This is a genomic window from Marinobacterium lacunae (assembly GCF_000705555.1).
In the GTDB taxonomy this organism is placed as follows: domain Bacteria; phylum Pseudomonadota; class Gammaproteobacteria; order Pseudomonadales; family Balneatricaceae; genus Marinobacterium_D; species Marinobacterium_D lacunae.
This window is the reverse complement of record NZ_JMQN01000018.1, coordinates 229722-287392: the sequence shown is the minus strand read 5'-3', so window position 1 is coordinate 287392 and position 57671 is coordinate 229722. Positions and strand designations below refer to the sequence as shown.

Genomic DNA, 57671 nt, shown 5'->3' with positions numbered 1-57671 from the left:
CGCGTGCCATACGGTGTCGGTTTGTGAATTGACCGGTAAGCGCAGGTAACGGTCTTCGCTGCCGAGAGCAGTGGCTTCGTATTCGCCACGCGGAGGATTCATCAGCAGTTGGGCGAGCTGAACCGGATAGTTGGGGCCATTGATCTCACCGCCGTAGGCCTGCTCAATCTCGGGAATAACGGTCAGGGAGTAGGCCACTATAACCAGGTTATGGCAGCTGCTGCTGGCGCCGCGGCACAGTCTCAGCTTCTGCTTATCCAGCGTGTAGAACTGGTCAATGGTAGGGTCGCGCTGCAGAAGTTGACTGTCGATGCATCCTGTCACCGACAGTGACAGCAGCAGCGGCAATGCCCAGCGTTTTAGCGTGCTCATGTCGTCTCCCTCTTGATGTGCCGGTCAGTGTCAGCACATGTCCTTGTATGGGTTTGTCAGATCCAGACTGATCGGGTTTGCATAGCCTGGAAGCTCAATTTGGTGATCATTGATCGACAGATCTTCACCGGCTAGAACCTGATGGTCGTACAGGTAGGTCGGGCGTGCCAGACCTCGAATCGAGTTCTGGTCGTAGATGGCAGCCCGTTCACGCACCGCTTCCCGCTTCTCTCTCCACGCCTGCATGGCGGCCTTGCCGTGGCGGCGCTCAAGCAGCTGTTCGCCGATGTGGGGTGCAAGGACGCACGCCGTAGCGTTGTTGCCGCCGAAGCCCTTGGCGTTGATCATCACCGAGTCCATGCCGGTTTCACCGACCTGCTGGTGTTTTAGCGAGAAGTTGAGATGGCTGGTATGCACATCGTCGGCGATGGACGGTGTGGTTGTCAGGCCCGGAATGAAACCGTAGCGCCAGACCCCCAGTGCAGAGGCGATCTGGTCGCCGCCGGCCGTACCCTGAGAGTGGCCCAAATAGGCTTTGACAGCAGATACCGTCCAATTCTGTATATCGAAGGCGCGGGCGATCTCATTGATGACATGGGATTCGGTTACACGGTTCTGGGGGGTGCTGGTGCCGTGTGCCTGAACATAGCTGCGCAGGCGCAGCGAGTCCTCGCCCAACATGCTGCGCACCAGTGCTGCCGATTTTCCCAGTGTCATGTAGTTGCCGACACCGGGGGCCGAGATCGATTTCTTGTGGCCATCGGCATGAACGAACACGTCGGGCACGCAGCCGTGGATGTCAGCACCCAGCTCGATGGCCAACTCATCACTCATCAGGACCAGATACTGGCTGGATTCGCCAATGGTAAAGCCGCAGTTTTCGCCGAACGGGCGGCAGGCGCGGCGGTAGTCGTCATCTTCAAGTGTGTCGATACCGTCCAGGGCTGCCAGCTGCTTGTCTTCTGCCAGCGCGCCCATGGCGCGGAAGCCCTCGATCACCTCAGGTGTGACCGGCGCGTCTGAGCCGCCGATCATGGCCAGTTTGCACTGGCCGCTGCGGATAGCGTCAACGCCGCTCTTCAAATTGTAGAGGAAGGTCGCACAGGCGCCCAATGCGCCGCCGGTGACGCCGACGTTGCCGAGCAGATAGGCGTTGATGAAGTCGGCCGGCATCTGCGCATAACCCAGCGGCATCTGCTTGGATGTGGTGCGCTTGCCCAGTCCCGGGAACTTTGTCAGGCCGCCGAAACCGAGGTCGTCCAACTGGCCGATGGAGTTGCTGGCGAACACGGCGATCTGATCGGGAGACAGTCGGTTGAGGATCTCCTCGTAGGGGATGCCCACGGAGTTCAGCGCATCGGAGGCGGCGTACACGGCCATCTGCAGGCCACGGGGATGGTTGCGCGATTGATAAAGACGCCCGGGTTCGAAACCGGTGGGGAGCATGCCGGCGCTTTGTACCAGTGCTTCCTTGGTGTCATGGAAGATCAGGTCGCAGGGGCCTTGTACGATGACTTCGTACTGGCCGCCGTCGCTTTCGGTCACACTCCAGTTGGCTGGTATTTGTGCCGGTAACTGCCGGCGCCGCATACGAAACCGCAGTTGACCGTCGCTGCCCTCGATAGTGGCGGGTCGGTTGAAGGTAACCGCGTGAACATCGAACCAGTCCGGGTGGATGCGCCGGATCAGCGTATTGTCGCGAACGGCTGGCTCCAGAGCGTCGGCAAGCCCGTCGGCGCTGACCCGTTCGCCATCAGCGTTGACGTAACTGCCATCGTCGAAACTGGCCAGCCCCATCAGCGTTGCCAGCCCCAGAATCGTCTCCTGTCGTGACTTGCTGTCAAGCTGATCCAGAATCAGGCGGCGGTAGCCATGATGAAAGGATGCTCGGCCGGCCGGACTGATACCACCGAAGCCGACGATGACAGGAAGCTGAGACAAGAGTTAACTCCTTGGGCTGGAAAAGCGTATGCAGATGTTGGATAAAGCTGAACTGGCTCCCATTTTATCGGTAGACGGGCGTACTGACCAGCGTGTCGACGGCGATGCGTTTCGATTTTGGTCGCTTAATCGACGGTTAAGCTAAGCTGATCTAAACAGTATGCATGGGAACCTGGACCGGCTTTGTCGGTCTGCAACGGTACTTTTCGAAATGTTTTAAGGAGTGACACCATGAAGTACAAGGCTGCAGTGGCATCGGCGCTTTCGATTGCGCTGCTCTCTGGATGTACAACCCTCGACCCTTATACGCAGGAGCAGAAAACCTCGCAGGCGACAAAGGGCGCGGGAATCGGTGCTCTGGGCGGTGCGATTCTGGGTGCGGCGGTTGCCGGAAAGGGTGATCGCAACGAGGGCGCCTTGGCCGGTGCCCTGATCGGCGGCGCTGTGGGTGGTGGTATAGGCTACTATCAGGATCAGCAGGAGATGCGCTTGCGTCAGGAGCTTGAGGGCACCGGTGTACGTGTCGAGCGAATCGGCGACGATATCCGACTGATCATGCCGGGCAATATTACCTTCGGCACTGACAGTGATCGTGTTGATCCAGGGTTCTACCCAGTGTTGGATTCTGTTGGCAAGGTGCTGATGAAGTTCGACCGCACTCAAATCGATGTTGAGGGTTATACAGATTCGACCGGATCGTTCGAGTATAACCAGCAACTTTCCGAGCGCCGTGCGTCAGCCGTCGCTCAATATTTGATGTCGGTAGGTGTTGATCGTCTGCGTCTCAACGCGCGCGGTTATGGCGAGCGCAATCCGATTGCCGATAACGGCAGTTCTGCCGGGCGGGCGATGAACCGTCGCGTTGAGGTCCGCATACGCGGCACTCAGCGCTAAACGCACTCAGGGCAAGTACCCTGTAGCCTGACGTCCATCAGTGGGTGGTAAAGCGCAACACTGATGGGCGTTCGAACTGTGAAAGAAAACGCTGCTCCAGCGCGAGCACATCAGTTGTAATCATAATGCCCCGGTTGCTGATCAACACAGGGTAGGGTTTTCCGCCGAACAGGCCTCGCAAGGGTTGATCATCACAGTGTCCGAGTGACAGCTCGCCCAAGTCACCTGCCGCGGCCAAAGCAGCAGCGAGCTTGAGCGACAGCACGGTATGTCCGTGTGGGGCGTGCTTGAGCAATCTGAATCCACTGTCCACATCGGGCCCCAGATAATCCTTGTAGGGGCCTGAGGCGGCAGCCGCCGAATGCATCTCCAGAATCTCGATACCGATATTTTCGCCCCCCAAGGGTGCGACCCACGCGCCGCCGCGCAGGTGCAGCTGATGACGGTCGTTCAGTCGATCATCGTAGTCTGTCACCATGGCAACGAATGCTTCCACGATGCCGAGTGTCTCGGCTGATGATGTGGGCTCTGCCAGAAAGATAATTTCGTCGCCGGCAACGCGCCACACCCGAAGCTCGGGGATCAGGTCGGCATCGGCGAAAGCGAGGGCGAGTTTGCCCATCAGGACGATGGGCACCTCACGGAAGAAATCGACGAACGGTTCAAGCCACTCCGGCGTACTGCCACCGGCGCTGTGTGTCTGCTTGTAAGCGGTAGCGCCGGCTATGTCGGCCGACAGCAAAAGAAGTGTTCGGTCCGTCATCGTGACCTCCGGTGTTTAGAGCGCGGCGCTCTCCTCAAGGCGATCGAACATGCCGACGAGCTTCTGCAGGCGTGCTTCGGTCTGTGACGCTTCCTGTTGAAGGCTGTCACGCACCTGGCGCAGATCGCTAATCTCGAGGCGGAGCGTTTCGACCTCCTCAATCAGTGAGTCCAGCTTGTTCTCCAGTTCGGCAAAAATCTCGCTTGTCATAGTGTTTCCCTTAGTACGGCGGACAGATTGGCTGGCGCAGCCTAAGAGTGGCCTTATGTTCTGTCAATGGCCCAGCTAGCGAGACATGACAATATCATCGCGCTGGATGTTCTGACTGAGGCTGTCACCGGGGATGCGTCCCCGGGCAAGGCCCGGCTGAACCAGATCCAGCGTCAGAGTCTCGTGGGTATCGCTTAGTTCCGAGTAGCTGCGCATCTGGTCGTCATAATGTGTCATGCGTCGATAGATGCTGAGCTTGTCGCCCTTTTTCAACCCCTGACGACTGCCAGCATCGATCCATATGCGGTCGCCCTCTGTGCGGGTGATTCTGGCGGCGAACGGTTCGCAGCGAAGTCGGCTGCTGAGCCAGTCTCGAACCTCAGTGATCAATTTGCGGGTATTCTGCCCGTAATCCTGCTGCCAGAAAGGGGCGGTGGCGAATCCGGTGCGTTCCTCTCTCGGTCGTGTCCAGCGGCCTTGGGTATTGAAGCTTTTCTGTTCTATCAACTCGCCGCTGAATCCGTCGTAAAGGAACAGTTCGAGGCTGAGGTTGCGCAGATGTCTTTGACTTGCGTAGTCTGCCTGGTTGTATAGATCGACCAATATGTTGGGTTCTCTCGGCCCGACGGGTGTGCGCATCGACATGTCGCGGATGACGCCGCTGAGAATGAACTGGCTACGCATCGATTCACTGCTTTGCAGGGCGTTGCTGATGCGGCCTTCCGGCAGCTGAAGCGTCGGGGCGGACGCAGGGTCTGTTACCAGATTTACATGTGTAAGCTTCAGCAGGTCGAGTGCTTTCTCATCAGCCAGTGCGTCCGCGATAAGTCCGGGCAGCGCAGACTGGATGGTCCCTAAATCTCCGCTGCTGGCCTGTGCCGGCGATTGAAGAGGGAAGAGTGTCAGGGCGAGACTCTTCCTGTAACCCAGGGGTGCGAGGCCCGACTCGCACCCCTGCTCGACATAGACCTCGGCCTGGATGCGCACGAACAGGATTGAGCCCTGTATCCATTCGTCCAGCGTCTTCACATTCTTTACTTCGCCCAGCGCTCTGAGCTCCAGCGTGTCGACATCCAGAACACCGTTGGTGATCGCTTGAGTGGCCGAAATATAAGCAGCACTTTGCAGGGCGGCGGCCTGTCGTGCATCGGCAATGGCGCTTCTGCGAGCCTGTTCGATGTCGCCGTTGACGATGGCTGCGCTGCCCTCGGCCTCCACCTGAAGGGCATGGGCAGGCAGGGCTGTGCAGATAAGCGCGACAATAATTAGATGGCGAAGAGTACTCAACATAAAGGCTGATCGACCGATACATAAACTGAAGTTCTGAAATGTAGCACAACCGCTGTCCGCTTCGCAGTCGTACACGGACAGAGAGGGGGCTTGGGGTGGTCGATGGCAACATGATAGATTGGCGCACCTGATATAGGGGATTGGATATCGATGAAAAAAGCTCTGCTGGCGTCGCTGTTGTTGATCGGCCTGTCCGGTTGCGTGGCAAACCCTGATGAGCCTCAGGCCGTGCAGGTGGAGAGTCTGGGGCCGCAGGCGCTGTCCCAGGTTGAAGCACTTATCCGACACACGGCCGGATCGCGCAACAACGGCGAGCGTGTGGGCTTCGTGGCGGACCTGGCTCAGGTGGGTGCGCAGGCCAATGGTTTTGATCCGGTCAGTGAAGCTGTGCGCCAGATGGCGGCCCAGCTGTCGTCCGGGCTGGATGAAAACCGTGTAAGGCGTCTGCCTATGGCAATCCTGCAATTTCATGAGTTGGTTGAGCGGCAACGGGTGGGTGAGATAGGTGAGCGCCTGAGTGACAGCTTCATCTTCCAGCTTGAACATCTGGGATACAATCTGGTGGATTACCGCGCGGTAAGCCTTACTACGACGGCAAAGCAAGAGCCTGATCCGTCGTCGCTGTCGCTGCTGCGCAGCCGCAATCGCATCTATTTCGTTCTGACGGGCACCTATGCGGTGCAGCCGGAAGGTATGGTAATCAACGCCAGAGTGCTGGATACGACGACCCGCCAGGTGCTGGCTTCGGCGCAGTCGCATATACCGTTAAATCGTCTGGAAGGGGCCTGGCCCGGTTATGACCCGGTGCGTGCGGCTGATGCCGGTATGATCGTTGAAAATCGTCAGGGGCCTGCGGGCATGTGAGCTGAGTGCTATCGGGATGAAGAACGCTTTGAATAGATTGAAAGTATTGCCGCTGCTGGCCTGTCTTGTACTTCTGGCTGGCTGTGAGACGGTTGCGCATACCTTTACCGCCACGGTTGATGCACTGCCGGATGTGAAGATGCGTCCCAGGGTCGAGGAGAATGCAGAACCTAACTGGGTCAGTGCGACTGGCTATGCGCCGATTAGCCAGCAGCCCGGTGAGACTCAGCAGCAGAAGATGCTCAATGCGATGAGAGCGTCGAAACTGCGCGCGTATCAGGAGCTGGCGGGTATTATTCACGGCCAATATCTGTTTGGTACCACTCAGGTAGAAGATATGGTGTTGCAGAATGACCGGTTCCGCACCTCAGTGGCGGGAATTGTGCGTGGCGCACGGGTGGTTAAAAGTTATCCCGTTCAGGATGATGTGTACGCCACAGTGCTTGAGGTGGATCTGAATCGGGTTCAGCGTGCCTGGGTATTAAGCGACAACTGAACCCATCCATGCGTCGGTTTTACTTTTCGGGCTGGTTGAGGTTGAACGCGGCCAGCTGTTCGGCCGACGCCTCGGTCTGATACTTCTCTTTCCACTGGGCGTAGGGCTCGCCATAGACGATTTCGCGGGCCTGCTCGTAATCGATTGACTCTCCACGTTCGGATGCTTCCGCGGCATACCACTTTGACAGACAGTTGCGGCAGAATCCGGCCAGGTTCATCAGGTCGATATTCTGTACGTCCTTGCGGGCATCGAGGTGGGCCAGCAGGCGTCGCAGGACGGCAGCTTCAATTTCGGTACGTGTCTGGTTGTCCATTGAATGGATCCTCTTATTGGCTGTGCTGTACATGCTGATCGAGCTGATGACAGATCGCTTGCTGGAGTTGCTGGCACAGTTCCGGGTCGCTGATCGGCTGATCATTGTGGTCGGTGATGAAGAAAAAGTCCTCGACCCGCTCACCGACGTTGGCGATCTTTGCCTTTCTCAGCGTAATGCCGAACTCGACAAAGATATGGCCGATGCGCGCAAGAAGTCCCGGTCGGTCGGCCGTTATCACCTCGAGTACGGTCTGGTGCAGCGTTGGATCGTTGCTGATCAGTACGCGGGTCTTGGTCGCAAAGGCCTTGAGCTGTCGAGGTACCCGGCGCTGGACGATATCCGGGTAGTCTTCGGGGTGGCTCAGCTCTTCGATCAGTCGGCGCCGTATGTTGGTCAGATAATCGGGGTTATCTGATAACGGCAGGTTGTCCTCGGTCAGAACCGTGTAGTTGTTCAGGGCATAGCCGTTATCGCTGACAATGATGCGGGCATCCTGAACGCTCAAATGCAGCTGATCGAGCGTCGATACGGTGGCGGCGAACAGGTTGGGTTCGTCCTTGGTGTAAATGAAGATCTCCGTCGCGCCCTCGTGACTGCGGAAGGAGGTTTTCTCCAGAGTGATCAGCGGGGTGTTGGCGTCCCGGTGTTCCAGAATGGCGTGCGTATGGTTGGCGATGGAACGCGGATCTTCGCGCAGAAAATACTCGTCCCCCAGGCCTTCCCACAAGGATTCTGCCGTGTCGGCGCGCACGCCCATGCGCGAAAGTGCCTGCAGCGCTTCGTGCTGGACCTGCTCGATCCGCTCGGTTTTGTTAAGCGGATTTTCAAGCCCCCGGCGCAGTGCGCGCTTGGTTTCCATGTAAAGCTGGCGCAGAAGGCTGGCGCGCCAGCTGTTCCAGAGTGTGTGGTTAGTGGCGTTGATATCGGCCACGGTCAGCACGTACAGGTAGTCCAGGTGGATGATATCGCCCACCTGTTCGGCGAAGGTGTGGATTACCTGCGGGTCGGAGAGGTCGCGCCGCTGGGCGGTCATCGACATCTTTAGATGGTTGCGTACCAGCCAGGCGACCAGTTGGGTATCCCATTTTCCGATGTGGTGGCGTTCGCAGAAGGCGATGACATCGTCGGCGCCGAGCTCGGAGTGGTCGCCGCCGCGCCCCTTGGCTATATCGTGATACAGACCTGCGATGTAGAGCAGTTCGATCTTCGGCAGGTGATTGACCACGCGGTGCGCGACGGGGAAGGTGTCACGGTGATCGCGGTGGCGGAACTGTCGCATCTTCTGAATCACTTTCAGGGTGTGCGCGTCGACGGTATAGATATGAAACAGGTCATGCTGCATCTGGCCGACGATACGACCGAATTCCGGCAGGTAGCGGCCTAGAATTCCGTAGCGGTTCATGCGCTTGAGCTCAGTGGATACACCGTCCTCTGAGCGCAGCAGTTCCATGAACAGGGATGTGTTGCGTATATCGTTGCGGAAACTGTCATCGACCAGATGGCGGTGATCGCGGATCAGTCGGATAGTGGAGGCCCGGACGCCTTTGATATCCCGATGCTGGGCCATGATCACGAACAGCTCCATCAGGGCGAAGGGGTGATACTCGAATACCTTGTCGTGGGTGACCTCAAGGTAGTCGTTGTGGATCTGAAAACGACTGTTGACCGGCCGGATGTGCTGCTCCTCTTCGGCACGCAGGATGACCTCATCGAAGTACTGCAGCAGCATGTCATTGAACTCCGACATCGCCTTGGCGACGCGGTAGTACTTGCTCATGAATTGCTCTACGGCGAGGGCACTCTTGTCGTCTTCATATTTGAAGAACTCCGCCAGCGAGCGCTGATGGTCGAACAGCAGGCGGTCTTCGCGGCGCTTGCTGATCATGTGCAGAGCATAGCGCACGGTCCATAGATAGAGCTCGCCGTTGTTGAGGGCTTCAAGCTCCGATTCCGTGAGGAAACCGTGATCGACCAGGTCGCGGATATAGGTGGCACCAAAGTGGCGCTTGGCTACCCAGCCGATGGTTTGCAAGTCTCGCAATCCGCCGGGTGACGTTTTTAGATTGGGCTCAAGGTTGTATTCGGTGTTATTGGTTCGCTCGTGGCGTTCGGACTGCTCTGCAAGCTTCGCGCGGAAGAACTCCTTATCTGTCCAGGCACCTTCCGACGTGACGCGCTCGTACATCGCCTCCTGCAGCTGCGGATTTCCGATCAGCGTGCGGGATTCGATCAGGTTGGTCGCGATCGTGATGTCGTTGCGGGCTTCTTTGTAGCAGTCGTCGATGGTGCGAACACTGGAGCCGATCTCAAGGCCGATATCCCACAATAGTGTCAGGAAACCGCTGATGCTGTCCTCGAAAGAGGTCGCTTCTATGCCGTCGATCAGAATGAGTATGTCGACATCGGAGAAGGGGTGCAGCTCACCTCGGCCGTAGCCGCCCACCGCAACCAGTGCGACATTCTCGGTGCCTGGCCATTCAAAGCGTTTCCATGCCTGAGTCAGGATCTGATCGAGCACCCAGGCGCGACCATAGACCAGGTGACGAATGTCTTCGCCATTGCGAAAGGCTTCGTTCATCGCCTCAAGCGAGTTGCGAAGCGCAGTCTTCAGGGTCTTGATGGTGGCTTCCTGTTCAAGAGATCGATGCAGCTTCTCAACATCGAGGTAACGGGAAAAACGCTCTGTGGACAGGAAGCTGTTGGACATTAGGCTGTGTACTCTCGTGGCGGCTGTCGGCTTAGATTGTTTCGTCTGAACGGAGGGTCAGGATCTCACACCCGTCAGCGGTTACCAGAATAGTGTGCTCATACTGAGCAGACAGGCGGCGGTCGGCTGTTTCGACTGTCCAGCCGTCGCGTTTGTTCAGTTTGACCTGCCGTTTGCCGGCGTTGATCATCGGCTCGATCGTAAAGCACATGCCTTCTTCAAGCACTTCGCCGGTGCCTGCGCGGCCATAGTGGAGAACCTGCGGGTCTTCGTGAAACTCGCGCCCGATCCCGTGACCGCAGTATTCGCGAACAACGGAGTAGTGGTTGCTCTCTGCATATTGCTGGATAACCTGGCCAATATCACCGAGGCGTGCGCCGGGTCGCACCAGCTTGATGCCCTTATAGAGACACTCTTGTGTCACTTCACACAAACGCTTGGCGTGGGGGGCGACGTCGCCGACATAGAACATCATGCTGGTATCGCCGTGGTAACCATCCTTGATAACGGTGATATCCAGATTGACGATGTCGCCGTCCTTGAGTTTTTTGTCGCTCGGAATGCCGTGGCAGACCACTTGATTGATCGATGTACAGATCGATTTGGGGAAGCCGTGATAATTCAGGGGCGCGGGAATCGCCTTCTGTTCATTGACGATGTACTCGTGACAAATCCGGTCCAGCTCGTTTGTCGTGACCCCGGGAACGACGCTGGGTGCGATCATCTCAAGCACCTCGGCCGCCAATCGGCCGGCGACGCGCATCTTTTCGATCTCTTCTAGGGTCTTGATGGTGATACTCATAATGCTCCGCTGTATCCGGTTGTGTCGGTGGTCGCATTGGCGGCCATGGGGACAATAGATTGTAGCGAAAAATCACGCTGCTGAGAAAGTCGACTTCAAACCAGTTGCGTATTGTGGTATAAAGTCGCTCCCAAAAAATCGTCCTGTGCATCTTGCGCGGGGCATAAACACAACACACACATTCCGACACGCCGCTCCTGGGTGCCGCATTGCGGTTGGACGGTGGGGTATGTGGAGGTTTGAACCCGTTTAGAGGATCTCTATAAATGGCTAAGGTAAACATGCGTGACCTGCTCAAAGCAGGTGTTCATTTCGGTCACCAGACTCGTTATTGGAACCCCAAGATGTCTCAGTTCATCTTCGGTGCACGCAACAAGATTCACATCATCAACCTCGAGCACACACTGCCGGCGATGAATTCTGCGCTGGACGTGGTTAAAGGTATGGCTGCGAACAAGAACAAGGTTCTGTTTGTGGGTACCAAGCGTGCGGCTTCCAAAGTGATCAAGGAAGAAGCAGTTCGCGCGAACATGCCTTATGTCAACCATCGCTGGCTCGGCGGTATGCTGACCAACTACAAGACTATCCGTCAGTCTATCCGTCGTCTGCGCGAGCTGGAAACCCAGTCTCAGGACGGTACCTTCGACAAGCTGACCAAGAAAGAGGCGCTGATGCGCACTCGCGAAATGGAAAAGCTTGAGCTGTCTATCGGCGGTATCAAAGAGATGGGCGGCCTGCCGGACGCGCTGTTCGTGATCGACGTTGATCACGAGCGTATCGCTGTCAATGAAGCCAACAAGCTGGGTATCCCTGTTATCGGTATCGTTGATACCAACAGCAACCCGGACGGCATCGACTACGTTATCCCCGGTAACGACGATGCGCTGCGTGCGATTCAGATCTACGCCCAGTCCGTGGCGGATGCCTGTGTCGAAGGCGCTGGCGACAACGCTGGCGACAAGAGCGAATTTGTAGAAGTTGAAGAGCAGAACGCGGCCGAGTAATCGGACTGTAAAACGCTGTTACTAAGCTTGAGCGATTCGTAAAGGGGAGCCTAGCTCCCCTTTTTTGGATTCAGATTAAACGCGATTATTTTTAAGGGGTAACCGACATGGCGAACATCTCCGCAGCGATGGTGAAAGAACTGCGCGAACGCACAGGTCTTGGCATGATGGAGTGCAAGAAAGCACTGGTTGAAGCCGAGGGTGATATCGAAAAAGCGATCGATGATCTGCGTAAGTCATCCGGCATGAAAGCAGCCAAAAAAGCCAGCCGTGTTGCTGCCGATGGTGTGGTTGCATTCAAAGTGGCCGATGACAACAGCTACGCTGTCGTGGTTGAAGTAAACTCCGAAACCGACTTCGTCGCTCGTGACGACAACTTCCTGGGCTTCGTTGACAAGGTGCTGGCAAAGGCGTTCGCCGACAAGCAGACCGACGTTGCCGCGCTGATGGCCGGTGATCTGGAATCTGCCCGTGAAGCGCTGGTGCAGAAGATCGGTGAGAACATCTCCGTTCGTCGCGCAATGCTGGTTGAAGCTCCGGTTGTCGATGGCTACGTCCATAGCAACAAGCGCATCGTTTCTCTGGTGGCACTGACCGGCGGTGAAGCCGAGCTGGCGCGTGATATTTCCATGCACGTTGCCGCGGTTAGCCCGCGTGTGGCTAAGCCGGAAGATATGCCGCAGGAAGAGCTGGATCGTGAAAAAGAGATCATCATGGCTCAGCCGGATATGGACGGTAAGCCGCAGGAGATCAAGGAAAAGATGGCGGGTGGCCGTCTGAAGAAGTTCCTGTCCGAGAACAGCCTGGTCGAGCAGCCGTTCGTTAAGAATCCGGAGCAGACTGTCGGTCAGCTGGTGAAGGCGGCAGGTGCTGATCTGGTATCTTTCGTCCGCGTTGAGGTGGGTGAAGGTATCGAAGTCGAGAAGAAAGACTTTGCTGCAGAGGTTGCTGAGCAGCTCAAGGGCTGATCAGTGATAGGCGGGCTGTGCATCGCACAGTCCGCGCTCATGATTTACACTCAGTTCCGTCCCCCTCTCTTTGGAGAAATCATCCATGCCTCCTACCGATAAACACGCAAAATATAAACGTATCCTACTGAAACTAAGTGGCGAAGCGCTCATGGGTGAGGAGAACTTTGGTATCGACCCCAAAGTGCTCAACCGTGTTGCACTTGAGATCGGTCAGTTGGTCGGGATAGGCGTGCAGGTGGGGATGGTGATTGGCGGCGGTAACCTGTTCCGTGGCGCTGCGCTGAGCGCGGCAGGCCTGGATCGCGTGACAGGTGATCACATGGGGATGTTGGCGACGGTGATGAACGCGCTGGCTATGCGCGAGGCGCTGGAGCGCTGCAATATCGCAACCCGTGTCATGTCGGCAATTCCTATGAGTGGTGTTGTGGATCATTATGATCGCCGTAACGCTATGCGCTACCTCAAACAGGGAGATGTGGTAATCTTTGCCGCCGGAACCGGTAATCCGTTCTTTACTACGGACTCGGCCGCCTGCTTGAGGGGGATCGAGATCGAGGCGGATGTGGTGCTCAAGGCGACTAAGGTCGATGGCGTATTTACTGCCGATCCCATGAAGGATCCGAAGGCGGAGCGTTATACTCATCTGAGCTTTGATGAGGTGCTGGAAAAGCAGCTTGGCGTTATGGATATGACGGCGATCTGTCTGACGCGCGACCACAACATGCCGGTTCGTGTGTTCAACATGAATAAGCACGGTGCGCTCGTGAATCTCGTGGTTGGCGGGAACGAGGGTACCTTGATTGACTGTGGCCCGGCCGCTGGAGAATAAGATGATCCGTGAGATAGTGTCAGACGCTGAAGGGCGTATGAAGAAAAGTATCGAGTCGCTGACTGAGCAGTTCAAGAAGATACGCACCGGTCGCGCTACGCCGGCGATTCTTGATGCCGTTCAGGTCTCCTATTATGGCTCCATGGTGCCGGTTCAGCAGGTTGCCAATATCACGGTTGAAGATGCGCGTACGCTGATGATCAACCCGTGGGAAAAGAAAATGGTTCCGGAGATCGAGAAGGCGATCATGAAGTCCGATCTTGGTCTCAATCCGGCCACCAGTGGCGACGTAATCCGTGTGCCGATGCCGGCGCTGACAGAAGAAACCCGTAAGGGCTATATTCGTCAGGCCCGTCTTGAGGCGGAAAACGCCCGCGTGGCCATCCGCAATATCCGTCGTGACGCCAACGGTGATTTCAAGGATCTGCTCAAAGAGAAAGAGATTACCGAAGACGAAAATCGTCGCGGTGAAGACCAGATCCAGAAGATTACCGACAAATATGTCGGTGAAGTTGATGCGCTGCTGGCGCAGAAAGAAACCGATCTGATGGAAATCTGACACAACATCGAGTCGCGCGCATTGTGCGTGCGGCTCGCTTGTTCGGCCTGCCCATGTCTGATAGCACTAGCCTTATACTCCCTGAGGGGAAAACTCCGCCGCGTCATATCGCGATTATCATGGATGGCAACAACCGCTGGGCGAAAGAGAATCGTAAAGCTGTGTTGTCCGGCCATAAAGCGGGGGTTAATAGCGTTCGCGCGGTGATCGAAGGATGCATCGAAAGCGGCGTTGAGGCGCTGACACTCTTCGCATTCAGTAGCGAAAACTGGCGGCGCCCGGCGCTTGAGGTGCGAGGGCTGATGGAGCTCTTTCGTATCGCGCTGGACAGGGAAACGCCCAAGCTGCTGAAAAATAATATCCGCCTTCGCATTGTCGGTGATAAAACCCGTTTCAGTGCAGACTTGCAAAAGCGCATAGATAAGGCGGAAACGCTTACCGCCGGGTGTACAGGTCTGCAGCTGAATATTGCGGCCAACTACGGGGGGCAGTGGGATATCGCCAATGCGGCGCGAAATATCGCGCAAGCGTGTATGGCGGGTGAGCTGGTGCCCGAGCAGATCGATGCCGAGCTGTTTGATCGTTATACCTGCCTGGCAGACCTTCCCAAGCCTGATCTCTGCATCCGTACCGCAGGTGAGCAGCGTATCAGTAACTTTTTGATTTGGCAGTTTGCATATACCGAGTTCTACTTTTCGCCTCTTTACTGGCCGGATTTCGGCAAGCTTCAGGTTCAGGAAGCGATTATGGACTACTGCACCCGTGAACGCCGTTTCGGTAAAACCAGCGAGCAGTTGGAGGCGGATAAAGAATGATAAAGCAGCGGTTGTTGACGGCGCTGGTTCTAGGGGTGCTTGTGTTGGCCGGTGTCTTTCTTCTGCCGCTGCAAGGTTTTGCTTTGGGGTGCTGGGGTGTCATGTTTCTGGCGGCGCTGGAGTGGGCCAATCTCGCGAGTCTTAAAGGGGCTGTTAAAACAGGCTATGCGTTGTTCAGCGCGGCCGTAATTGCTGTGCTCTATTTTTTTCTTCCGCCTCAATTGTCGCCCTGGTTGCTCGTAGGTGCGGCGCTTTTCTGGTTGTGGGGCTGTTATCTGATAGTGCGTTATCCCGCACGAACCGGGTTTTCTACACGCGCATCCAAGTTATTGATCGGTATGGCTGTCGTCGTACCGACCTGGCTTGCGCTGGTCGATCTGAAATCCCTACCTGAAGGCAATTTGGCCTTGCTTATGCTGCTTTTGCTTGTGTGGGGTGCCGATACTGGCGCTTACTGTGCGGGCAAGCTGTTTGGTCGTCGCAAGCTTATTCCGGGTGTCAGTCCGGGTAAAACGGTTGAGGGCTTGTTCGGCGGTGTCGTGACCTGTTTGTTTATAGGGCTCGTTGCTGGCCTGTGGCGCGAACTTCCTGTACCGGCGCTTGTCTATGTGATGGCGCTGTCTCTGGTGACCTGTCTGGCGGCAGTGTTTGGTGATCTGTTCGAGAGCATGTTCAAGCGCGAACGGGGTATCAAGGACAGTGGCAGGTTGCTGCCGGGGCATGGTGGTGTGCTCGATCGCATCGACAGTCTCACGGCTGCAGCGCCAATCTTTATGCTGGGTCTGTATTGGGCACCAGCGCTCTGACTACCCGAGGTGTACGTATATGGGCATAGTGCAGACGCTGTTAGCGACACTGGTGACGTTAGGGTTGCTGGTCACCATCCATGAGTGGGGGCACTTCTGGGTCGCGCGGCGTTGTGGTGTCAAGGTGCTGCGGTTCTCCGTTGGGTTTGGCAAGCCTTTATGGTTGCGCAAGGGGCGGGACGGCACTGAGTATGCGGTCGCGGTGATTCCTCTTGGTGGCTACGTCCGTATGCTGGATGAGCGTGAAGGAGATGTGCCAGCCGATTTGCGTGCTCAGGCGTTCAATAACAAACCGGTGCTTCAACGCATGGCGATAGTCGCTGCAGGGCCGGTGGTGAATCTCCTTTTTGCCGTTTTGGCATACTGGTTTCTTTTTGTCTGGGGTGTTACCTCGGTTGTGCCGGTCGTGGGCGGTGTCGAGGCGGGGTCGCTGGCTGATAAGTCAGGGCTTCCAGGGGGCGTAGAGCTGCTGGAGGTTGACGGCCACAGTGTGCAGTCATGGGATGAAGTGAATCTCCGACTCGCTGCACGGGTTGGGGAAAGTGGCGTTCTGCAGTTGCTCGCCGGTGAACCCCAAAGAGGCTTGGCTCAGAGCTATCAGGTTAAGCTTGATCGTTGGTCAGTGGATCTCGAAAAGGAGTCGCCCATTTCGGCTCTGGGTATCCAGCCCTATCGTCCTGAGGTGCCTGCTGTAATCGGTACGCTCTCGGAGGGCGGTGCTGCGCAGGCGGCGGGTCTTATGGCAGGCGATAAAGTGCTTTCCATTAATGGCCATCCGGTCAGTGGTTGGATGGCGCTGGTCGAAGAGATTCGCCAGTCGCCAGGGCAAACCCTGTCCTTGGGAGTGCAACGCGGTGCTCAGCGTCTCGAACTTGAAGTTGTGCCGGCCGAGCGCGTGGATGATGCGGGTGATCGTTACGGCTTTATTGGCGCGGGTGTACAGGCGGTGGAGTGGCCGCCCGAGATGTTGCGAGAGCTTCGCTACGGGCCGTTGGATGCGGTCTGGATTGGACTTCGTAAAACCGGACAGATGATAGGCCTGACACTGGATTCCATCGGCAAAATGATTGCAGGTGCCATCTCGGTAAAAAACTTGAGTGGCCCGATAACCATTGCTAAAGTGGCGGGGGCTTCGGCGGCCTCAGGGCTTGAGTCCTTCGTCAGCTTTCTCGCCTATCTGAGTATCAGTCTCGGCGTGTTGAATCTGTTGCCGATCCCGATGCTCGATGGTGGGCACCTCTTGTATCAGTTCATAGAGCTGGTAAGAGGGCGACCGGTGAGTGAAAAAGTACAAATGCTGGGTTTGCGTCTTGGCATGGCAATGTTGCTGAGTCTCATGGCGTTGGCCATGCTCAACGATATCGCCCGGCTGTGATAGCGCCCGACCTGAATTCATTATACGGAAATTAAGACCTGCAGCATGAAACGTAAGCTGGGATTGTTACTTGTATCGGTTTTGTGGGTAGTTCAAGCATACGCGGCTGAATTTCCGTTTACGGTGAACGATATACGACTGGAGGGCCTGCAGCGTGTTGAGCCTGGCCTCGTCTTTCGCTATTTCCCGGTCAATGTCGGCGACCGACTGACGCAGCAGCGTCTATCCGATGCGACCCGCGAGCTCTTTGCCTCCGGTTACTTCGATGATGTGGATATCCTGCGTGATGGTGATGACCTGATTCTGAGTCTTCACGAGCGCCCGTCTTTGGCGCTGATTCGCATCGAAGGTAATAAATTCATTAAAGAAGAAGACCTGCGTGCGGGATTGAAACAGTCCGGTGTGCAGGAGGGCGATGTATTCCGACGTTCCGCAGTGGATCAGATTCGACTTGATCTGCTGCGTGTATATGTCGGTCAGGGGCGCTATGGGGCGGATATCAAGACTGAGGTAGAACCGCTCTCCGGCAACCGTGTTGCGTTGAACGTCAATATCACGGAAGGCCGCGAAGCAACTATCCAGCACATCAACATTGTCGGTAATACACGCTTCAGCGATGAAGAGCTAACCGAACTGTTCTCGTTGAAACTGCCAAATTTCTGGACCTTCTACACCAAGAGTGACCGTTATTCTCGTGAAAAGATGTCGGGTGACCTGGAGCGTCTGCGTTCTTACTACATGGATCGCGGCTACATCAACTTCGACATAGAGTCTGCCCAGGTTTCGATCACGCCTGATAAGAAAAATGTCTATATCACCGTCAATATTCATGAGGGTGAGCAGTACAGCGTTAATGAAGTCAGTGTTGCGGGTGATCTGGTGGTGCCGCGTGAGGAGCTTGAGTCGCTGTTCAAGTTGAAGAACGGTGATACCTTCTCTCGCAAGGCGATGACACAGACGCAGGAAAGTCTCGTGCGCCGGTTGGGTGACGAAGGGTACATGTTCGCCAACGTAAGCCCCGTTCCTGAAATTCATGATGATGGAACGCTGTCCGTTCGCTACTACATCGAACCCGGTAAGCGTACCTATGTGCGTCGAATCAACATCCGCGGCAATACCTTGACTGCCGATGATGTGGTGCGTCGTGAAATGGAGCAGATGGAAGCGGGTATCGCAACCAGTGAGGCGATTGAACGCTCCAAGACGCGGCTGGAAAAAACCGGTTATTTCAAAAGCGTCAATGTGGAAACGCGCCCGGTTCCCGGCACTGACGATCAGGTGGATCTTGAGTACACGGTTGAAGAGCAGCCTTCCGGACAGTTTACGGCTAGCGTTGGCTTCTCCGATAGCGAAGGGATCATCTTCCAGCTAGGTATCGAGCAGGATAACTTTCTGGGTACAGGTCACAAATTTGGGTTTAACCTATCCAACAGTGAAACGCTGACCGAGTATAGCTTTAACTACACAGACCCCTATTACACGGTGGACGGTGTCAGTCGCGGTTTCAATGCCTACTACCGGGAGCGTAACTACGACGAAGATGATGTTAGTTCTTACACTACCAACGAGATCGGTGGTGGCATGAACTTCGGTTACCCCATCGATGATTATCAGCGCCTGAATTTCGGTTTGGGTGTGGATCTGACCGAAATCAACCTGTACGCAGACACGGCGCCCCTTATCAAAACGTTCGTAGAGGATGAGGGTGATAATTATCTTACCTACAACTTCAATGTTGGCTGGAGTGACAACCATCTCAACCGAGGATTCTTCCCATCGCGCGGTTACGCGCAAGGGGCTGATTTCCAAATAGCAGTGCCAGGAAGCGATCTGACTTATTACCGAGCTGTTTATAACGCTAAGTGGTACCGGCCGATTGACGAAAATGAGGTCTGGATTGCGAGTTTGCGAGGCCGTGCAGGCTTTGGTGATAGTCTTGGGGATAACGAATACCCGTTCTATCGCAACTTCTACGCCGGTGGCTTGAAAAGCGTTCGAGGTTTTACCAACAACTCCCTCGGCCCGACAGACGGTGGCTCCGATGATGACCCGTTTGGCGGTAACGTGATTTTGACCGGTAGTGCCGAGTTTATTTTCCCGACGCCGTTTGTTGGCGACAAGAGCGAGTGGCGTACTCTGGTGTTCATGGATGCCGGTAACGTATTCTCCACCGATTGTAAAACTGGTCAGAAGAACTGTACCGATGGTATCGATCTGGGCGAGCTGCGCTACTCCGCCGGTCTGGGGCTTAGCTGGTTGACGCCTGTGGGCCCGCTGTCGATCGCTATAGCGATGCCGCTCAATGATGGCGCTGACGACGATACCGAGATGTTCCAGTTTGCTCTGGGCCAAACCTTCTAAGGAGAGACGATGAAACGACTGACAACCCTGCTCGCAACTGCGGTGTTGCTGATCAGTGCACAGGCCCATGCTGGTAAAATTGTGGTGCTGGATGTGCAGAGAGCGCTGCTAAGTTCGGATGCTGCCAGCGACTTCCGCAAGCAGTTGAAATCCGAGTTCGCGGATGACGAAAAACAACTGGTTGATCTGGAAAAGCAGGCGCGAGCGCTGCAGGAAAAACTGCAGAAAAATGCGGGCTTGAGCTCCGATGATGATATGAAGCAGTTGCGCCTTCAGTTCCAGAAAGCTTTCGGTGAATACCAGCGCCGCGGTCAGGAGCTTCAGCAGCAGCGAACGCAGCGCGAGCAGACGTTCATTGGTGAGATGAAGCCGCGCCTGGATGAGGTCATTCAGGGTTTGATCAAGGCACAGGATATCGACCTGATTGTAAACAAGCAGGCGGCCATCTATGTGGTGCCTTCGCTGGATATTACCCAGAGTGTTGTTGAGCAGTTGAACAAGCAGTAATCGATGAGCAATAACCGGGGATACACGCTGTCCGAGCTGGCAGCAAAAGTCGGCGGGCGTGTTTCGGGCGACCCGGCCCGAGTGATCCACTCCCTGGCAACGTTGCAGACAGCTGGCTCCGGCCAGCTGTCCTTTTTTGCAAATGGCCGGTACCTGAAGCAGCTGCGTGAGAGTCATGCGGAAGCCGTTCTGGTCTCCGATGCGCATGAAACCGATGTGCAAGGGGTGGCGGTCGTGGTTGCTGATCCGTATCTTGCGTTTGCAGAGCTGACCCGCCTTTTTGATTGGCGCCTGGCTGTCCGTCCCGGTATCCATCCAAGTGCCCAGGTGGCAGAAGGGGTTCAGGTCTCTGATGACGCGGAGATTGGCCCCGGTGTGGTATTGGGCGAGAGGGTTGTCGTTGAGGCTGGTGTCAGTATCGGTGCTAATTCCGTTATTGGGCGAGACTCGGTTATTGGGGCCGATACGCGTATCGAGGCCAATGTCACACTGTACCCAGGTGTCAGGGTGGGGCGGCGAGTATTGATTCATAGCGGTGCTGTATTGGGCGCTGATGGGTTCGGTTTTGCCCACGACAAAGAACGCTGGATAAAGATCTGTCAGCTCGGTGGTGTTGTGATCGGTGACGATGTCGAGATCGGTGCCAATACAACCATAGATCGAGGCGCTCTGGAGGATACCTGGATAGAGCGAGGCGTTAAGCTCGACAATCAGATACAGATTGCGCACAACGTGCGTATAGGCGAGCACACTGCAATCGCGGGCTGTACCGCTATTGCGGGAAGCACTAGAATTGGCCGCCATTGTACGGTCGCCGGCATGAGCGGTATCACTGGGCATCTCGAGATCGCTGATGGTACCCACATAACGGCCATGTCGTTGGTAAGCCGCTCAATTACCCGCCCGGGTGCTTACTCATCTGGAACAGGCCTTGAGCCGCATCAGCAGTGGAAGCGCAATGTCGTGCGATTCCGTCAGCTGGATGAGCTGGCCCGGCGTGTGCGTAAACTCGAACAAGCTCTCGAGCATATCTCTATTGAAGGTCAAGACAATGATGGATGTTAAGGAAATCCGGGAATATCTGCCCCACCGCTACCCGTTTCTGCTGGTGGACCGTGTGGTGGATCTCAAGCCCGGTGAATCAATAGTGGCATACAAAAATGTCACTGTGAACGAGCCGTTCTTTAACGGACATTTTCCCGATCATCCGGTCATGCCGGGCGTCCTGATTATCGAGGCGATGGCTCAGGCAGCGGGTATTCTTGGCTTTAAAACCATGGATAAAACACCGCAGGACGGATCTATCTACTATTTTGTAGGGGCGGACAACGTAAGATTCAAAAGGCCGGTAGTGCCCGGGGACCGTTTGCAGCTTGAAGCGAAAGTGGTCTCTGAACGCCGTGGTATCTGGAAGTTCGAAGTGAACTCCAGCGTTGACGGCGAGACGGTCAGCTCGGCTACCATCCTTTGCGCGGACAGGAAGGTGTAAGTGATTCATCCACAGGCTATCGTTGAACCCGGAGCGAAGCTGGCCGAGGATGTAGAGGTCGGCCCATGGAGCTATATTGGCGCTGATGTGGAAATCGGCGCCGGTACCTGTATTGGTCCCCACGTGGTCATAAAGGGACCCACTGTTATTGGTGAAGGGAATCGCATATTCCAGTTCGCCAGTGTCGGCGAGGAGTGTCAGGACAAAAAATACAACGGTGAACCAACCCGGTTGGTCATCGGCGACCGTAACGTCATTCGGGAAGGTTGTACCATCCATCGTGGCACGATTCAGGATGAGGGTATCACGCGTATCGGCAGTGATAACCTGCTGATGGCCTATGTGCACGTGGCGCACGACTGCGTCGTCGGCGATCACTGTATCCTTGCCAACAGTACTGCGCTTGCCGGGCACGTAAAACTGGGCGATTACGCCATACTCGGCGGTTTTACCGCCGTACACCAGTTCTGCCAGATCGGGCCCCATGTGATGTGCGGTGCCGGGACGGTGGTGCTGAAGGATATTCCGGCGTACGTGATGGCCAATGGCAATACTGCAGAGCCCCACGGCATCAATATGGAAGGCCTGCGCCGCAGAGGCTTCAGTCCTGAGAGTTTGCGGACGTTGCGTCAGGCATACAAGATCATCTATCGCAAAAACCTGACTGTTGCCGAGGCTTTGCCTCAACTGCAGCAGATGGCCGCAACAGATCCTGCGGTGCAGCCGCTGATCGATTCGCTGAGTAACTCTACTCGCGGCATCATCCGCTGATTGTCGTTATGCAGGTGGTGCGAGTCGGTATCGTGGCGGGAGAGGCGTCCGGAGATATTCTGGGCGCCGGCCTTATGCGCGCTTTGCAAGCGCGTTACCCACAGATTGAATTCGAAGGGATCGGTGGCGAGCTTATGCTCGACGCCGGCTGTAAAAGCCTTTACCCGTTGGAGCGGCTTTCCGTTATGGGCCTTGTTGAGGTCCTAGGTAGAGTTCCCGAGCTGCTGCGGGCGCGCAAGCGTCTGGTCCAGCACTTTATCGACAATCCTCCCGACCTGTTTATCGGTATTGACGCGCCTGATTTTACTCTGGGCATGGAGCGTAAGCTCAAGGCAGCGGGTATCCCAACCGTTCATTATGTCAGTCCGTCGGTTTGGGCCTGGAAGCGAAAGCGCATTTTCAAGATCAAGCAGTCGACAGACCTGCTGCTGACGCTTTTTCCGTTTGAGGCAGAGGTCTACACACCCACGCAGCAGAATCTGCGCTATGTCGGACATCCGCTGGCGGATCTCATACCCCGGCAGTTGGACATGGAAGCGGCCCGTTTGGCCTACCGATCGGACATCCCCGCCGAAGCTCAGTTGGTTGCATTGTTGCCGGGCAGTCGAGGCAGCGAAATCAAATACCTTGCAAGGCCCTTCCTAGAAACGGCTCGCTGGCTTCAATCCAAGCGCGCCGATCTGCATTTCGTGCTGCCAGCGGCGAATGAGCGGCGGTATCAGCAGCTGCGCGAGTTGATCGATGCGGACTTTGCAGATCTCAACCTACAGCTTGTATTGAAAGGCTCCCGCGAGGTGATGGCTGTGTCCGATGCGATTCTCATCGCTTCAGGTACGGCAACCCTTGAAGCGTGCCTGCTACGCAAACCTATGGTGGTGGCCTATCGGATGGCGGGGCTAACCTATGCGATCTATTCGCGCATGATCAAAAGTCGCTGGATCTCGCTGCCCAATGTTCTGGCTGGCGAAGAGATGGTGCCTGAGGTGCTGCAAGAGCGGGTGACGCCTGACATTTTGGGGCCGCTTGTCTTGAACGCACTCGAGGATTCGGATTATCGCGCACGCATCGACCGTGTGTTTACCCAAATAGGGGACGAGCTTCGTCAGAACGCCAGTGAACGCGCTGCGGACGCCGTGTCTGAACTGCTGGAGGGACGGAGTGCAAAACGGAGCATTTGATTTCGCACCGTCAGAGCTTGTCGCGGGGGTGGACGAGGTTGGCCGCGGGCCGCTGGTCGGCAATGTGGTAGCAGCTGCGGTTATTCTCGATCCGGCGAGGCCGATTGCCGGTCTTACCGACTCCAAAAAGCTCAGTGCAGCGAAGCGAGAGCGTTTGTTTGTTGAGATCCAGGACAAGGCGCTGGCCTGGTCAATACAAAGCGCATCGCCTGCTGAAATCGATGAGCTGAATATCCTGCATGCCAGTATGCTGGCGATGCGACGGGCGGTGCTGGCACTGACCCCTCAGCCTGAATATGCGATGGTGGATGGTAACCGGTGTCCAGAGCTGCCCTGTCCGGCCGAGCCTGTCATCAAGGGCGACCTGTTGATAGAAGCGATAAGTGCCGCTTCTATTCTGGCCAAGGTCTACCGTGACCGTGAAATGCTGGTATTGCACGAGCGGCATCCGCAATACGGGTTTGACAGTCATAAGGGCTACCCGACCAAAGCCCATCTGGCGGCTATTGAAGAGTATGGCGTACTGCCGGAGTATCGGCGCAGCTTTGCGCCTGTACGGCGGGTGCTGGACGCCAAACGTACACTGAACATGGAGTAACCGATGTCAGTTGCCAATTATGTTCACCTGCGGGTGCATACTGAGTATTCCCTGTTCGATGGTCTGGTCCGAATCAAAGAGTTGGTCAAGGCCGCCGCGGCGGACGGTATGCCAGCGGTAGGCATGACGGATCAGACCAATCTGTTCGCGCTGGTCAAGTTTTACAAAGCGGCTCTCGGCGCGGGTATCAAGCCGGTGTGCGGTGTCGATCTGTGGGTTCAGAACGAGCTGGATCCTGAAGGTGAACCCTTCCGTCTGACCCTTCTGGTGCGTACCGGCAAGGGCTATCGCAACCTGATGGAGCTGGTTTCAAGAGCCTACGCCGAAGGGCAGGGGATAGACCCTGAGCGTGCGCTGGTAAAACGGGAGTGGATCAAGGAAAAGGCCGAAGGGTTGATCGCACTGTCGGGTGCTCGCCTTGGCGAGGTCGGGCGTGCACTTCTGGCTGAGAATGGCGAAGCGGCGGCGATTGCCCGTGAGTGGATGGGCGTCTTCCCGGACAGTTTCTACCTTGAGATCCAGCGTACCGGGCGTACCGGTGACGAGGCGCTGTTGCATGCCAGTGTTGAGTTGGCCCGCGAAATCGGCTGCCCCTTGGTGGCAACCAACGAGGTGATGTTCATCAAGGCCGATGACTTCGAGGCCCATGAGGCGCGTACCTGCATCAACATGAGCCGCACACTGGAGGATCCGACTCGGCCGCGTAACTACTCCGATCAGCAGTACTTCCGTAGTCAGGCGGAGATGGCCGAGCTGTTTTCCGATATTCCCAGTGCGCTGGCGAATACCGTCGAGATTGCGCGTCGCTGCAATATTGAAATAGAACTGGGCACCTACTATCTGCCTCGTTTCCCGATCCCGGAAGGGATCCTGATGGACGACTACTTCCGGTATGTGTCGCGCCAGGGGCTGGAGGAGCGGCTGGCGTTTCTCTACGACGTCAACGCGCCCGATTTCGCGGCGATTCGAAAACCCTACGACGAACGGCTCGATTTCGAGCTCGATATCATTATTCAGATGGGTTTCCCCGGTTACTTCCTCATCGTGATGGACTTCATCAAGTGGGGCAAGGAGAACGGTATACCAGTGGGGCCGGGACGAGGGTCGGGTGCGGGCTCCCTGGTGGCCTATGCACTGAAGATCACCGACCTCGATCCTCTGGAATACGATCTGCTGTTCGAACGCTTCCTGAACCCTGAACGTGTATCCATGCCCGACTTCGATATCGACTTCTGCATGGATAACCGAGATCGCGTCATCGATTATGTGGCCCAAAAGTATGGCCGTGACGCGGTGTCTCAGATCATCACTTACGGCACCATGGCAGCGAAAGCGGTGGTGCGAGATGTGGCGCGTGTTCAAGGCAAGCCTTTCGGTTTGGCTGACCGCCTGTCCAAGCTGATTCCGTTCGAAGTTGGGATGACGCTCTCCAAAGCCTGGGAGCAGGAGCCGCAGTTGCGCGAGTTCGTCGAGGCGAGCGAAGAAGCGCAAGAGATCATGGAGATGGCGTACAAGCTTGAGGGTATTACCCGTAACGTCGGCAAACACGCCGGCGGTGTGGTAATTGCGCCGACCAAGCTGACCGATTTCGCCGCGACATACTGTGACGAAGAGGGGCACGGCCTCGTTACGCAGTTCGACAAGAACGATGTCGAAGAGGCGGGGCTGGTTAAGTTCGACTTCCTGGGTCTGCGTACGCTGACCATCATCGATTGGGCGCTGGAGATGATCAACGCCCAGAAAAAACGTCGAAACGAAGAGCCGCTGCAGATCGAAACCATCGATCTTGAAGACCCGGATACCTTCAAGCTGTTGCAGAGCGCCGCGACGACGGCCGTGTTCCAGCTTGAATCCAGCGGGATGAAGGATCTGATCCGCCGCCTGCAGCCGTCCCGCTTCGAGGATATTGTCGCACTTGTAGCTCTGTTCCGACCCGGGCCGCTGCAATCGGGCATGGTTGACGACTTTATCAACCGTAAGCATGGTCGCGCCGAGATGGCTTGGCCGCATCCGGATTACCAGCTCGATTCTTTGCAGCCGGTGCTGGAGCCTACCTACGGCATCATCCTCTATCAGGAACAGGTGATGCAGATAGCGCAGGTAATGGCCGGCTACACACTCGGCGGTGCGGATATGCTGCGCCGAGCCATGGGTAAGAAAAAACCCGAGGAGATGGCCAAGCAGCGCAGCTCCTTCCTCGAAGGGAGTCGGAATAACGGTATCGATGCCGATCTGGCGGGCAACATCTTTGACCTGGTGGAAAAGTTTGCAGGCTATGGCTTCAACAAGTCTCACTCTGCGGCTTATGCGCTGGTGTCCTATCAGACCGCCTGGTTGAAACAGCATTACCCCGCGCAGTTTATGGCGGCGGTGATGTCCTCGGATATGCAGAACACCGACAAGGTGGTGATCTTCATTGAAGAGTGCAGGCAGATGGGGCTGACGGTTCGTCTGCCCGATGTTAATGACGGTGAATACAAGTTCGCGGTCAACGAGAAGAATGAAATCATCTATGGCCTTGGTGCGATCAAGGGGGTCGGGGAAGGCCCTGTTGAAGCGATCGTGCAGGCCCGCGCTGAAGGTGGGCCGTTTAGCGACCTGTTCGACTTCTGTAAACGTGTTGGCACCAAACGTCTGAACAAGCGTGTCCTTGAGGCGCTCATCCGTTGTGGTGCGTTGGACAGTCTCGGAGCGCATCGTGCGATTTTGTGGGATGCAATCTCGGCGGCATTGAAAGCTGCTGATCAGGATGCGCACAATCAGGATTCGGGTATCTTCGACCTGTTTGGCGAAATGGAGGCACAAACCGAGACCGATCCCTACGAGAATTTCCGCCGGGCGCGTGAATGGACCGACAAGGAGCGCCTGCAGGGGGAGAAAGAGACGCTGGGTCTATATGTCACCGGTCACCCCATAGATGAGTATGAATCCGAGCTGCGACATTTTGTCAGCAAAAAGCTTGTCGAGTTGCAGCCGGCGCGCGGACGCAGCCAGAAGATGGCGGGTCTGGTTGTGGATCTGCGCATGAAAAAGACCAAAAAAGGCGATCCGCTCTGTTTTATTACCCTTGATGACCGCAGTGCACGGATGGAAGTGACGATGTTCGGTGAGGCCTATGAGGCGGCCAGAACGCTGATTGCCAAGGATGTGGTGCTGATCGTCGAGGGTGAGATTGCAACGGATGACTACAACGGCGGCCTGAAAGTACGCGGCAGCAAGGTGCTCAGTATCGCCGATGCCAGGTCTCAGTATGCCAGCAGTGTCGAGATCCAGTGTATGCAGCAGGATTTCGGTCGGCAGACGTTGAAGATGTTGGCTGAAACGCTTAAACGCGAGCGCTTGAGTGAAGGCGGCTTGCCTATCATCATGCGGTACCGGCGTGACGATGCCGAAGGACCATTGAAGTTTGGTGAGAACTGGCGCATTCGTGCCAGCGATGAGTTGATTCTGGCACTGAAGGAACAGTTCGGAAACGACCGTGTCAAACTGCGCTTCGAGCGCTGATTGGCGTGGGGGCCGACCGCTTCGGGGTGGAGTCTACCTCCCGCAACCGGTAGAATTGGCCGAAATTTTGGCAAGTTGCACGATGCGCTTGCCCCAACACACATGACAAGAGCAGAAGCAGACGCGCATGAATCCTAACTATCTGGATTTTGAACAGCCTATTGCCGAGCTGGAAGCCAAAATCAATGAACTGCGCCTGGTAGGCGAAGACAATGCAGATCTCAATCTTGCTGATGAGATCGGGCGCTTGAAGGATAAAAGTCGCACTCTGACTCAAAGTATCTTCGCTGACCTGTCTGCCTGGCAAATCTCTCAGCTGGCACGTCACCCCAAGCGTCCCTACACCTTCGATTATGTGAAGCATGCCTTCGAAGAGTTTGAAGAGATTCACGGTGATCGTCACTTCGCCGATGACCAGGCGCTTGTTGGTGGTATTGCCCGTCTGGACGACAAGCCCGTCATGATCGTGGGCCATCAGAAAGGCCGTGAAGTGAAGGAGAAGGTCAAGCGCAACTTTGGTATGCCGCGGCCTGAAGGTTATCGCAAGGCGCTGCGCATCATGGAGATGGCCGAGCGTTTCAAGCTGCCGATCCTGACCTTTATCGACACCCCTGGAGCTTATCCGGGTATCGATGCAGAAGAGCGCGGACAGTCCGAGGCGATCGCCTTTAACCTGGCTAAAATGTCGCAGATGCGTACACCGATCATCTCCACCGTCATCGGTGAAGGTGGTTCAGGTGGTGCGTTGGCGATCGGTGTTTGTGACGAGCTACTGATGCTTCAGTATGCCACCTACTCGGTTATTTCACCGGAAGGTTGTGCGTCGATCCTGTGGAAGAGCGCCGAGCGTGCAGCCGACGCGGCCAAGGCGATGGGCATTACTTCCGGTCGTCTGAAAGAGTTGGGTCTGGTCGATCAGGTCATTCCTGAGCCGCTTGGCGGTGCTCATCGCGATCCCGCGTTGATGGCGGCAAGTCTGCAGCAGAAGCTGGTCGAAACCTTGGATCGCTTGCAGCAGATGCCAATCGATGAGCTGCTTGATCGTCGCTATTCGCGTTTGATGTCCTATGGTCGTTTCACCGACTGATTCAGTGATAGAGCGGGCCCATGGCTGAGTTGCCTGTCCTGCTCGTAGAACGCCTCAAGGACCTAACACATATCCGCCGCTGGGTGATTGCATTCAGCGGCGGAGTTGATTCCAGGGTTCTGTTAGAGCTCTGCGCCCAGCAGTTACCGCCTGAAAGGTTATTGGCTCTACATATCGATCATCAGCTTCAGAGTGGCTCGAAAGAGTGGGCAAAGCGTTGTGAAGCGATCTGTGAGCATCTGAATATTGCGTATCGATGCATCTGCGTAAATCCGGGCACAGGCTCGGAGTCCGATCTTCGCGATGCGCGATATCAGGCATTTGAAGAGGTGCTAGAGCCCGGTGATTGCCTGTTGCTGGCGCAGCATGCCGATGATCAGGCCGAGACTTTGTTCTTGCGCTTGATGCGAGGCGCCGGTGTGCGAGGCTTGGCGTCGATGCCCTGGATGCGCCCGTTGGGGCAGGGCGTGTTGGCGCGGCCACTGCTTGATCAGTCGCGTGCTGTCATAGAGCGCTGGGCGAAAGAGCGGGGGCTGGAGTGGATAGAGGATCCGAGCAACGCCAGCGAGATATACGAGCGTAACTGGGTTCGTCACAACCTCATGCCCCTTTTGCGCGGGCGTTGGCCGCGATTACACCAGCGAGTGACAGCGACGACACGGCAGCTCTCCGAGGCGTGTGAGTTGCTGGATGAGATGGCTCAGGGGGACTTGAGTCAGATCCGGTCATCTCCTGAGCAATTACCACTTTTACCGCTGACTGAATTGAGTCGGGCGCGCCAACGCAATCTGCTGCGCTTCTGGGTTCATCGCGTCAGCGGCCATTGGCTCAGTGAAGATGAGCTGTTCAGGGTTGAGGAGCAGGTTATCGGTGCGGGCTGTGATCGCACGCCTGAACTGAAACTCGGTGGATACTGGCTCAGACGCTACCGTGAGTGCCTTTACCTGCAGCCGGCACTGCCGGAGCGAGAGGCACCGTTCTTGTTTACGCTCGAGCCCGGTGAGCGAAGACTGTCCCAGGGTGTGCTGGGCTTTGAACAACGCGCATCCCAGGGGTTGCCTGTCGGGGCCAGATTACGTCTTGGCTATCGTCAGGGTGGAGAGCGGGTTCGGCCTCTGGGGCGAGGTGGATCGGTCAGTCTCAAGCAGCTGATGCAGGAGGCGGGAGTGCCTCCCTGGTTGCGGGCAGGGTGGCCGCTACTATGGCAGAACGAAGTCCTGGTGGCCGTGCCGGGAATCTGCCTGTGTCATGAAGGTGTGGTTGAAGGTGGATTAACCCCTTTGTGGCGACCTTTTGGTTTGTCTGATGGCGGGTGCTTTGGTAGACTGTAGCCCCATCTTGAGTACGTTTTCCCTCCTAACTTTCGATCTTACAGGTTCCGCATGACGCGTTATATTTTCGTCACCGGCGGTGTTGTGTCCTCATTGGGCAAAGGCATCGCATCTGCTTCTCTGGCGGCTATTCTTGAGGCCCGTGGCCTCAAAGTCACAATGCTCAAGCTGGACCCGTATATCAACGTGGATCCGGGTACTATGAGCCCGTTCCAGCACGGTGAGGTGTTTGTCACCGAAGATGGCGCCGAAACTGACCTGGACCTCGGGCACTACGAGCGTTTCATCCGCACCACGATGACCAAGCGCAATAACTTCACCACCGGTCGTGTATACCAGCACGTGCTGCGTAAGGAGCGCCGTGGCGACTACCTCGGCGGTACCGTGCAGGTCATTCCGCATATCACTGACGAGATCAAGCGTCGTGTCATTGAGGGCGCCGGTGATGCCGATATTGCGCTGGTGGAGATCGGCGGAACAGTGGGTGATATCGAGTCGCTGCCGTTTTTGGAGGCGGTGCGTCAGCTGAAAGTCGAGCTGGGCTCTAACCGTGCGCTGTTCATGCACCTGACGCTGGTGCCCTACATCGCGACAGCCGGTGAAACCAAGACCAAGCCGTCGCAGCACTCGGTCAAGGAGCTGCGCTCCATCGGTATTCAGCCGGATATCCTGATCTGCCGTTCCGAGCAGCCAATCCCCGAGTCGTCGCGTCGTAAACTGTCGATGTTTACTAACGTGGAAGAGCGCGCCGTGGTTTCGCTGCCGGACGCCGACACCATTTACAAGATTCCGCGCATGCTTAGCGAGCAGGGGCTGGACGATATCGTTGTGGATCGTTTTCGTCTGGCTGGCTGCCCGGCCGCCGATCTGCGTGAATGGGATCGCGTCGCCGATGCCTTCCTGCATCCGGAAGGAGAAGTCCGCATCGCCATGGTTGGTAAGTACATGGAGCTGTTGGATGCCTACAAGTCGTTGATTGAAGCGGTGACTCACGCGGGTATTACCCTGCGTAAGAAGGTGAAGATCGATTACATCGACTCCGAGCGTATCGAGCGTGAAGGGGCCGAGATTCTCAAGGATGTGAGCGCTATTTTGGTACCGGGTGGCTTCGGTGAACGTGGTGTCGAAGGTAAGATCCGTGCCGTGCGCTATGCCCGCGAAAACCGTGTGCCATATTTGGGGATCTGCCTGGGTATGCAGGTGGCGGTGATTGAATTTGCCCGTCATGTGGCAGGCCTGGCCAATGCCAACTCAACCGAGTTCGACCCGCAGAGTGAGCATCCGGTCATCGGCCTGATCACCGAGTGGACCGATGCCAGCGGTGAGGTTGAAACCCGCAGTGAAGAGTCTGATCTCGGTGGCACCATGCGACTGGGTGCCCAGATCTGTCATCTCAAGCCGGGATCCCGAGTGGCAGACGCCTATGGTCGAATCGACATCAAAGAGCGTCATCGTCACCGTTACGAATTCAACAATAACTACACAGAACGTCTGGAAGCTGCCGGACTGGTCATCTCTGGCCGCTCGGAAGATGGCGAGCTCGTCGAAGTGGTGGAAGTGCCCGATCATCCTTGGTTCGTGGCCTGTCAGTTCCACCCGGAGTTTACCTCTACGCCACGTGACGGCCATGGGCTGTTCACCGGCTTTATTAAAGCCGCTCTAGAGCGTCAGGCGCAACAGACAGCAGAATAAGCGAAAAATTGGAGAAGAAGAGAATGGCTCAGATCGCTGATATCAAAGCACGTGAGGTGCTCGATTCCCGCGGTAACCCCACCGTCGAAGCCGACGTAATCCTTTCATCAGGTGTTGTCGGCAGTGCCTGTGCACCCTCAGGTGCATCCACGGGCTCTCGCGAGGCGCTGGAACTGCGTGACGGCGACAAATCCCGCTATTTGGGCAAAGGCGTCCTGAAGGCCGTGGCGGCTGTCAACGGCACTATCCGCGATGCTCTGGTTGGCATGGATGCAGCCGATCAGCGTGCGCTGGACAACAAGATGCTCGAGCTTGACGGTACCGAGAACAAGGCGAATCTGGGCGCCAACGCCATTCTGGCGGTCTCTCTTGCAGCGGCCAAGGCGGCAGCGACTGAAAAGGGTATTCCGCTGTACGCACACATCGCTGAACTCAACGGCACCGCTGGCCAGTTCTCTATGCCGGTACCGATGATGAATATCCTCAACGGCGGTGAGCATGCCGACAACAACGTCGATATTCAGGAGTTCATGATTCAGCCTGTTGGTGTAACCAATTTCGCTGATGCACTGCGTTGCGGCGCCGAGATCTTCCACGCGCTGAAGAAGGTATTGCAGAGCAAGGGGCTGAATACCGCGGTGGGTGACGAAGGTGGTTTCGCACCGAACCTGGGGTCAAACGAAGAAGCGCTGGTCGTGATCAAGGAAGCGATCGCCGATGCCGGTTACGAGCTGGGCAAGGACGTGACGCTGGCACTGGATTGCGCATCCTCCGAGTTCTACAAGGGCGGTCAGTACGACCTGTCCGGCGAAGGCAAGGTGTTCGATGCCGAGGGCTTTGCGGATTACCTGGCTGAGCTGACCCGCAACTATCCGATCGTCTCGATCGAAGACGGTATGGATGAGTCCGATTGGGCTGGCTGGGCAGCGCTGACTAACAAAATCGGCGATAAGGTTCAGCTGGTCGGTGACGACCTGTTCGTAACCAATACCAAGATCCTCAAGGAAGGTATCGATAAGGGTATCGCTAACTCTATCCTGATCAAGTTCAACCAGATTGGCTCCCTGTCTGAAACGTTGGATGCGATCAAGATGGCCAAGGACGCCGGTTACACAGCAGTAATCTCGCACCGCTCAGGTGAAACGGAAGATACCACCATTGCTGATTTGGCAGTGGGTACTGCCGCAGGTCAGATCAAAACCGGCTCTCTGTGCCGTTCAGACCGTGTATCCAAGTACAACCGCCTGCTGCGCATCGCAGAAGAGCTGGGTGACAAGGCGGTTTATAACGGCCTTAAAGAGATCAAGGGCCAGGGTTGATAAACCGATTCGCAAAAAAGGGGCTGCTTACCAGCCCCTTTTTTGTGTACAGGATGTACGATATCACTCGTCTTCTCTTCCGTTTCTTTGCAGAGAAGGTTTCGGGGATAAGTGTAAACGATCAAGTATATAAGAGGCGTACGTGTATCGCGCTCTACTATTGATACTGCTGGTCATGATTCTCGGTCTGCAATACAGACTGTGGTTCGGTGAGGCCAATCTGCGCCAGGTCTGGAGTCTTAAAGATCAGATTGAGCAGCAGCAGATCGAAAACGAGAGTCTGACCGAACGTAATCAGCGTCTGGAGGCCGAAGTGCGTGATCTCAAAAAAGGGATGGCGGCATTGGAGGAGCGGGCGCGTAGTGAGATGGGCATGGTGCAGGAGGGGGAGACCTTCTTCCAGCTGATCGAGCCCGAGCAGGAGAGTGACCAGCGTTGAATCTGTATCAGCAACCCCCCGTATATCTGAACGGTGAGCCTTCGGTTCATGCCAGGCTGCGCTGCGAACCCGAAGACTTTCAGGTGTTTGAGCAGCTCGGCTTCGAGCCTGATGGAGAGGGGGAACATCAGTTTCTGTATATTCGCAAACGCGGCGAGAACACCGACTGGGTCGCCCGGCAGCTGGCGAATTTCTGCCAGCTCAGTCCTCGTGATGTCAGCTACGCGGGGAAAAAAGACCGTCATGCGGTGACGGAGCAATGGTTCAGTGTGCATATGCCCGGTCACCGTGCGAGCCTGAACTGGAAGCTGTTCGGCGGCGATAGTATTGAGGTTTTGCGCGCCGAACGGCACAGTCGAAAGTTGCGTTTGGGAGCCCTAAGTGGCAACCGGTTTGTACTGCGCCTTCGAGATGTTTCTGACGATGCAGAGCTGCAAGCGCGGTTCGACAGCCTTGGCGTGGGCGTGCCTAACTACTTTGGCGAACAGCGTTTCGGGCATCACTACGGCAATATTGAAAAAGGGCTGGCGCTGATAGCCGGTCAGTACAAGGAGCGTCAGCGACACAAAAAAGGCTTGTATATCTCCGCTGTGCGCTCTTGGCTGTTTAACCATCTGTTGTCTCAGCGTATCGAGAAGGGGTTATGGAGCGAGATACTTGACGGTGATGTGCTGATGATCAATGGCCGCCAGAGCTGCTTCCTTTATGATGGCGATCCCGATATTGCTAAACGCATGGCGGCAGGGGAACTGCATCTGACCGGCCCCTTATGGGGGCGGGGGGAGCTCATGACTCAGGGCGTAGCGCGCGATTTTGAGCAGCAGGCGCTGGCGCAGCAGGCGACGGTGTGTGACCAGTTGGCTGCATTAGGGCTTAATCAGGAACGGCGCGCACTCAGGTTGTCACCTGCCGAGCTTGCGATAGAGCGTGAGTGTGACGGACAATGGCTGTTGACCTTCGAACTGCCGGCAGGCGCCTTTGCAACGAGCGTGTTGCGAGAGCTCTGTAAATGGCAGCAGTCGGGCCAGGAATGAAAGCGCTAAATGATAAGAGATAGGGTCTCGGTGTCGACAAGGAGCGCCCGAACCCGGGGCCGCTAGCCTGATTGGGCAGGGCCCGAGTGGAGTATTCCCACCCGATGCATATATTGATTTCGAATGATGACGGCGTTTACGCGCCGGGCTTGGCGGCGTTGGCGTCGGCTCTGGAGCGTGATGCGCAATCGGTTTGCGTAGTGGCCCCGGACCGTAATCGCAGTGGTGCCAGTAACTCGTTGACGTTGGATCGTCCTCTGGAAGCCTACACCCACGAATCCGGATTTATCAGCATCAACGGTACGCCGACAGACTGCGTACACCTGGGCGTGTCGGGGCTGTTCAGTGCTGAGCGCAAGCCTGATGTGGTGGTGTCCGGTATCAATGCTGGCGCGAACCTGGGTGATGACGTGCTTTATTCAGGCACAGTGGCTGCGGCCATGGAGGGACGAAACTGTCGTTTGCCCCCCATCGCCGTGTCGCTGTGCAGCTTCCATCCCCAGCACTATGAAACCGCTGCCGAGATCGTGCGTGTGCTGGTGAGTAAGCTTGAATCACTGGTTGTGGCACCGCGCACCGTGCTTAACGTCAATGTGCCGGACCTGCCGTTGGAAGAGATTCGAGGAATACATGTTACCCGGTTGGGGCACCGATTTGCCGGTGAGCCGCCGGTGAAAGTGCAGGATCCGCGTGGGCGAACCCGCTATTGGATCGCCGGAACCGGTGATGCTGCGGATGCCGATCCGGGGACGGATTTCTATGCCGTTGAGCAGGGCTATGTTTCGGTCACACCGTTACAGATCGACATGAGCCATTACTCCGGTATGGAAAGCCTTGGGCTCTGGCTGGAGGAGTTGAATTGAACGACGTGCTGTTTCAGGGTATCGGCATGACCTCAAAGCGAACGCGCGATCGACTGATCGCCCGCTTGAAAGAGCAGGGTATCGAGAACGACAAAGTCTTGAACGTGGTGCGGGATACCCCCCGGCACATCTTCATAGACGAGGCGCTTTCGCATCGCGCTTATGAGGATACTGCGTTACCGATTGGCTTCAATCAGACCATTTCCCAGCCTTACATCGTTGCTCGTATGACCGAGTTGTTGCTGGAAGATGGGCCAAAAGAGAAAGTGCTTGAAGTGGGTACCGGCTCTGGCTATCAGACCGCGATCCTCGCGCAGCTCGTCGATCAGGTGTTTACGGTCGAGCGCATTAGAGGGCTACAGGAGAAGGCGCGAAAGCGCATGCAGCAGCTGCGCTTGCGCAATGTGATGTTTCGTCATACCGATGGCGGTATGGGGTGGCCCGACAAGGGGCCGTTCGATGGCATTATGGTTACGGCAGCACCGGAACAGGTTCCTCAGGAACTTCTGGATCAGCTCAGTATCGGTGGTGTACTGGTGATTCCGGTAGGGGATGGTCAGGGACAGGTTCTGATGAAGATCCGCCGTGTGGATGAAGAACAGTATGAGCGCGAGGTTCTTGAGCCTGTGCGCTTCGTCCCGTTGCTTGCAGGGGTGGTTCGTTGAGCGAAATGGAAATCAAAGTGCGTACACCCAAGGATTATTTGGCGCTGGCTGGCAAAGGAATGATGATGGGGGCAGCTGACGCGGTTCCCGGTGTATCCGGCGGTACCGTCGCCTTCATTACCGGTATTTACGAAGAGTTGATCGATACGTTGCGCAGCTTTGATCTGCAGGCACTGATGGTGCTTTACCGAGAGGGTATCGGTGCGTTCTGGCGCCATGTCAACGGCACATTCCTGGTTACGCTGCTGGGCGGCATCCTGTTAAGCCTACTGAGCCTGTCACGGGTTGTGCTCTTCATGCTGGATCAATATCCGGTCCTGCTCTGGGCGTTCTTCTTTGGCCTTATTCTGGCATCGGTCTGGAGTTTGATGCGGCATGTGCAAGGCTGGAACCTAAGTAACACCTTGATCTTCTTTACCGGTGCTCTGTTAGCTTATCTCATCACATCATTGACGCCGGGAACGCTGACAATATCGGCATTTACCCTGTTCGGTTCAGGCATGGTGGCGATCTGCGCCATGATTTTGCCCGGCATATCCGGCAGTTTCATCCTGCTGCTCATGGGGATGTACGCGCCGATACTCAGTGCGGTAAAGCATTTCGAACTCTATAACATCGGATTGTTTGCCGCCGGTTGTGCGGTTGGCTTGATCAGTTTTTCACGCCTGTTAAGCTGGGCGTTTCATCACCACCGCAAACTGGTGCTCGCGTTGCTCGGTGGTTTTATGCTGGGTTCGCTGAATAAGGTCTGGCCATGGAAATACACACTGGCCTACACCATTGATCGGCATGGCGACTCGGTTCCGTTACTGCAGCGCAACGTGTTGCCGGATGTGTTCACCCAGTTGACAGGTCAGGCGGCGCTTCTTTTGCCGGCACTTGTGCTGATGGCCGTGGGCGTGGTGTTGGTTGTTTTGCTGGATCGACATAACGGCTAGGGGAGGTTGGGTGCGCAGGGGAGCACGCGGATTGCAGAGGCTGTTCGTTTTACTTGCTGTATTCGCATTGGCTGCCTGCTCCGGTGGATATGCTCCGGTGACTGAGCAGTCGCTCGGCGGTCGTTCCCATGCTCCGGCTCCTGCACGTTACACGGTAAGGCAGGGCGATACCCTGTATTCGATCGCCTGGCGGTATGGCCTCGATTACCGCCAGTTAGCCAGCATGAACGGTATCGATAGCCGTTACACAATCTACCCCGGACAGAAGCTGCGCCTTAAGGGCGGCAATAGCTCCACAGCTCCCAGCTCAGGAACCAAATCGGTCCCTGAGACTCAAATTACTTCAACAAGCCCGTCTAAACAGAGCAGCCGTCAAGCCACGACCCAAAAGCCTGTGCCCGCTGCTTCGGCTTCCGGGCCCGTCGATTGGCAGTGGCCAAGCAGTGGCGCGCTGATTGGACGTTTTTCCAACGGGTCAAGCCCGAACAAGGGTATCGATTTGGCGGGAAAAATCGGAGATCCAGTGTACGCAGCGGCCTCGGGTCGTGTGGTATATGCTGGCAGCGGATTGCTGGGTTATGGCAATCTGGTGATAGTGAATCACAATCGACAGTACCTGAGTGCATATGCACATAACAGTCGCATTTTTGTGAAAGAAAGTGATAGTGTGAAAAAAGGCGACAAAATCGCCGAGATGGGCAATACCGGAGCCAGCCGTCCGATGCTGCATTTTGAGATCAGGCGTGACGGTAAACCAGTAGATCCGCTGAAGTATCTACCCGTAAAACAATAAAACAATAATAAGCAAAACAGCGTAACGACAGACACGCATGGGGGTAATCAGATGGAAACCGTCAGTACCAAAGAGTACGGAGCGATGAGCAGTGGACGAGATCCTGACATCGATTCCGATGAAAGCATGGAACTTAACGACGTCGACGACACCGATCTGGATGAAGAGGAGGAGTCGGACGACGAAGAGGTGCCCGAGTTCATCAATAGCGGTCGCGGGCGTGGCAGTATGGCTCACAAGGATCTGGTCAACGCCAAGACACTGGATGCGACCCAGCTGTATTTGAATGAAATAGGGTTCTCGCCGTTGTTGACGGCCGAAGAGGAGGTCTATTTCTCGCGGCTGGCGCTTAAAGGCGATGAGTCTGCGCGTAAGCGCATGATCGAGAGCAACCTGCGACTTGTGGTCAAAATCGCCAGACGCTACATCAATCGAGGCCTGTCACTGCTGGATCTGATCGAAGAGGGTAACCTCGGCCTGATTCGCGCAGTGGAAAAGTTCGATCCGGAACGGGGCTTTCGCTTCTCGACTTACGCGACCTGGTGGATCAGACAGACAATCGAACGTGCGATCATGAACCAGACGCGTACCATTCGGCTACCCATTCATGTCGTCAAGGAGTTGAACGTTTATCTTCGTGCCTCTCGTGAGTTGGCTCAGAAGCTTGATCACGAGCCCTCAGCGGAAGAGATCGCGACATTGGTCGACAAGCCTGTTGAGGATGTGGAGCGCATGCTGGGGTTGAACGAGAGAATCGGCTCGGTAGACACGCCCGTCGGTGGCGGGTCAGACAAGTCACTGCTTGATACCATTGCTGATCAGGGTGCCGGTGACCCGGAAACTCTGCTTCAGAACACCAATATAAGCGGCAACTTGAATAAGTGGCTCGATATGCTGCCAGAGAAACATGCTGACGTGCTGTCTCGACGCTTCGGCTTGCGTGGACACGAGATGTCGACTCTGGAACAGGTTGGCAAGGAGATCGGACTGACGCGAGAGCGGGTTCGCCAGATCCAGGTGGAAGCGCTGCGTAAGTTGCGCGAGATCGTGGAGAAAAATGGCTTGAGTGGCGAAGATCTGCTTCAGTAGCCACCCGTCATGTGAAAACGGGGCCTTCAGGCCCCGTTTTTATGTCTATCGCTCGAGGTACTTCAGTTTGTCCTCGACACCGTTCCACTCTTCGGCATCGTCGAGCGGTGCCTTACGCTCACTAATATTGGGCCAGGCTTCGGCTAATTCCGCATTCAAGGCTACAAACGGTTGCTGCGCATCGCTTAAATCGTCCTCGGACAGAATCGCCTCGGCAGGGCACTCGGGTTCACAGAGCCCGCAGTCGATGCATTCATCGGGGTGGATGACAAGGAAATTGGGACCCTCGTAAAAACAGTCGACAGGACACACGTCGACACAATCGGTGTATTTGCAGCGTATGCAGTTTTCCGTCACGACATAGGTCATCGCTCGTTCTCCCCGTTATGGCGATTTGAAGGCAGTATAGACATCTACTGCCAGCAAGGTGTTAGTGTGCCAGCTTTTTCAACTCGTACAGTAGCTCAAGTGCGGCGCGGGGCGTCAATTCATCAGGGTCTATTTGGGCAAGCTTGCGCTCCGCTTCCGAGGGCACCGGTGCAATGAACAGGTCGCTTTGTACCGGGTTATCCTGGGCGATCTGTTCACGCGTCGGTGCAGGTCTGAGATCGGCGGCCCGGGTGTCCTGCTCGAGCTGTATGAGCTTCTCTCTTGCCTGAGTGATGACATGGGGTGGTACGCCTGCGAGCTGAGCGACCTGCAGACCGTAACTCTGGCTGGCCGGCCCCTGCTGTACTTCATGCATGAAGACGATATGGTCATTGTGCTCAACGGCCGTCAGGTGCACGTTATGTACCCCGTCACACTGCTCGGGCAGTGTGGTGAGTTCAAAGTAGTGGGTGGCGAAGAGGGTGAAGGCGCGAACCTCCCGGGCCAGAAACTCAGCGCAGGACCATGCCAGAGACAGACCGTCAAATGTGCTGGTGCCGCGCCCGACCTCATCCATCAGCACAAGACTGCGATCGCTGGCGTTGTGCAGGATATTGGCCGTTTCCGTCATCTCCACCATGAAAGTTGAGCGTCCGCCAGCCAGGTCGTCCGACGACCCCATGCGGGTGAAAATGCGGTCGACGATGCCGATGGTTGCACAGGTGGCGGGTACGTAACTGCCGATATGAGCCAATAAGGTGATCAATGCAGTTTGACGCATATAGGTGGACTTACCGCCCATGTTGGGGCCAGTGATAATCAACATCCGCCGTTCGGGTTCAAGCTTTAGGTCGTTAGACACGAACGGAGTGTCGAGTACCGCTTCCACAACAGGGTGGCGGCCGCCTTCAATCTCAATGCAGGCATGATCAACAAGCGTCGGTGCAGAATAGTCCAGCGTTTCGGAACGCTCTGCGAGGTTCTGCAACACGTCGAGCTCGGCCAGCGCACTGGCACAGTCCTGAAGTGGTGCGAGTTCGGCGGCCAGCGTTTCGAGCAGCTCTTCATACAGTTGCTTCTCGCGCGCCAGTGAGCGGCCCTTGGCGCTGAGTGCCTTGTCCTCGAATGTCTTCAGCTCAGGTGTGATGTAGCGCTCGGCATTCTTGAGCGTCTGTCGTCTCTGGTACTCGGCCGGCATATCTATCGCCTGAGCTTTGCTGACCTCGATGTAATAGCCGTGCACGCGGTTATAGCCGACTTTAAGCGTATTCAGTCCTGTCCGCTTGCGCTCACGCGCTTCCAGCTCAAGCAGGTAGTCGCCGGCGTTCTCACTCATGCCACGCAGTTCGTCGAGTTCTGCGTCAAATCCCTCTGCAATGACGCCACCATCACGTATCAGCATCGGCGGCGATTCAATAATGGCGCGCTCGAGCAGTTCGGCAAGTTCTGGGAAGGTCCCGATAAGCTGGCGAAGCTCTGCTATGCGCGGGGCGTCACTGTCGGCCAGCTGCTCCTGCAGAGCAGGCAGGTTGCCGAGCGCGAGCTTAAGTCGCTCGAGATCGCGGGGGCGGGCAGAGCGCAGCGCGACGCGCGACAGTATGCGTTCCATATCACCAACCGGGCGCAGCGTCTCCGAGATGGCTTCAAAATGAAAACCGTTCCTGAGCCAGCCTATCGCGTTTTGCCGGGCCAGAAGCGTATTCAGATTACGTAAAGGTCTGTGCAGCCAGCGCCTGAGCATGCGCCCGCCCATCGGTGTGCGGGTTTTGTCCAGAACGGACGCCAGCGTGTTGTCGGTACCGCCGGAGAGGTTTTGGTCGAGCTCAAGATTACGTCGGGTTGAGGCATCGAGCAGTACGGCTTCAGCGCGCTGCTCGACCTGCATGCGGCGGATGTGGGGCAGTGCGCTGCGCTGTGTGTCCTTGGCATATTGCAGCAGGCACCCGGCCGCGCCGATCGCCAGCGGCAGGTGGTCGCAGCCGAATCCCGACAGATCCTGCGTGTTGAACTGCTGGCACAACAGGCGGCGGGCGGTGTCCTGTTCGAAGTGCCAGGGGGCCTGAGGCCTGAGGCCTCGACGTCCCTGAAGGAGGGTGCTAAGAGTACTGTGTTCGGGGTAGAGAATTTCGGCCGGGCGCAAACGCTCGAGCTCCGCAATAATGCCCTCTTGCGTATCGACCTCCAGCAGGCTAAACCGACCGGCGCTGATATCCACCAGCGCAAGTCCGAAACGCCCCTGATCAATATCGATGGCGGTGAGCAGGTTGTCGCGAGTTTCGTCCAGCAATGCTTCGTCGCTCAGCGTTCCCGGGGTCACAATGCGTGCTACCTGACGCTCGACGGGGCCTTTGCTGGTCGCGGGATCCCCCACCTGTTCGCAAATCACGACCGATTCACCGGCACGAACGATCTTGGCGATATAGGTCTCGGCGGAATGGTAGGGGATGCCGGCCATGGGAATCGGCTCGCCGGCAGACTTCCCGCGGGCGGTCAGCGAGATATCGAGCAGCTTGGCGGCGCGTTTGGCGTCATCATAGAAAAGCTCGTAGAAGTCACCCATTCGGTAGAACAACAGCTGGTCAGGATGCTCCGCCTTGATCTTGAGATACTGCTGCATCATGGGGGTGTGGTGGCTGGCGTTTGTATTGGCTTGTGCTGTCATAGAGTGGGCTGTCTTCAACCGGATTTCGAGGATTGAATCGAGGGTTTTCTGGCGTTCTAATGGTTCTAAAATTGAGCCGGACCACGATTCTACGCGAATCGATCGGGGGTAGGTAACCCGAAACAGGAATCTGGCCGAAGGGAGGCGTGATGGAAGCGTTGGCAAAGCAGGTGGGTGAGGCGTTAAAAAACGCGGGATTGACGGCGGCAACAGCTGAATCCTGTACCGGTGGCTGGGTGGCGCAGGCCATCACGGCTGTAGCGGGTAGTTCGCAGTGGTTTGTCGGTGGTTATGTATCGTACTCCAACGATGCTAAACAGAAGATGCTGGGGGTTAAGCCTGAGACGCTGGAGGCTCATGGGGCTGTCAGCGAATCGGTTGTGGTTGAGATGGCTGAAGGTGCGCTGCGTAATACCGGCGCGGACATCAGTGTGTCCATCAGTGGTATAGCCGGTCCCGATGGTGGTAGCGAAGATAAGCCGGTGGGCACGGTGTGGTTTGCATGGGCTGTGCGGGGGCGGCCAACGGTCAGTTGCCTGAGTTTTTTTCATGGAGATCGCGAGTCCGTGCGCCGTCAGGCGGTAGAGCAGGCCCTGGAAGGCCTTATGGCCTATCTGCCTGTTTGATCTGAAGTCGCAGTGGGCTTGCAAAACGATCAGGTTCTGGAATAATACTGTTTAAGCATACAGTATTTATTTCGGGCCCAACGAAAGGTTGAGAGATGGACGATAACAGAAAGAAAGCGCTTGATGCGGCACTGTCGCAGATTGAACGTCAGTTCGGTAAAGGTGCGGTCATGCGTATGGGTGACCAACCGCGTGAGGCGATTCCGGCTGTCTCCACCGGCTCCCTTGGTCTGGATATAGCGCTGGGCATTGGCGGCCTTCCGTATGGCCGTGTCGTCGAAATTTACGGTCCGGAATCTTCCGGTAAGACCACGCTGACGCTTCAGGTTATCGCTGAGGCGCAGAAGCAGGGCAAAACCTGTGCATTCGTCGATGCTGAACATGCGCTGGACCCGATCTACGCTGAGAAGCTGGGCGTTAATGTGGACTCGTTGTTGGTATCCCAGCCGGATACCGGTGAGCAGGCGCTTGAGATTACCGACATGCTGGTGCGCTCAGGCGCGGTTGACGTGATCATCGTCGACTCTGTCGCGGCGCTGGTACCCAAAGCCGAGATCGAAGGTGAGATGGGCGATTCCCATGTTGGTCTTCAGGCGCGTCTGATGTCACAGGCGCTGCGTAAACTGACCGGTAGCGTCAAGCAGGCGAACTGTCTGCTGGTCTTCATCAACCAGATCCGTATGAAGATCGGCGTCATGTTCGGTAACCCGGAGACCACTACCGGTGGTAACGCGCTTAAGTTTTACGCGTCTGTACGTCTGGATATTCGTCGTACCGGTGCAGTGAAGCAGGGTGAAGAGGTGGTCGGTAACGAGACGCGCGTCAAAGTGGTGAAGAACAAGGTGTCGCCGCCATTTCGTCAGGCTGAGTTCCAGATCATGTACGGAGCCGGTATCTACCATATGGGTGAGGTGATCGATCTAGGTGTGCAGCAGAAGCTGGTCGATAAGTCCGGTGCCTGGTATGCCTACAAAGGCGACAAAATCGGTCAGGGCAAGGCGAATGCTGCGCGCTATCTGGAAGAGCATCCCGAGATCGCTGAAGAGATTGAACAGGCGATCCGCAGCGAACTGCTCAATGTGCCTAAGGCAAAAGAGAGCGCCGCGGTTACCGATGACGAGAAGAACGCCGAGCTGGAGTTCTGACACCGTTCAAGGTGCTGATGCTATAGTCAAAAAAGGCCCCCTGGGGCCTTTTTTGTTGTCTGACATTCAGGGGTATGGAGACTGCTTATGTTTAATGGTCGACCTTCAGCCAAGTTGATCGAGGATGAGTCGGCACTGGTGCAGGCGGTGGTTCAGTTGCTGGCACGGCGGGAGTACAGCAGAGGTGAGCTGGTCTCGCGTCTGCGTAGCCGCGTTGAAGACGGTGATATGCTGGAGAGAGTGCTCGATCGGATGCAGGAAAACGGCTACCAGAGCGATAGCCGCTTTGCCATGAGTCAGGCGCGTCAGCGTTACGAGCAGGGGTATGGCGAGCGACGCATACGTTACGATCTGCAGCAGAAAGGAATCCCTTCTACACTGACCGACGCTACGCTTTGCGAACTTGAAGCCGATTGGTTTGAATCGGCACATCGACAGGCCGTTCGAAAATTCGGAGAGCAGCCTCCCGCAGATGCGAAAGAACGCGCCAGGAGGACTCGCTATCTCCTTGGTAGGGGCTTTGGCTATGACGAGGTGAAGTACGCTCTGGAGGGCGATGCAGGCTGATGTTCAAGTCCCTTGAGGCTGGCAGGAAGGCGGGGCTTCATGCAGGAAAAATTGTCGAACAAAATTTACACACGTTATATACTGTCCCGCCATTTTTTGCGGCGATTTTGCGCGTGCGGAAGGCATTATTCGAACGCGTCAGCAGAGATATTCGGTCGGCTTGGCTGAAATACAGCCGGTCTGGAATCCGGATTAATCTGCACGTGGCAACAGGACTCTAGGAAAACGGTTTATTCAGATGAAATACATGACGAGTGCCGAGATTCGCCAGGCTTTTCTGGACTATTTTCACGACCAGGGGCATGAGATCGTCCCGTCCAGTCCGCTGATCCCGGGCAACGACGCGACCCTGCTGTTTACTAACGCCGGCATGGTTCAGTTCAAGGATGTCTTCCTGGGTACCGATAAGCGCAACTATAGCCGGGCGACCACGTCTCAGCGCTGCGTGCGCGCCGGTGGCAAGCATAACGACCTGGAAAACGTCGGTTACACCGCACGTCACCACACTTTTTTCGAAATGCTGGGTAACTTCAGCTTCGGAGACTATTTCAAGCGGGATGCCATCCGTTTCGCATGGACATTCCTGACCGAAGTTCTGGGACTGCCGAAAGAGAAGCTGTGGGTTACGGTTCATCACAGCGATGATGAGGCGGAGAAGATCTGGAAGGAAGAGATCGGCGCCGATCCCGAACGTTTCTCCAAACTGGATGAAGACAACTTCTGGGCCATGGGCGACACCGGTCCCTGTGGCCCCTGTTCGGAAATTTTTTACGATCACGGGCCGGATGTGGCCGGTGGACCTCCGGGTAGCCCGGATGACGACGGCGATCGTTACATCGAGATCTGGAATATCGTATTCATGCAGTACAACCGCTCGGCTGATGGTGAGATGACGCCGCTTGAGGCGCCGTCAATCGATACCGGAATGGGCCTGGAGCGTATTGCGGCCGTTATGCAGAACGTGCATAGCAACTACGAGATTGACCTGTTCCAGAACCTGCTCAATGCTGCCGCGGCAGAGTTGAATGTACAGGATACGACGGCTAAATCGCTGCGTGTTATCGCCGACCACATCCGTTCTTGTGCGTTCCTGATCGTGGATGGTGTCCTGCCCTCCAACGAAGGTCGCGGATATGTATTGCGCCGTATTCTGCGTCGAGCTGTTCGCCACGGCAACAAGCTTGGCGCCAAGGGGGCGTTCTTCCATAAGCTTGTAGCTCCGCTGGTAAAAGAGATGGGCGAAGCCTACCCCGAATTGGTAGAGCTCCAGGGCCAGGTTGAGCGCGTGATCCTCAAAGAGGAGGAGCAGTTCGCCCGTACGCTGGATAACGGTATGGCGCTGCTTGAGCAGGCGATTGCGGATCTGGATGGCAAGGTTATCTCAGGTGAAACCGTATTCCGTCTCTACGATACCTACGGGTTCCCGGTCGACCTTACTGCCGATGTGGCGCGTGAGCACGAGCTTAGTCTGGATATGGACGGTTTCGAACAGGAGATGGAGCAGCAGCGGCAGCGCGCGCGCGCGTCCGGCCAGTTCTCCGTCGATTACAACGCACGCATCAAGGTCGAAGGCGAGACGCGTTTTTCCGGTTACGAGGCATTTGAAGATCGCACCGAGGTGGTGGGTCTGTTCCGCGAAGGTGAGGCGGTCAAGCAACTATCTGCCGGCGAGAAAGGCATTGTCGTTCTTAAGAACACATCCTTCTACGCGGAATCCGGTGGCCAGGTGGGCGATACGGGTGTCATTCGTTGGGATCGCGGCGCTTTTGCGGTTACCGGATGCACCAAGGAGGGCAAGGTCCACTTGCATCAAGGGCAGGTCTCCGAAGGTGTTCTTGAGATCGGTGACAGCGTATCGACCCAGATCGATGTTGCTAAGCGCCGTGCGACTGCGCTCAACCATTCTGCGACGCACCTGTTGCATGCTGCGCTTCGCGAAGTGTTGGGCAGCCATGTGCAGCAGAAAGGCTCTCTGGTGGATGCCGAGCGTCTGCGTTTCGACTTCTCTCATTTTGAGGGTATGACGGCTGAAGAGATCCAGCGGGTCGAGGATATCGTAAACGCACAGGTGCGCGCCAATAGTCCGGTGCAGACCGAGATCATGCCGATCGATGAAGCCAAGGCGAAAGGCGCGGCAGCACTGTTCGGTGAGAAATACGAAGATGTCGTACGTGTTCTGACCATGGGGGATGGCTTCTCCATCGAACTCTGTGGTGGTACGCATGCCTCTCGTACCGGCGATATTGCACTGATGAAGATTGTATCCGAGAGCGGTATCGCGGCTGGCGTTCGCCGTATCGAGGCGGTCACGGGTGAGGGAGCCCTGCGCTGGTTCCGCGACAGTGAGGCCGTAGTGGGTGATCTGTCGGCTCTGGTGAAAGGCACGCGTGACTCGGTTGTCGAGAAAGTCAAAGGGTTGAGCGATCGTAACCGTCAGCTCGAGAAAGAGATTGAGCGTCTGACAGCTAAGCTGGCATCGGCCGCGAGTGGAGATCTGATCAGCCAGGTCGTTGAAGTCTCGGGTGTAAAAGTGCTGGCGGCTCAGCTCGACGGCGTCGAGGCGAAGTCGCTGCGTGACAGTATCGACCAGCTTAAGAACAAGTTGGGCAGTGGTGTTGTCGTACTGATGACTGCGCAGGACGACAAGGTCAGCGTAGCCGCCGGTGTAACCAAGGATCTGACCGACCGCGTCAAGGCCGGTGATCTGGTGCGTGAGCTGGCTGCTAAGCTGGGCGGCAAAGGCGGTGGTCGTCCGGATATGGCACAGGGTGGCGGCTCCGATCTGGCGGCGATGCCGGAGGCGTTGGCATCTGTTCAGGCTCTGGTGGCTCAGGCGCTCTAAATAGGCGGATCAGTGCCTCCGTCATGGGGGCGTCCTGCTGCGGGGTCGTTCGAGAGAGATCGAACCGGCCCCTGCGCAGCGTGTAGCGAGGGAAACACTCAAAAATGGCGTTATACGTTCAAAAGTATGGTGGCACGTCGGTAGGCTCGGTGGAGCGTATCGAGGCTGTGGCCGAGAAGGTGAAAGGTTTTCGCGAACGCGGTGATGACATAGTCGTTGTCGTATCGGCTATGAGTGGCGAGACCAACCGTTTGATCGGTCTGGCGAACGAGATTCAGGAGCATCCGGACAAGCGTGAGATGGATGTGCTGGTGTCCACCGGGGAGCAGGTGACTATCGCCTTGTTGGCGATGGCGCTGAAGAAGCGTGGTGTAGACGCGCGGTCGTACACCGGCGGCCAGGTTCGTATACTGACAGATAGCGCTCATACCAAGGCGCGTATTCAGGACATAGAAACGACGCGTATGCGTGCGGACCTGGAAGCCGGTCGGGTGGTTATCGTTGCCGGGTTCCAGGGCGTAGATGATCACGGCAATATCACCACGCTCGGGCGGGGTGGCTCCGACACCACCGGCGTGGCGCTGGCGGCAGCGTTAAAAGCCGATGAGTGCCAGATCTATACCGATGTAGACGGTGTCTACACGACCGATCCGCGCGTGGTCGCCGGCGCACAGCGCCTGGACAAGATTACGTTTGAAGAGATGCTGGAGATGGCAAGCCTTGGCTCCAAGGTGTTGCAGATACGTTCAGTAGAGTTTGCTGGCAAATATCACGTGCCGTTGCGCGTTCTGTCCAGCTTCCAGGATGGCCCTGGTACCCTGATTACGATAGAGGATGATGAAACTGTGGAAAAACCCATTATCTCCGGCATAGCGTTCAACCGCGATGAGGCTAAACTGACGGTGATGGGCGTGCCCGATATCCCGGGTGTGGCTTCCCGTATTCTGGGGCCGATCAGTCGCGAAAACATTGAAGTGGACATGATCGTTCAAAACGTCAGTGCGGATCAGACGACTGACTTCACGTTCACGGTTCACCGTAATGACTTCGAGCGTGCCCAGAACATACTTGAGCAGGTCGTGACTGAGCTGGGTGCACGAGGCTGTTCAGGCAACAGCAAGATCGCCAAGGTTTCAATCGTGGGTGTAGGTATGCGCTCCCATGCAGGCGTGGCCAGCAAAATGTTCGATGCGCTCGCCGCCGAGAACATCAATATCCAGATGATTTCCACGTCGGAGATCAAGGTTTCCGTGGTGATCGCGGAGAAATACATGGAGCTTGCGGTACGTGCTCTGCACACGGCATTCAACCTGGATAAGGGCGAAACCGTCTGCGAATAAGCTGACTCTGGCACATACTCTGTATGTGTCAGGCAACAACTTAACACTATATTTACTTGACTTTTGTGACAGTTGGGATTTTCATGAAGGTGCTGCTATGGTGTAGTTTAGTTGTATCAAAGGTCAGCGCCCCTAAAGGATGTAATTGAGGAGATCCACCCATGCTGATTCTTACCCGCCGTGTTGGCGAAACTCTGATGGTTGGTGACGACGTCACCGTAACTGTGCTGGGTGTCAAGGGTAATCAGGTTCGTATCGGTGTAAACGCACCCAAGGATGTTTCAGTACATCGCGAAGAGATTTACCAGCGTATTCAGCGTGAAAAGAGTGGCCAGGAGAACGAAGACTAAGATTTTCAAATTAATGCTTTTATTTTGAAAATCAGTCTTGTAGTATACGCGCCGTTGTCAAGGTGAGATGGCCGAGTGGCTGAAGGCGCACCCCTGCTAAGGGTGTATACCTCCTGGGTATCGAGGGTTCGAATCCCTCTCTCACCGCCATTTAGCGCCCGTAGCTCAGCTGGATAGAGTACCTGGCTACGAACCAGGCGGTCAGAGGTTCGAATCCTCTCGGGCGCGCCATTTACGACAACGACGGTAAGATCTTTAAAGTGTGCGCCCGTAGCTCAGCTGGATAGAGTACCTGGCTACGAACCAGGCGGTCAGAGGTTCGAATCCTCTCGGGCGCGCCATCTCTTTGATCATTCCGATTTCAGGCATGCGCCCGTAGCTCAGCTGGATAGAGTACCTGGCTACGAACCAGGCGGTCAGAGGTTCGAATCCTCTCGGGCGCGCCACTTATTCCCCCGCATAACAGCGCCCATGAAATTCATAATCAAGCTTTTCCCTGAGATTACGATCAAGAGTCGCCCCGTTCGCAAGCGCTTGATCGCGCGTCTGCAAAACAACATTCAGATTATCCTGGCGCGTATCGAGCCGAGCGTTAAGGTCAGCAGTTTCTGGGACAAGCTGGAAGCGGCTTTTGATCATGAGGCTGTCGAGAATGTCGGCGAGGTCCGCGATGCCCTGGTCGATGCGCTGAGCCGTATTCCAGGTATCCAGGCCTTTCTGGAAGTTGAGCAATATCCGTTGGGTGATTTTCATCAAGTGTATGAATTGACCCGAGAGGCATACGCTGAGCGAATCAAGGGCAAAACGTTTAAGGTACGTGTGCGCCGCTCTGGAAAGCACGAGTTTACCTCTGTCGAGCTTGAGCGCTATGTGGGTGGCGGTTTGCGACAGCATACCGAGGCCGCCGGCGTCGATGTACATAAGCCTGAAGTTTGGGTCGATCTTGAAGTCAGGGATGATTGGCTCTTTATTATTACCCGTATCCACAAAGGCCTTGGCGGTTACCCTCTCGGGACGCAGGAGCCTGTGCTGTCGCTGATCTCGGGTGGCTTTGACTCGATAGTTGCATCCTGGATGACCATGCGTCGCGGCTGCAAAACGCACTTTCTTTTCTTTAACCTCGGCGGTTATGCCCATGAAATTGGCGTCAAGCAGGTCTCACTGTATCTCTGGCGTCGTTACGGCTCGTCGGCGCGGGTCAAGTTTATAACCGTGCCGTTCGAAGAGGTGGTCGGTGAAATTCTGCAGAGTATCGACCGTTCGCATATGGGTGTGGTGCTCAAGCGCATGATGATGCGTGCAGCCGATCGCGTCGCGGATCGTATGAATATTCCCGCACTGGTGACCGGTGAGAGTATTGCGCAGGTTTCAAGTCAAACCCTGCCTAACCTGGCATTGATCGACAGTGTGGCCGAGCATTTGGTTCTACGCCCTCTGGTGACCATGGATAAGCCGGATATCATCGATTACACACGCGAGATTGGTGCTTTTGAGTTCGCCAGTGCCATGCCGGAGTTTTGCGGTGTTATTTCCGACAAGCCGACCACAGCGGCCAAGCGTGATCGGGTCGAGCGTGAAGAGCAGGGATTCGACTTCGATGTGCTTGATCGGGCCCTGGAGTCTGCGGAAGTGATCAGCATCGATGAAATCGTGGAAAATCAGAATATCAGTTCTGAGATTGAGGCGCTTACCAGGGTTGATGCAAATCAGGTGATCGTCGATATTCGGGCGCCTCATGAAGAGGAAAGAAAGCCTCTGAATATGCCTGGATGTGAGATTATGAAGATCCCGTTTTATAAGTTGGAACAGGATATCGTTGGGCTCGATTCGAAGCGGCAGTACCTGCTCTACTGCGAAAAAGGCGTTATGAGTCAGATGCATGCCCAGCATCTAGCTGAAAAGGGATATGAGAATATCGGTGTCTACCGACCGGCCGCTCAGAAATGAGCGGCTTTTTTATGTGTGCTTCAAGGCCTTTTCTATCGGCCTGATAAGGTTTTATATTCGTCGATTTTTGTAAAAAAATTACATAATGTCGACAATCTTGCTTTTCCCTACTCTATATGGGCAGAATAGCTCGCTCGGTTGCGTTGGTTTACTTGTTTGACAATGGGTTACCGACGAGCCGGTTCATCTGCCTGTCATTGAGGTTGCCTAAAAAGTGCAATCCATGTGATCAAAAGTCGCAGACGGGCGACAGGGTTAAGTAACGAACAGGAGCACCCATAGATGGATAATCTGCTATCAGAAGGCCTTAACTTGATGGTCTTCGGTATGGGTTTCGTCTTTGTCTTTTTGACGCTGCTGGTATTCAGTACCGGTGTCATGTCCAAGCTGGTGAACAAGTATGCGCCGGCCTCTGAGCCTAAACCCCAGCGCTCTAAATCCAACCCCAAGGTGCAGAGTGCAGGCGCAGGCGCCAAAAACGACGAATTGATCGCCGTGATGACTGCCGCCGTCCATAAATACCGCTCATAAGCAGCGCCCATAATCATAAACGAGATTGAGATAAGGCCAATCCCATGTCCGACGCAAAGAAAGCATTAGGTATAACCGACGTCGTGCTACGAGATGCGCATCAGTCCCTGTTTGCGACTCGACTGCGACTCGACGATATGTTGCCGATCGCCGAAAAACTCGACAAGGTCGGTTACTGGTCCCTTGAAAGCTGGGGGGGGGCGACCTTCGATTCCTGCATCCGTTACCTGGGTGAGGATCCCTGGACACGCATTCGCGAGCTTAAGGCTGCGATGCCCAACACCCGTCAGCAGATGCTGCTGCGTGGACAGAACCTGCTGGGCTACCGCCATTATGCCGATGACGTGGTGGAGAAGTTTGTTGAGCGCGCCGCCGTCAGCGGTATCGATGTGTTCCGTATCTTTGATGCGATGAACGATCCGCGCAACCTGGAAACCGCGATCAAGGCGGTGAAGGCAACCGGTAAGCATGCGCAGGGGACTATCTCATACACCACCAGCCCGGTGCATACCATCGAGATGTGGGTCGAGTACGCCAAGACGCTAGAAGACATGGGGGCGGACTCCATCGCGATTAAGGATATGTCGGGCATCCTGACGCCTTACGGTGCTTTCGATCTCGTGTCACGTTTGAAGGCTCAGACCGGTCTTGAGGTGCAGCTGCACGCTCATGCGACTGCGGGTCTGTCCGATATGACCATCCTCAAGGCTGTCGAGGCCGGTATCGACCGTGTCGACACCGCGATCTCCTCTATGTCGATGACTTACGGCCACACGGCGACCGAATCTGTCGTTGCGGCTTTGGCTGGTACTGATCGGGATACGGGGCTGGACCTGCTGCTGCTTGAAGAGATTGCTCACTATTTTCGCGAAGTGCGGAAAAAGTATGCGAAATTCGAAGGCTCACTTCGCGGCACCGATTCCCGCATTCTTGTCGCTCAGGTGCCAGGTGGCATGCTGACCAACATGGAAAGCCAGCTGCGAGAGCAGGGCGCTTCCGACAAGTTTGATGAAGTTCTGGCCGAGATACCCCGTGTCCGTGAGGATCTGGGCTACATCCCGTTGGTGACGCCGACCTCCCAAATCGTTGGTACCCAGGCGGTCATCAACGTTTTGATGGGCGAGCGCTACAAGACTATCTCCAAAGAGGTTCAGGGTGTTCTCAAGGGTGAGTATGGCGCAGCGCCGGCTCCCTTTAACGAAGAGCTGCGTAACCGTGTGTTGGCCGGTGCTGAACCCGTTACCTGCCGCCCGGCCGATCTCCTGCAGCCTGAGATGAACAAGCTGGTTGCCGAGCTCAAAGAGCTGGCAGCAGAAAAGGGGATTGCGCTGGAGCAGGGTGAGCGCGAGATCGATGATGCTCTCACCTATGCACTGTTCCCGCAAATTGGTCTCAAATTCCTGGAAAACCGCGGTAACCCCGACGCCTTTGAACCTGCACCGACGCTTGAGGACGCAAAAGCCATGACTGCACCTAAAAAATCCGGACCGGAAGTCTACACCATCACTGTAAACGGCCAGAGCTACGTGGTTCAGGTTGCAGAAGGCGGTGATATCACCAACGTTGCGCCTGCTGCTGCAGCCCCTGCCGCTGCCCCCGCTCCTGCCGCGGGTGACGGTGAAGAGGTGCCGGCACCCTTGGCTGGCAATATATGGAAGGTGATGGTGGGTGCAGGTGATCTGGTTCAGGAAGGTGATGTGCTGGTGATCCTTGAAGCGATGAAGATGGAAACCGAAGTTCGTGCAGCGCGCGGCGGACATATCGTTTCTGTCGACGTTAAAGAGGGCGATGCCGTTCAGGTGGGCGACTCCCTGGTGACACTGGCCTGAACCGCAAAGGGTGTGAGTAATGGATAAGCTACTCAATCTATTCACGGCATCGGGCATCTACAACATCAGCGCCGGGCAGGCGCTGATGATTGCGATCGGCCTTTTGTTGTTGTTTCTTGCGATCCGCAAGAACTTTGAACCGCTGCTGTTGGTGCCAATCGGCTTCGGTGGCATTCTTGCCAATATTCCTGAAGCCGGGCTTGCCTTGTCGGCTGTGGAGAATGCGGTTCATTTTGCCAAGCCGGAAGTGCTGGGCATGCTGGCGGGGGCGCTGGGTGTGGATAGCACCGATCCTCAAGCACTGCTCCATGCCTACAAGGCGGCCTCTCATACCCTGCATACGGCGGCGACAGATGTCGCGCTGGATGCGGGGTATAACAATGGCATGTTGTATAACTTCTATCTGGTTGCCATCGCCTCGGGGGCCGCGCCGCTGATCATCTTCATGGGTGTAGGTGCCATGACCGACTTCGGTCCGCTGCTTGCAAACCCGAAGACGCTCTTCCTGGGAGCCGCCGCTCAGTTCGGTATCTTCGCGACCATCATGGGTGCGGTTGCACTGACGATGACAGGCGTCATGGATTTCAGCATTCAGGATGCCGCTGCAATCGGCATTATCGGCGGTGCTGATGGCCCCACTGCGATTTATGTTGCCAGCTTGCTGGCGCCTCACCTGTTGGGGGCTATAGCCGTCGCAGCGTACTCGTACATGGCGCTGGTGCCGCTGATTCAGCCGCCGATCATGCGTTTGCTGACCACAGAAGCAGAGCGCAAGATCAAGATGCATCAGTTGCGCCACGTATCCAAAACCGAGAAGATCCTCTTCCCGCTGGTTCTGTTGATTCTGGTTGCTTTACTGTTGCCGGATGCCGCGCCTCTGTTGGGTATGTTCTGCTTTGGTAACCTGATGCGTGAGTGCGGTGTTGTCGATCGACTCAGTGATACTGCTCAGAACGCGCTGATCAATATCGTGACCATTTTCCTGGGTTTGTCGGTTGGCTCTAAGTTGAGTGCTGACAAGTTCCTGGACTTGGAAACGCTGGGCATTCTGGTGCTGGGGGTTGTCGCGTTCGGTATCGGTACCGCGTGCGGGGTGCTGATGGCAAAGATTATGAACAAGCTTGCCGGTGGCAACGCAATCAATCCGCTGATCGGTTCAGCAGGTGTTTCGGCGGTGCCGATGGCTGCGCGTGTATCCAACAAGCTGGGGCTTGAGGCAAATCCTCAAAACTTCCTGTTGATGCATGCGATGGGGCCGAACGTTGCGGGTGTCATCGGATCTGCTGTTGCAGCAGGTGTCATGATAAAGTTCGTCGGCTGATCGACTTCCGATATAAAAGGCCGCCCATAGGGCGGCCTTTTTAGTTTGCGCTTTTTCATTCGGTGGAGAGCGCCTCTATGTGTGCCAGTACACTGAAAGCCAGGGCTATCGGGTTATAGCCGCCTTCAAGAATGGAGACGATTCGTCCGCCGCACAACGAGTCTGCTACTTCCATGATCTTTTCCGTCACCCAGCGGTAATCCTCTTCTTCGAGATTGAGATCGGCCATGGGATCTTCCTTGTGTGCATCAAAGCCTGCTGAGATGAAAATCATATCGGGCTTGTGCGCATGCAGCGCCGGCAACCACCGTTGTTCGATTGCGGAACGCCAGTCGCTCGGGGGGCTGAACGCTTCCAGAGGGCAATTGATGATATTGGGCCGTTCTATCTCGGTGTAGCGCTCAGGGTAGTAAGGGTGCTGGAAGGTTGAGCAGACCAGTACCTCTGGCCGATTCTGAAAAATGTCGACTGTGCCGTTGCAGTGGTGAACATCGAAATCCAGAATCGCAACGCGCTCAATGCCCTCATGTTGCAGGGCTCGGCAAGCGGCAATGGCGACATTGTTGTAAAAACAGAATCCCATGGCCGTTTTGTATTCGGCATGGTGCCCGGGTGGGCGTACTGCAACAAATGCGTTCTGCACCGTTCCGTTGAGAACGGCTTCTGTAGCAATTACAGCGCCGCCTGCGGCAAGGTTGGCTGCGTGCAGAGAGTCAGGGCAAAGTGCAGTGTCTTCGTCGGTATACACCACGCCCTCGGTGGGCAGTTTCATCTCCAGGCGGGTCTGGTGCAGATCGGCGTGTGCAAGCTTGATCTGTTCCGCTGTTGCAGGCATGGCTTCCATCTGAGTGAGTTGCTCGAGGAGACCTGTGCGTTCAAGAACGCGGCGGATTGCGTGTAGCCTTACCGGGCTCTCAGGATGCTCGGGGCCCATGTTATGCAGGCCGCAGTCCTGGTGGCTGACGAATGCTGTTGTCATTATATTTCCATTGTTCCCATCTGCTGCCTATTGTAAGCGAAAAGTCTTCCGGCTCCCTTTAGGCATAGGTCGTAACCTGCGTATTTGATCGGTCATCAGGTCGTTTTTTAATAATGGTGATAATCGCAGGGTACCGATACCCTCGGAGTTGACTTAGATCATGATGTGTCTTTCAGAAGTCGAGTAATCTGCTCTTACAGCATAGAACTGTCTTTGGCACCGCGTGTTTTCACCCGACACCGGTGCCTTTTTCTTTTTCGTGTTTCACGACGCTTGCTTCCTCACTGGCCGTAACCCTCTGTATACTCAACAGATCATCATCCATCCCAGGCGATAGCCGGCAAGAATGGCCGGAACAGTAGGTGAGCAGGGATCAGTGGCCCCGTCAAAAATCACGTATGCCGACAAAAAGGTTCTGCTGGTTGAAAGTAGCGGTAACATGCGTTCGACCATCTTCTATATGCTGCGTGAGCTTGGTGTTCAGAATCTGAGAGCAATGACCGTGAGTGAGCGAGTGTTGGAAGCTCTGCGGGTAGAGTCTTTTGACATTGTTCTTCTTGGTCATAACAGCAGTGATGCTGTGAGCGGTATGCAGTTGCTAGAAGAAGCGCGATACCGCGGCTTTATAAGACCTACCGCTGTATGGGTGTTCATGACATCGGACGCGTCTCAGGAAGTGGTCTTGCATGCCATTGACAGCCGTCCGGATGCGCTAATTACCAAACCTTTCTCTGTTGATGAACTCAAGCAGCGCCTCGATCAACTCGTCCTGCGAAAACGGATGCTGTATCCGGTGGAGCAGGCGATTGAAATTGGTGATCTTGAAGGTGCGATTGAAGCCTGTGATGACATCCCTCGCTCTCACCCCTGCTTCGAACAGGCGAGACGTTTGAAGGCGCAGTGCATGATTGATTTGGGGCGCACGCAGGCGGCCTACGATTTCCTGGAGAGACACTACTGGCAGGCTGAGGATAAGGACACGGGCCTTATCATGGCGAGGGCGCTCTACCTGATGGACCGGCTTAAAGAGGCGGGTGAGTTGCTAACCATTTTGATCGAGAAGCATCCCTTGTTGATCGCCGCCTACGATCTATTGGCCAAGGTTCTTGAAAGGGACGGACAACTGCACGATGCTCGGGAGACGCTGAAGGAAGCGACTGAAAAAGCGCCCTTGGGCATTCCCAGACAGATGGAGCTAGGGCGGGTGGCGACCCAGACCGATGCGCTGGATATAGCGGACGGCGCGTTCAAACGCTCGATCGTGTTGGGGCGTCGCAGCTGTTATCGCTCCCCTGAACCCTATCTTCGACTGGCGAATGTGCGACGGCTTGAAATGAAGGGCGCGCAGGCGCGTCAAGTGCTGGATCTCAGAAACGAGTTGGATACCTTGCTGAACAATGCGGAGTTCAGCTTTCCCAGAGACTCTGCGCTGAAAGTGCGTACAGCACTGTTGCGCAGTAAGGTTGCGCATGATCTGGCTGAGCCCGAAGAGGCGAACCGGTTGATGAATGAGGCACGGGTGCTTAATCAGCAACTCGACAGGCCGATTGATCTGGCGCGTGAAGATCTCATACTCAGCGGTGATAAGGTTCCCATGCTTGAGCCCGAAACGGGTATGGGGCGACGCGCTGAAACCGGTAAATCCAAGCGTGATCAGGCGATGGCCAGTAAGGTCAACCGTTTAGGTATCAAACACTACATGGCAGGGAAGTATGCTCAGGCTATTCGCTACTTCGGTATGGCGATCGAGTACGATCCGAGTTACCCGGCGGCCCTGTTGAATCTTGCCCAGCTCTATCTGGAAAGTGCTCGCGACAGTTTTGAGCGTCGGGAAGAGCGGTTGAAAATGGTGGATCGTTACCTGCGCCTGGCCGAGAGGGTCAATACTTCAGATGTTGAGCAGGATCGGTTGCTGCAGTTCAAGCGCATGAGGTCCAGGCCAATCGAGGATATTCCTGAGGGCTCATTGGGCGGGTTGATGCGGTAATGTGCCAGATAGGTCTCACATGTGGCCTCCCCACCAGGATTCGAACCTGGATCTAACCCTTAGGAGGGGTTTATTCTATCCATTGAACTATGGGGAGACGGCGCGCATTGTAGCGATAAATGGGGTTTGCTTCCAGACGAAAGCAGGATGGATGTCAGGCTTTGCCGATATGGTTTTGGGTGCTGAAACTATTGCTTTTGCCAGAGCTGCCATAAAGCTGGCTTTTCTGGTTCTTGCCCTGCAGCAAGCTCAGTAAGCGCTCCGTGCTCTCCTGCCCCCGCAGAATTATCTGTTGATTGACCTGACTTTCCTGCTGAACCCGCTCTAGCGTCTCCGAAAGTCTCTTCCAGAGCCTATCAAGTTCGTCTGCTTTTGGTGTGGGGAGAGTGGAGAGATAACGGGACCAGCCGTCAGAAGAGAGTTCTATTCCCTGAGCCGACATTAGAGCGTGACGTGTAGAAAAGTTTTCCTGTATCGCGCTCAGCAGGCTGCTTTTGGAAG

General features: G+C 55.9%; 52 protein-coding genes and 5 tRNA genes (2 of these 57 cut by a window edge). 44 read left to right on the top strand and 13 right to left on the bottom strand.

The annotated features are described in order from the left end of the window. Together ADIMK_RS08180 and ADIMK_RS08175 are read right to left on the bottom strand one after the other, a co-directional pair. On the bottom strand, positions 1-372 hold the 5' portion of the coding sequence (locus ADIMK_RS08180) for a hypothetical protein (protein ID WP_036186049.1). 33 nt of this gene lie to the left of the window's left edge; only the first 372 of its 405 coding nucleotides appear in the window; its start codon is at positions 370-372; its stop codon lies beyond the left edge, outside the window. 30 nt (positions 373-402) lie between these two features. Next, positions 403-2313 (bottom strand): beta-ketoacyl synthase, encoded by a 1911-nt coding sequence (locus ADIMK_RS08175; RefSeq protein WP_036186047.1) that lies wholly within the window; start codon positions 2311-2313, stop codon positions 403-405. Between the two features lie 231 nt (positions 2314-2544). On the opposite strand from ADIMK_RS08175, the gene ADIMK_RS08170 reads away from it, so the two are divergent. Continuing rightward, entirely contained in the window at positions 2545-3207 is a 663-nt protein-coding gene (locus ADIMK_RS08170; RefSeq protein ID WP_036186045.1) for a YiaD family glycine zipper/OmpA-like lipoprotein, read from the top strand. A 37-nt stretch (positions 3208-3244) separates the two neighbouring features. On the opposite strand, the gene ADIMK_RS08165 is transcribed toward ADIMK_RS08170, so the two are convergent. The 3 genes from ADIMK_RS08165 to ADIMK_RS08155 all read right to left on the bottom strand — a co-directional run bounded on the left by ADIMK_RS08165 (position 3245) and on the right by ADIMK_RS08155 (position 5470). Continuing rightward, the gene (locus tag ADIMK_RS08165) at positions 3245-3970 is read right to left on the bottom strand and encodes a hypothetical protein (RefSeq protein ID WP_036186043.1); all 726 of its coding nucleotides are present in this window, start codon (positions 3968-3970) and stop codon (positions 3245-3247) included. 15 nt (positions 3971-3985) lie between these two features. After that, a complete protein-coding gene (gene zapB, locus ADIMK_RS08160; RefSeq protein WP_036186040.1) occupies positions 3986-4180 on the bottom strand; it encodes a cell division protein ZapB in 195 nt (64 codons plus the stop codon). 75 nt (positions 4181-4255) lie between these two features. After that, on the bottom strand, positions 4256-5470 hold the full coding sequence (locus ADIMK_RS08155; protein WP_051692695.1) for a flagellar assembly protein T N-terminal domain-containing protein: 1215 nt from the start codon (positions 5468-5470) through the stop codon (positions 4256-4258). Positions 5471-5620: 150 nt separating this feature from the next. Here ADIMK_RS08155 and ADIMK_RS08150 point away from each other — a divergent pair, with 150 nt between their 5' ends. Beyond that, positions 5621-6334 (top strand): FlgO family outer membrane protein, encoded by a 714-nt coding sequence (locus ADIMK_RS08150; RefSeq protein WP_036186037.1) that lies wholly within the window; start codon positions 5621-5623, stop codon positions 6332-6334. 28 nt (positions 6335-6362) lie between these two features. Then, entirely contained in the window at positions 6363-6830 is a 468-nt protein-coding gene (locus ADIMK_RS08145) for an LPP20 family lipoprotein (protein ID WP_231517017.1), read from the top strand. Positions 6831-6849: 19 nt separating this feature from the next. Here ADIMK_RS08145 and ADIMK_RS08140 read toward each other — a convergent pair whose 3' ends face one another. Genes ADIMK_RS08140 through map form a run of 3 tightly spaced genes read right to left on the bottom strand, consistent with a single transcriptional unit; the run spans position 6850 to position 10658 of the window. Beyond that, positions 6850-7146, bottom strand: a complete 297-nt coding sequence (locus ADIMK_RS08140; protein ID WP_036186032.1) for a DUF1244 domain-containing protein — start codon at positions 7144-7146, stop codon at positions 6850-6852. Positions 7147-7159: 13 nt separating this feature from the next. Further along, positions 7160-9856, bottom strand: coding sequence for a [protein-PII] uridylyltransferase (locus ADIMK_RS08135; RefSeq protein ID WP_036186030.1), 2697 nt, complete (start codon positions 9854-9856; stop codon positions 7160-7162). 31 nt (positions 9857-9887) lie between these two features. After that, positions 9888-10658, bottom strand: a complete 771-nt coding sequence (gene map / locus ADIMK_RS08130; RefSeq protein ID WP_036186028.1) for a type I methionyl aminopeptidase — start codon at positions 10656-10658, stop codon at positions 9888-9890. Positions 10659-10924: 266 nt separating this feature from the next. On the opposite strand from map, the gene rpsB reads away from it, so the two are divergent. The 26 genes from rpsB to rpoS all read left to right on the top strand — a co-directional run bounded on the left by rpsB (position 10925) and on the right by rpoS (position 38675). After that, positions 10925-11662, top strand: coding sequence for a 30S ribosomal protein S2 (gene rpsB / locus ADIMK_RS08125; RefSeq protein ID WP_036186025.1), 738 nt, complete (start codon positions 10925-10927; stop codon positions 11660-11662). A 107-nt stretch (positions 11663-11769) separates the two neighbouring features. Beyond that, a complete protein-coding gene (gene tsf, locus ADIMK_RS08120) occupies positions 11770-12630 on the top strand; it encodes a translation elongation factor Ts (RefSeq protein ID WP_036186022.1) in 861 nt (286 codons plus the stop codon). Between the two features lie 85 nt (positions 12631-12715). Then, a complete protein-coding gene (gene pyrH, locus ADIMK_RS08115) occupies positions 12716-13462 on the top strand; it encodes a UMP kinase (RefSeq protein ID WP_036186020.1) in 747 nt (248 codons plus the stop codon). 1 nt (position 13463) lies between these two features. Continuing rightward, complete coding sequence (frr, locus tag ADIMK_RS08110) at positions 13464-14021, top strand: ribosome recycling factor (RefSeq protein WP_036186017.1); 558 nt, start codon at positions 13464-13466, stop codon at positions 14019-14021. Positions 14022-14074: 53 nt separating this feature from the next. Further along, positions 14075-14836: a polyprenyl diphosphate synthase gene (gene uppS / locus ADIMK_RS08105; RefSeq protein ID WP_036186268.1), complete on the top strand. Its 762-nt coding sequence runs from the start codon at positions 14075-14077 to the stop codon at positions 14834-14836. After that, on the top strand, positions 14833-15642 hold the full coding sequence (locus tag ADIMK_RS08100) for a phosphatidate cytidylyltransferase (protein ID WP_036186008.1): 810 nt from the start codon (positions 14833-14835) through the stop codon (positions 15640-15642). Before uppS ends, ADIMK_RS08100 begins: the two co-directional genes overlap by 4 nt. 19 nt (positions 15643-15661) lie before the next feature. Continuing rightward, entirely contained in the window at positions 15662-17017 is a 1356-nt protein-coding gene (gene rseP, locus ADIMK_RS08095) for a sigma E protease regulator RseP (RefSeq protein ID WP_036185999.1), read from the top strand. A gap of 45 nt (positions 17018-17062) precedes the next feature. Then, positions 17063-19378 carry an outer membrane protein assembly factor BamA gene (gene bamA / locus ADIMK_RS08090; protein WP_036185997.1) on the top strand — a complete coding sequence of 772 codons (2316 nt, stop codon included), beginning with the start codon at positions 17063-17065 and terminating at the stop codon, positions 19376-19378. Between the two features lie 9 nt (positions 19379-19387). Further along, positions 19388-19885, top strand: a complete 498-nt coding sequence (locus tag ADIMK_RS08085; protein ID WP_036185994.1) for an OmpH/Skp family outer membrane protein — start codon at positions 19388-19390, stop codon at positions 19883-19885. Positions 19886-19888: 3 nt separating this feature from the next. Next, positions 19889-20950: a UDP-3-O-(3-hydroxymyristoyl)glucosamine N-acyltransferase gene (lpxD, locus tag ADIMK_RS08080; RefSeq protein WP_036185992.1), complete on the top strand. Its 1062-nt coding sequence runs from the start codon at positions 19889-19891 to the stop codon at positions 20948-20950. After that, positions 20937-21374 (top strand): 3-hydroxyacyl-ACP dehydratase FabZ, encoded by a 438-nt coding sequence (fabZ, locus tag ADIMK_RS08075; protein ID WP_036185990.1) that lies wholly within the window; start codon positions 20937-20939, stop codon positions 21372-21374. The genes lpxD and fabZ overlap by 14 nt, the downstream gene beginning before the upstream one ends. Next, positions 21375-22145: an acyl-ACP--UDP-N-acetylglucosamine O-acyltransferase gene (gene lpxA, locus ADIMK_RS08070; RefSeq protein ID WP_036185988.1), complete on the top strand. Its 771-nt coding sequence runs from the start codon at positions 21375-21377 to the stop codon at positions 22143-22145. It abuts the gene before it with no gap. Between the two features lie 8 nt (positions 22146-22153). After that, on the top strand, positions 22154-23323 hold the full coding sequence (gene lpxB / locus ADIMK_RS08065; protein ID WP_036185985.1) for a lipid-A-disaccharide synthase: 1170 nt from the start codon (positions 22154-22156) through the stop codon (positions 23321-23323). Then, positions 23304-23921 carry a ribonuclease HII gene (gene rnhB / locus ADIMK_RS08060; protein ID WP_036185983.1) on the top strand — a complete coding sequence of 206 codons (618 nt, stop codon included), beginning with the start codon at positions 23304-23306 and terminating at the stop codon, positions 23919-23921. The genes lpxB and rnhB overlap by 20 nt, the downstream gene beginning before the upstream one ends. A gap of 3 nt (positions 23922-23924) precedes the next feature. After that, entirely contained in the window at positions 23925-27425 is a 3501-nt protein-coding gene (dnaE, locus tag ADIMK_RS08055) for a DNA polymerase III subunit alpha (RefSeq protein WP_036185982.1), read from the top strand. Positions 27426-27552: 127 nt separating this feature from the next. Then, positions 27553-28512 carry an acetyl-CoA carboxylase carboxyl transferase subunit alpha gene (accA, locus tag ADIMK_RS08050; RefSeq protein WP_036185981.1) on the top strand — a complete coding sequence of 320 codons (960 nt, stop codon included), beginning with the start codon at positions 27553-27555 and terminating at the stop codon, positions 28510-28512. 20 nt (positions 28513-28532) lie between these two features. After that, a complete protein-coding gene (tilS, locus tag ADIMK_RS08045) occupies positions 28533-29843 on the top strand; it encodes a tRNA lysidine(34) synthetase TilS (protein WP_051692693.1) in 1311 nt (436 codons plus the stop codon). 51 nt (positions 29844-29894) lie between these two features. Continuing rightward, positions 29895-31535, top strand: a complete 1641-nt coding sequence (pyrG, locus tag ADIMK_RS08040; protein WP_036185979.1) for a CTP synthase — start codon at positions 29895-29897, stop codon at positions 31533-31535. A gap of 23 nt (positions 31536-31558) precedes the next feature. Beyond that, entirely contained in the window at positions 31559-32854 is a 1296-nt protein-coding gene (gene eno / locus ADIMK_RS08035; protein ID WP_036185977.1) for a phosphopyruvate hydratase, read from the top strand. Between the two features lie 142 nt (positions 32855-32996). Next, positions 32997-33293, top strand: a complete 297-nt coding sequence (ftsB, locus tag ADIMK_RS08030; protein WP_036185976.1) for a cell division protein FtsB — start codon at positions 32997-32999, stop codon at positions 33291-33293. Continuing rightward, positions 33290-34327 carry a tRNA pseudouridine(13) synthase TruD gene (truD, locus tag ADIMK_RS08025; protein WP_231517016.1) on the top strand — a complete coding sequence of 346 codons (1038 nt, stop codon included), beginning with the start codon at positions 33290-33292 and terminating at the stop codon, positions 34325-34327. The genes ftsB and truD overlap by 4 nt, the downstream gene beginning before the upstream one ends. A 104-nt stretch (positions 34328-34431) precedes the next feature. Beyond that, positions 34432-35190 carry a 5'/3'-nucleotidase SurE gene (gene surE, locus ADIMK_RS08020; RefSeq protein ID WP_036185975.1) on the top strand — a complete coding sequence of 253 codons (759 nt, stop codon included), beginning with the start codon at positions 34432-34434 and terminating at the stop codon, positions 35188-35190. Next, on the top strand, positions 35187-35855 hold the full coding sequence (locus ADIMK_RS08015) for a protein-L-isoaspartate(D-aspartate) O-methyltransferase (RefSeq protein WP_438267745.1): 669 nt from the start codon (positions 35187-35189) through the stop codon (positions 35853-35855). The genes surE and ADIMK_RS08015 overlap by 4 nt, the downstream gene beginning before the upstream one ends. Before the next feature lie 5 nt (positions 35856-35860). Beyond that, positions 35861-36793 carry a DUF368 domain-containing protein gene (locus ADIMK_RS08010; RefSeq protein ID WP_156042845.1) on the top strand — a complete coding sequence of 311 codons (933 nt, stop codon included), beginning with the start codon at positions 35861-35863 and terminating at the stop codon, positions 36791-36793. 31 nt (positions 36794-36824) lie between these two features. Next, positions 36825-37586 (top strand): peptidoglycan DD-metalloendopeptidase family protein, encoded by a 762-nt coding sequence (locus ADIMK_RS08005; RefSeq protein WP_036185974.1) that lies wholly within the window; start codon positions 36825-36827, stop codon positions 37584-37586. 51 nt (positions 37587-37637) lie between these two features. Next, positions 37638-38675 carry an RNA polymerase sigma factor RpoS gene (gene rpoS / locus ADIMK_RS08000; RefSeq protein ID WP_081849716.1) on the top strand — a complete coding sequence of 346 codons (1038 nt, stop codon included), beginning with the start codon at positions 37638-37640 and terminating at the stop codon, positions 38673-38675. Positions 38676-38720: 45 nt separating this feature from the next. On the opposite strand, the gene fdxA is transcribed toward rpoS, so the two are convergent. After that, entirely contained in the window at positions 38721-39044 is a 324-nt protein-coding gene (fdxA, locus tag ADIMK_RS07995) for a ferredoxin FdxA (protein WP_036185972.1), read from the bottom strand. A 61-nt stretch (positions 39045-39105) separates the two neighbouring features. Next, positions 39106-41706 carry a DNA mismatch repair protein MutS gene (gene mutS, locus ADIMK_RS07990; protein WP_036185969.1) on the bottom strand — a complete coding sequence of 867 codons (2601 nt, stop codon included), beginning with the start codon at positions 41704-41706 and terminating at the stop codon, positions 39106-39108. A 149-nt stretch (positions 41707-41855) separates the two neighbouring features. Here mutS and pncC point away from each other — a divergent pair, with 149 nt between their 5' ends. From pncC to ADIMK_RS07915, 14 genes are all read left to right on the top strand, one after another. Beyond that, positions 41856-42332, top strand: a complete 477-nt coding sequence (gene pncC / locus ADIMK_RS07985) for a nicotinamide-nucleotide amidase (RefSeq protein ID WP_036185951.1) — start codon at positions 41856-41858, stop codon at positions 42330-42332. A gap of 95 nt (positions 42333-42427) precedes the next feature. Further along, the gene (gene recA, locus ADIMK_RS07980) at positions 42428-43477 is read left to right on the top strand and encodes a recombinase RecA (RefSeq protein WP_036185950.1); all 1050 of its coding nucleotides are present in this window, start codon (positions 42428-42430) and stop codon (positions 43475-43477) included. Positions 43478-43564: 87 nt separating this feature from the next. Then, positions 43565-44044, top strand: coding sequence for a regulatory protein RecX (locus ADIMK_RS07975; protein ID WP_051692691.1), 480 nt, complete (start codon positions 43565-43567; stop codon positions 44042-44044). 247 nt (positions 44045-44291) lie between these two features. After that, positions 44292-46886, top strand: coding sequence for an alanine--tRNA ligase (alaS, locus tag ADIMK_RS07965; RefSeq protein WP_036186254.1), 2595 nt, complete (start codon positions 44292-44294; stop codon positions 46884-46886). A 104-nt stretch (positions 46887-46990) separates the two neighbouring features. Further along, positions 46991-48226 carry an aspartate kinase gene (locus ADIMK_RS07960; RefSeq protein WP_036185948.1) on the top strand — a complete coding sequence of 412 codons (1236 nt, stop codon included), beginning with the start codon at positions 46991-46993 and terminating at the stop codon, positions 48224-48226. A 161-nt stretch (positions 48227-48387) separates the two neighbouring features. Continuing rightward, positions 48388-48576 (top strand): carbon storage regulator CsrA, encoded by a 189-nt coding sequence (csrA, locus tag ADIMK_RS07955; protein ID WP_036185947.1) that lies wholly within the window; start codon positions 48388-48390, stop codon positions 48574-48576. A 61-nt stretch (positions 48577-48637) separates the two neighbouring features. After that, positions 48638-48726, top strand: a tRNA-Ser gene (locus ADIMK_RS07950). Positions 48727-48730: 4 nt separating this feature from the next. After that, a tRNA-Arg gene (locus ADIMK_RS07945) sits at positions 48731-48807 on the top strand. 33 nt (positions 48808-48840) lie between these two features. Next, positions 48841-48917, top strand: a tRNA-Arg gene (locus tag ADIMK_RS07940). Between the two features lie 28 nt (positions 48918-48945). Then, a tRNA-Arg gene (locus ADIMK_RS07935) sits at positions 48946-49022 on the top strand. A 25-nt stretch (positions 49023-49047) separates the two neighbouring features. Continuing rightward, on the top strand, positions 49048-50523 hold the full coding sequence (gene thiI / locus ADIMK_RS07930; RefSeq protein WP_036185946.1) for a tRNA uracil 4-sulfurtransferase ThiI: 1476 nt from the start codon (positions 49048-49050) through the stop codon (positions 50521-50523). Between the two features lie 282 nt (positions 50524-50805). Next, positions 50806-51054, top strand: a complete 249-nt coding sequence (locus tag ADIMK_RS07925; RefSeq protein WP_036185945.1) for an OadG family protein — start codon at positions 50806-50808, stop codon at positions 51052-51054. Positions 51055-51098: 44 nt separating this feature from the next. Then, the gene (oadA, locus tag ADIMK_RS07920; RefSeq protein ID WP_036185944.1) at positions 51099-52883 is read left to right on the top strand and encodes a sodium-extruding oxaloacetate decarboxylase subunit alpha; all 1785 of its coding nucleotides are present in this window, start codon (positions 51099-51101) and stop codon (positions 52881-52883) included. A gap of 19 nt (positions 52884-52902) precedes the next feature. Then, complete coding sequence (locus tag ADIMK_RS07915) at positions 52903-54204, top strand: sodium ion-translocating decarboxylase subunit beta (protein ID WP_036185938.1); 1302 nt, start codon at positions 52903-52905, stop codon at positions 54202-54204. A gap of 55 nt (positions 54205-54259) precedes the next feature. Here the strand turns inward: ADIMK_RS07915 and ADIMK_RS07910 are convergent, their stop codons facing one another. Beyond that, positions 54260-55183 (bottom strand): histone deacetylase family protein, encoded by a 924-nt coding sequence (locus ADIMK_RS07910; protein WP_036185933.1) that lies wholly within the window; start codon positions 55181-55183, stop codon positions 54260-54262. A gap of 376 nt (positions 55184-55559) precedes the next feature. Between ADIMK_RS07910 and ADIMK_RS07905 the strand changes: the two genes are divergently transcribed. Further along, positions 55560-57170, top strand: a complete 1611-nt coding sequence (locus ADIMK_RS07905; protein WP_036186244.1) for a tetratricopeptide repeat protein — start codon at positions 55560-55562, stop codon at positions 57168-57170. Between the two features lie 22 nt (positions 57171-57192). Here ADIMK_RS07905 and ADIMK_RS07900 read toward each other — a convergent pair. Both ADIMK_RS07900 and ADIMK_RS07895 read right to left on the bottom strand, forming a co-directional pair. Beyond that, positions 57193-57267: transfer RNA gene (locus ADIMK_RS07900), tRNA-Arg, on the bottom strand. A gap of 57 nt (positions 57268-57324) precedes the next feature. Further along, positions 57325-57671 carry the 3' portion of a flagella synthesis protein FlgN gene (locus ADIMK_RS07895; protein WP_036185930.1) on the bottom strand. It continues 142 nt past the right edge of the window, so the window shows 347 of its 489 coding nt (coding positions 143-489); the start codon falls outside the window, past its right edge; its stop codon occupies positions 57325-57327.

Coding starts and splice junctions, on each gene's coding strand:
- ADIMK_RS08170 (WP_036186045.1), top strand. CDS start 2,545: ATGAAGTACAAGGCTGCAGTGGCATCGGCGCTTTCGATTGCGCTGCTC.
- ADIMK_RS08165 (WP_036186043.1), bottom strand. CDS start 3,970: ATGACGGACCGAACACTTCTTTTGCTGTCGGCCGACATAGCCGGCGCT.
- zapB (WP_036186040.1), bottom strand. CDS start 4,180: ATGACAAGCGAGATTTTTGCCGAACTGGAGAACAAGCTGGACTCACTG.
- ADIMK_RS08155 (WP_051692695.1), bottom strand. CDS start 5,470: ATGTTGAGTACTCTTCGCCATCTAATTATTGTCGCGCTTATCTGCACA.
- ADIMK_RS08150 (WP_036186037.1), top strand. CDS start 5,621: ATGAAAAAAGCTCTGCTGGCGTCGCTGTTGTTGATCGGCCTGTCCGGT.
- ADIMK_RS08140 (WP_036186032.1), bottom strand. CDS start 7,146: ATGGACAACCAGACACGTACCGAAATTGAAGCTGCCGTCCTGCGACGC.
- ADIMK_RS08135 (WP_036186030.1), bottom strand. CDS start 9,856: ATGTCCAACAGCTTCCTGTCCACAGAGCGTTTTTCCCGTTACCTCGAT.
- map (WP_036186028.1), bottom strand. CDS start 10,658: ATGAGTATCACCATCAAGACCCTAGAAGAGATCGAAAAGATGCGCGTC.
- rpsB (WP_036186025.1), top strand. CDS start 10,925: ATGGCTAAGGTAAACATGCGTGACCTGCTCAAAGCAGGTGTTCATTTC.
- tsf (WP_036186022.1), top strand. CDS start 11,770: ATGGCGAACATCTCCGCAGCGATGGTGAAAGAACTGCGCGAACGCACA.
- pyrH (WP_036186020.1), top strand. CDS start 12,716: ATGCCTCCTACCGATAAACACGCAAAATATAAACGTATCCTACTGAAA.
- frr (WP_036186017.1), top strand. CDS start 13,464: ATGATCCGTGAGATAGTGTCAGACGCTGAAGGGCGTATGAAGAAAAGT.
- uppS (WP_036186268.1), top strand. CDS start 14,075: ATGTCTGATAGCACTAGCCTTATACTCCCTGAGGGGAAAACTCCGCCG.
- ADIMK_RS08100 (WP_036186008.1), top strand. CDS start 14,833: ATGATAAAGCAGCGGTTGTTGACGGCGCTGGTTCTAGGGGTGCTTGTG.
- rseP (WP_036185999.1), top strand. CDS start 15,662: ATGGGCATAGTGCAGACGCTGTTAGCGACACTGGTGACGTTAGGGTTG.
- bamA (WP_036185997.1), top strand. CDS start 17,063: ATGAAACGTAAGCTGGGATTGTTACTTGTATCGGTTTTGTGGGTAGTT.
- ADIMK_RS08085 (WP_036185994.1), top strand. CDS start 19,388: ATGAAACGACTGACAACCCTGCTCGCAACTGCGGTGTTGCTGATCAGT.
- lpxD (WP_036185992.1), top strand. CDS start 19,889: ATGAGCAATAACCGGGGATACACGCTGTCCGAGCTGGCAGCAAAAGTC.
- fabZ (WP_036185990.1), top strand. CDS start 20,937: ATGATGGATGTTAAGGAAATCCGGGAATATCTGCCCCACCGCTACCCG.
- lpxB (WP_036185985.1), top strand. CDS start 22,154: ATGCAGGTGGTGCGAGTCGGTATCGTGGCGGGAGAGGCGTCCGGAGAT.
- dnaE (WP_036185982.1), top strand. CDS start 23,925: ATGTCAGTTGCCAATTATGTTCACCTGCGGGTGCATACTGAGTATTCC.
- accA (WP_036185981.1), top strand. CDS start 27,553: ATGAATCCTAACTATCTGGATTTTGAACAGCCTATTGCCGAGCTGGAA.
- tilS (WP_051692693.1), top strand. CDS start 28,533: ATGGCTGAGTTGCCTGTCCTGCTCGTAGAACGCCTCAAGGACCTAACA.
- pyrG (WP_036185979.1), top strand. CDS start 29,895: ATGACGCGTTATATTTTCGTCACCGGCGGTGTTGTGTCCTCATTGGGC.
- eno (WP_036185977.1), top strand. CDS start 31,559: ATGGCTCAGATCGCTGATATCAAAGCACGTGAGGTGCTCGATTCCCGC.
- surE (WP_036185975.1), top strand. CDS start 34,432: ATGCATATATTGATTTCGAATGATGACGGCGTTTACGCGCCGGGCTTG.
- ADIMK_RS08010 (WP_156042845.1), top strand. CDS start 35,861: ATGGAAATCAAAGTGCGTACACCCAAGGATTATTTGGCGCTGGCTGGC.
- rpoS (WP_081849716.1), top strand. CDS start 37,638: ATGGAAACCGTCAGTACCAAAGAGTACGGAGCGATGAGCAGTGGACGA.
- fdxA (WP_036185972.1), bottom strand. CDS start 39,044: ATGACCTATGTCGTGACGGAAAACTGCATACGCTGCAAATACACCGAT.
- mutS (WP_036185969.1), bottom strand. CDS start 41,706: ATGACAGCACAAGCCAATACAAACGCCAGCCACCACACCCCCATGATG.
- pncC (WP_036185951.1), top strand. CDS start 41,856: ATGGAAGCGTTGGCAAAGCAGGTGGGTGAGGCGTTAAAAAACGCGGGA.
- recA (WP_036185950.1), top strand. CDS start 42,428: ATGGACGATAACAGAAAGAAAGCGCTTGATGCGGCACTGTCGCAGATT.
- ADIMK_RS07975 (WP_051692691.1), top strand. CDS start 43,565: ATGTTTAATGGTCGACCTTCAGCCAAGTTGATCGAGGATGAGTCGGCA.
- alaS (WP_036186254.1), top strand. CDS start 44,292: ATGACGAGTGCCGAGATTCGCCAGGCTTTTCTGGACTATTTTCACGAC.
- ADIMK_RS07960 (WP_036185948.1), top strand. CDS start 46,991: ATGGCGTTATACGTTCAAAAGTATGGTGGCACGTCGGTAGGCTCGGTG.
- csrA (WP_036185947.1), top strand. CDS start 48,388: ATGCTGATTCTTACCCGCCGTGTTGGCGAAACTCTGATGGTTGGTGAC.
- thiI (WP_036185946.1), top strand. CDS start 49,048: ATGAAATTCATAATCAAGCTTTTCCCTGAGATTACGATCAAGAGTCGC.
- ADIMK_RS07925 (WP_036185945.1), top strand. CDS start 50,806: ATGGATAATCTGCTATCAGAAGGCCTTAACTTGATGGTCTTCGGTATG.
- oadA (WP_036185944.1), top strand. CDS start 51,099: ATGTCCGACGCAAAGAAAGCATTAGGTATAACCGACGTCGTGCTACGA.
- ADIMK_RS07915 (WP_036185938.1), top strand. CDS start 52,903: ATGGATAAGCTACTCAATCTATTCACGGCATCGGGCATCTACAACATC.
- ADIMK_RS07910 (WP_036185933.1), bottom strand. CDS start 55,183: ATGACAACAGCATTCGTCAGCCACCAGGACTGCGGCCTGCATAACATG.